General features: G+C 59.7%; 54 protein-coding genes and 4 pseudogenes (1 of these 58 running past the window's edge). 23 read left to right on the forward strand and 35 right to left on the reverse strand.

Annotated features, from left to right (window positions below):
* On the reverse strand, nt 1-568 hold a 568-nt coding region (locus FHT69_RS34190), incomplete at its 3' end, for a VCBS domain-containing protein (protein ID WP_246780718.1).
* Between the two features lie 995 nt (nt 569-1,563).
* Between FHT69_RS34190 and FHT69_RS14295 the strand changes: the two genes are divergently transcribed.
* The gene (locus FHT69_RS14295; protein ID WP_183905517.1) at nt 1,564-1,740 is read left to right on the forward strand and encodes a hypothetical protein; all 177 of its coding nucleotides are present in this window, start codon (nt 1,564-1,566) and stop codon (nt 1,738-1,740) included.
* Between the two features lie 66 nt (nt 1,741-1,806).
* Nucleotides 1,807-2,829, forward strand: coding sequence for a ribosome small subunit-dependent GTPase A (rsgA, locus tag FHT69_RS14300; protein WP_245445279.1), 1,023 nt, complete (start codon nt 1,807-1,809; stop codon nt 2,827-2,829).
* Nucleotides 2,830-2,913: 84 nt separating this feature from the next.
* Here rsgA and FHT69_RS34195 read toward each other — a convergent pair whose 3' ends face one another.
* The 22 genes and pseudogenes from FHT69_RS34195 to FHT69_RS14405 form a co-directional block, all read right to left on the reverse strand.
* Nucleotides 2,914-3,162 (reverse strand): hypothetical protein, encoded by a 249-nt coding sequence (locus FHT69_RS34195; RefSeq protein WP_097623355.1) that lies wholly within the window; start codon nt 3,160-3,162, stop codon nt 2,914-2,916.
* A 421-nt stretch (nt 3,163-3,583) separates the two neighbouring features.
* Nucleotides 3,584-3,835, reverse strand: a pseudogene (locus tag FHT69_RS14305) (DNA-binding protein); the annotation flags it as partial.
* Nucleotides 3,836-3,891: 56 nt separating this feature from the next.
* Nucleotides 3,892-4,058 (reverse strand): annotated as a pseudogene (locus FHT69_RS14310) (AbrB/MazE/SpoVT family DNA-binding domain-containing protein).
* Nucleotides 4,059-4,303: 245 nt separating this feature from the next.
* Nucleotides 4,304-5,380 carry a GSU2403 family nucleotidyltransferase fold protein gene (locus FHT69_RS14315; RefSeq protein WP_183905518.1) on the reverse strand — a complete coding sequence of 359 codons (1,077 nt, stop codon included), beginning with the start codon at nt 5,378-5,380 and terminating at the stop codon, nt 4,304-4,306.
* A 711-nt stretch (nt 5,381-6,091) separates the two neighbouring features.
* Nucleotides 6,092-6,355 carry a DUF982 domain-containing protein gene (locus tag FHT69_RS14320; RefSeq protein ID WP_097544186.1) on the reverse strand — a complete coding sequence of 88 codons (264 nt, stop codon included), beginning with the start codon at nt 6,353-6,355 and terminating at the stop codon, nt 6,092-6,094.
* A 100-nt stretch (nt 6,356-6,455) separates the two neighbouring features.
* Complete coding sequence (locus tag FHT69_RS14325) at nt 6,456-6,695, reverse strand: DUF982 domain-containing protein (RefSeq protein WP_097544185.1); 240 nt, start codon at nt 6,693-6,695, stop codon at nt 6,456-6,458.
* 143 nt (nt 6,696-6,838) lie between these two features.
* Nucleotides 6,839-6,994: pseudogene (locus FHT69_RS14330) on the reverse strand (IS5/IS1182 family transposase); the annotation flags it as partial.
* 73 nt (nt 6,995-7,067) lie between these two features.
* Complete coding sequence (locus tag FHT69_RS14335) at nt 7,068-7,685, reverse strand: nucleotidyltransferase family protein (RefSeq protein ID WP_312865525.1); 618 nt, start codon at nt 7,683-7,685, stop codon at nt 7,068-7,070.
* A 198-nt stretch (nt 7,686-7,883) separates the two neighbouring features.
* Entirely contained in the window at nt 7,884-8,240 is a 357-nt protein-coding gene (locus tag FHT69_RS14340; protein WP_183905520.1) for a hypothetical protein, read from the reverse strand.
* Nucleotides 8,237-8,944, reverse strand: a complete 708-nt coding sequence (locus tag FHT69_RS14345) for an XdhC family protein (RefSeq protein ID WP_183905521.1) — start codon at nt 8,942-8,944, stop codon at nt 8,237-8,239. Before FHT69_RS14345 ends, FHT69_RS14340 begins: the two co-directional genes overlap by 4 nt.
* Nucleotides 8,944-9,273, reverse strand: coding sequence for an XdhC family protein (locus FHT69_RS14350; RefSeq protein ID WP_097544181.1), 330 nt, complete (start codon nt 9,271-9,273; stop codon nt 8,944-8,946). Before FHT69_RS14350 ends, FHT69_RS14345 begins: the two co-directional genes overlap by 1 nt.
* Complete coding sequence (locus FHT69_RS14355) at nt 9,270-11,633, reverse strand: beta-glucosidase family protein (RefSeq protein WP_183905522.1); 2,364 nt, start codon at nt 11,631-11,633, stop codon at nt 9,270-9,272. The genes FHT69_RS14350 and FHT69_RS14355 overlap by 4 nt, the downstream gene beginning before the upstream one ends.
* 39 nt (nt 11,634-11,672) lie before the next feature.
* Nucleotides 11,673-12,152 (reverse strand): MarR family winged helix-turn-helix transcriptional regulator, encoded by a 480-nt coding sequence (locus tag FHT69_RS14360; protein ID WP_097544179.1) that lies wholly within the window; start codon nt 12,150-12,152, stop codon nt 11,673-11,675.
* A gap of 55 nt (nt 12,153-12,207) precedes the next feature.
* A complete protein-coding gene (locus FHT69_RS14365) occupies nt 12,208-12,807 on the reverse strand; it encodes a cysteine hydrolase family protein (protein WP_183905523.1) in 600 nt (199 codons plus the stop codon).
* Complete coding sequence (locus FHT69_RS14370) at nt 12,807-13,856, reverse strand: ABC transporter ATP-binding protein (protein ID WP_097544177.1); 1,050 nt, start codon at nt 13,854-13,856, stop codon at nt 12,807-12,809. The genes FHT69_RS14365 and FHT69_RS14370 overlap by 1 nt, the downstream gene beginning before the upstream one ends.
* Nucleotides 13,843-14,622 (reverse strand): ABC transporter permease, encoded by a 780-nt coding sequence (locus tag FHT69_RS14375; RefSeq protein ID WP_097544176.1) that lies wholly within the window; start codon nt 14,620-14,622, stop codon nt 13,843-13,845. Before FHT69_RS14375 ends, FHT69_RS14370 begins: the two co-directional genes overlap by 14 nt.
* A 10-nt stretch (nt 14,623-14,632) precedes the next feature.
* The gene (locus tag FHT69_RS14380; RefSeq protein WP_097544175.1) at nt 14,633-15,547 is read right to left on the reverse strand and encodes an ABC transporter permease; all 915 of its coding nucleotides are present in this window, start codon (nt 15,545-15,547) and stop codon (nt 14,633-14,635) included.
* Nucleotides 15,537-16,613 (reverse strand): PotD/PotF family extracellular solute-binding protein, encoded by a 1,077-nt coding sequence (locus tag FHT69_RS14385; protein WP_097544174.1) that lies wholly within the window; start codon nt 16,611-16,613, stop codon nt 15,537-15,539. Before FHT69_RS14385 ends, FHT69_RS14380 begins: the two co-directional genes overlap by 11 nt.
* Nucleotides 16,614-16,977: 364 nt before the next feature.
* Nucleotides 16,978-19,215 (reverse strand): MGH1-like glycoside hydrolase domain-containing protein, encoded by a 2,238-nt coding sequence (locus tag FHT69_RS14390; RefSeq protein ID WP_183905524.1) that lies wholly within the window; start codon nt 19,213-19,215, stop codon nt 16,978-16,980.
* Between the two features lie 16 nt (nt 19,216-19,231).
* Nucleotides 19,232-21,913 (reverse strand): carbohydrate-binding protein, encoded by a 2,682-nt coding sequence (locus FHT69_RS14395; RefSeq protein ID WP_183905525.1) that lies wholly within the window; start codon nt 21,911-21,913, stop codon nt 19,232-19,234.
* An 11-nt stretch (nt 21,914-21,924) separates the two neighbouring features.
* Nucleotides 21,925-25,467, reverse strand: coding sequence for a molybdopterin cofactor-binding domain-containing protein (locus tag FHT69_RS14400; RefSeq protein WP_183905526.1), 3,543 nt, complete (start codon nt 25,465-25,467; stop codon nt 21,925-21,927).
* Complete coding sequence (locus FHT69_RS14405; RefSeq protein ID WP_246780719.1) at nt 25,464-26,003, reverse strand: (2Fe-2S)-binding protein; 540 nt, start codon at nt 26,001-26,003, stop codon at nt 25,464-25,466. Before FHT69_RS14405 ends, FHT69_RS14400 begins: the two co-directional genes overlap by 4 nt.
* A gap of 358 nt (nt 26,004-26,361) precedes the next feature.
* Here FHT69_RS14405 and FHT69_RS14410 point away from each other — a divergent pair, with 358 nt between their 5' ends.
* The 6 genes from FHT69_RS14410 to FHT69_RS14435 all read left to right on the forward strand — a co-directional run bounded on the left by FHT69_RS14410 (nt 26,362) and on the right by FHT69_RS14435 (nt 31,477).
* Complete coding sequence (locus tag FHT69_RS14410) at nt 26,362-27,498, forward strand: FAD-dependent monooxygenase (RefSeq protein WP_097544169.1); 1,137 nt, start codon at nt 26,362-26,364, stop codon at nt 27,496-27,498.
* Nucleotides 27,495-28,295, forward strand: coding sequence for an alpha/beta fold hydrolase (locus FHT69_RS14415; protein WP_097544168.1), 801 nt, complete (start codon nt 27,495-27,497; stop codon nt 28,293-28,295). The genes FHT69_RS14410 and FHT69_RS14415 overlap by 4 nt, the downstream gene beginning before the upstream one ends.
* A gap of 73 nt (nt 28,296-28,368) precedes the next feature.
* Entirely contained in the window at nt 28,369-29,121 is a 753-nt protein-coding gene (locus FHT69_RS14420) for an Asp/Glu racemase (protein WP_097544167.1), read from the forward strand.
* A 10-nt stretch (nt 29,122-29,131) separates the two neighbouring features.
* The gene (locus FHT69_RS14425; protein WP_097544166.1) at nt 29,132-29,773 is read left to right on the forward strand and encodes an N-carbamoylsarcosine amidohydrolase; all 642 of its coding nucleotides are present in this window, start codon (nt 29,132-29,134) and stop codon (nt 29,771-29,773) included.
* Nucleotides 29,774-29,817: 44 nt separating this feature from the next.
* Nucleotides 29,818-30,849, forward strand: a complete 1,032-nt coding sequence (locus tag FHT69_RS14430) for a hypothetical protein (protein WP_007800776.1) — start codon at nt 29,818-29,820, stop codon at nt 30,847-30,849.
* Nucleotides 30,850-30,994: 145 nt separating this feature from the next.
* Nucleotides 30,995-31,477 carry a MarR family winged helix-turn-helix transcriptional regulator gene (locus tag FHT69_RS14435; RefSeq protein ID WP_097544164.1) on the forward strand — a complete coding sequence of 161 codons (483 nt, stop codon included), beginning with the start codon at nt 30,995-30,997 and terminating at the stop codon, nt 31,475-31,477.
* A gap of 305 nt (nt 31,478-31,782) precedes the next feature.
* Here the strand turns inward: FHT69_RS14435 and FHT69_RS34660 are convergent.
* Nucleotides 31,783-31,996: pseudogene (locus FHT69_RS34660) on the reverse strand (TSUP family transporter); the annotation flags it as partial.
* 548 nt (nt 31,997-32,544) lie between these two features.
* On the opposite strand from FHT69_RS34660, the gene FHT69_RS14440 reads away from it, so the two are divergent.
* Nucleotides 32,545-33,414: a transglutaminase family protein gene (locus FHT69_RS14440; protein ID WP_183905527.1), complete on the forward strand. Its 870-nt coding sequence runs from the start codon at nt 32,545-32,547 to the stop codon at nt 33,412-33,414.
* Nucleotides 33,415-33,585: 171 nt separating this feature from the next.
* Here FHT69_RS14440 and FHT69_RS14445 read toward each other — a convergent pair whose 3' ends face one another.
* A complete protein-coding gene (locus FHT69_RS14445; protein ID WP_097544235.1) occupies nt 33,586-35,547 on the reverse strand; it encodes an elongation factor G in 1,962 nt (653 codons plus the stop codon).
* Between the two features lie 203 nt (nt 35,548-35,750).
* On the opposite strand from FHT69_RS14445, the gene FHT69_RS14450 reads away from it, so the two are divergent.
* On the forward strand, nt 35,751-36,026 hold the full coding sequence (locus tag FHT69_RS14450) for a hypothetical protein (protein WP_183905528.1): 276 nt from the start codon (nt 35,751-35,753) through the stop codon (nt 36,024-36,026).
* Nucleotides 36,027-36,415: 389 nt separating this feature from the next.
* Here the strand turns inward: FHT69_RS14450 and FHT69_RS14455 are convergent, their stop codons facing one another.
* Nucleotides 36,416-36,562: a DUF1127 domain-containing protein gene (locus FHT69_RS14455; RefSeq protein ID WP_097544157.1), complete on the reverse strand. Its 147-nt coding sequence runs from the start codon at nt 36,560-36,562 to the stop codon at nt 36,416-36,418.
* Between the two features lie 202 nt (nt 36,563-36,764).
* On the reverse strand, nt 36,765-37,694 hold the full coding sequence (locus tag FHT69_RS14460) for a LysR family transcriptional regulator (protein ID WP_097544156.1): 930 nt from the start codon (nt 37,692-37,694) through the stop codon (nt 36,765-36,767).
* 109 nt (nt 37,695-37,803) lie between these two features.
* Between FHT69_RS14460 and FHT69_RS14465 the strand changes: the two genes are divergently transcribed.
* The 11 genes from FHT69_RS14465 (at nt 37,804) to FHT69_RS14515 (ending at nt 48,847) form a co-directional block, all read left to right on the forward strand.
* Nucleotides 37,804-38,886, forward strand: coding sequence for a 4-oxalomesaconate tautomerase (locus tag FHT69_RS14465; protein ID WP_183905529.1), 1,083 nt, complete (start codon nt 37,804-37,806; stop codon nt 38,884-38,886).
* 47 nt (nt 38,887-38,933) lie between these two features.
* A complete protein-coding gene (locus tag FHT69_RS14470; protein WP_097623347.1) occupies nt 38,934-39,935 on the forward strand; it encodes an ABC transporter substrate-binding protein in 1,002 nt (333 codons plus the stop codon).
* A 15-nt stretch (nt 39,936-39,950) separates the two neighbouring features.
* Complete coding sequence (locus FHT69_RS14475; RefSeq protein WP_097544139.1) at nt 39,951-40,781, forward strand: ABC transporter ATP-binding protein; 831 nt, start codon at nt 39,951-39,953, stop codon at nt 40,779-40,781.
* Nucleotides 40,765-41,541, forward strand: a complete 777-nt coding sequence (locus tag FHT69_RS14480) for an ABC transporter permease (RefSeq protein WP_097544138.1) — start codon at nt 40,765-40,767, stop codon at nt 41,539-41,541. The genes FHT69_RS14475 and FHT69_RS14480 overlap by 17 nt, the downstream gene beginning before the upstream one ends.
* Nucleotides 41,542-42,601: 1,060 nt before the next feature.
* Entirely contained in the window at nt 42,602-43,552 is a 951-nt protein-coding gene (locus FHT69_RS14485) for a GlxA family transcriptional regulator (protein ID WP_097623345.1), read from the forward strand.
* A gap of 679 nt (nt 43,553-44,231) precedes the next feature.
* Nucleotides 44,232-44,990, forward strand: coding sequence for an SDR family oxidoreductase (locus tag FHT69_RS14490; RefSeq protein ID WP_183905530.1), 759 nt, complete (start codon nt 44,232-44,234; stop codon nt 44,988-44,990).
* A gap of 497 nt (nt 44,991-45,487) precedes the next feature.
* On the forward strand, nt 45,488-45,643 hold the full coding sequence (locus FHT69_RS14495) for a hypothetical protein (protein WP_210304244.1): 156 nt from the start codon (nt 45,488-45,490) through the stop codon (nt 45,641-45,643).
* Between the two features lie 144 nt (nt 45,644-45,787).
* Nucleotides 45,788-46,618 (forward strand): alpha/beta fold hydrolase, encoded by an 831-nt coding sequence (locus FHT69_RS14500; protein ID WP_127429984.1) that lies wholly within the window; start codon nt 45,788-45,790, stop codon nt 46,616-46,618.
* Nucleotides 46,619-46,651: 33 nt separating this feature from the next.
* Nucleotides 46,652-47,371: a hypothetical protein gene (locus FHT69_RS14505; RefSeq protein ID WP_183905531.1), complete on the forward strand. Its 720-nt coding sequence runs from the start codon at nt 46,652-46,654 to the stop codon at nt 47,369-47,371.
* A gap of 19 nt (nt 47,372-47,390) precedes the next feature.
* Nucleotides 47,391-47,846: a GlcG/HbpS family heme-binding protein gene (locus FHT69_RS14510; protein WP_246780720.1), complete on the forward strand. Its 456-nt coding sequence runs from the start codon at nt 47,391-47,393 to the stop codon at nt 47,844-47,846.
* A gap of 92 nt (nt 47,847-47,938) precedes the next feature.
* Nucleotides 47,939-48,847, forward strand: coding sequence for an alpha/beta fold hydrolase (locus tag FHT69_RS14515; RefSeq protein WP_183905532.1), 909 nt, complete (start codon nt 47,939-47,941; stop codon nt 48,845-48,847).
* A 150-nt stretch (nt 48,848-48,997) separates the two neighbouring features.
* Here FHT69_RS14515 and FHT69_RS14520 read toward each other — a convergent pair whose 3' ends face one another.
* Both FHT69_RS14520 and FHT69_RS14525 read right to left on the reverse strand, forming a co-directional pair.
* Nucleotides 48,998-50,620, reverse strand: a complete 1,623-nt coding sequence (locus tag FHT69_RS14520; RefSeq protein ID WP_183905533.1) for a GMC family oxidoreductase — start codon at nt 50,618-50,620, stop codon at nt 48,998-49,000.
* Between the two features lie 182 nt (nt 50,621-50,802).
* Nucleotides 50,803-51,597, reverse strand: coding sequence for an alpha/beta fold hydrolase (locus FHT69_RS14525; RefSeq protein ID WP_127429979.1), 795 nt, complete (start codon nt 51,595-51,597; stop codon nt 50,803-50,805).
* 142 nt (nt 51,598-51,739) lie between these two features.
* On the opposite strand from FHT69_RS14525, the gene FHT69_RS14530 reads away from it, so the two are divergent.
* On the forward strand, nt 51,740-52,207 hold the full coding sequence (locus FHT69_RS14530) for a MarR family winged helix-turn-helix transcriptional regulator (protein WP_097623340.1): 468 nt from the start codon (nt 51,740-51,742) through the stop codon (nt 52,205-52,207).
* A 20-nt stretch (nt 52,208-52,227) separates the two neighbouring features.
* On the opposite strand, the gene FHT69_RS14535 is transcribed toward FHT69_RS14530, so the two are convergent.
* Nucleotides 52,228-53,007 carry an SDR family oxidoreductase gene (locus FHT69_RS14535; protein ID WP_183905534.1) on the reverse strand — a complete coding sequence of 260 codons (780 nt, stop codon included), beginning with the start codon at nt 53,005-53,007 and terminating at the stop codon, nt 52,228-52,230.
* Nucleotides 53,004-53,327 carry a nuclear transport factor 2 family protein gene (locus tag FHT69_RS14540; protein ID WP_183905535.1) on the reverse strand — a complete coding sequence of 108 codons (324 nt, stop codon included), beginning with the start codon at nt 53,325-53,327 and terminating at the stop codon, nt 53,004-53,006. Before FHT69_RS14540 ends, FHT69_RS14535 begins: the two co-directional genes overlap by 4 nt.
* A 48-nt stretch (nt 53,328-53,375) precedes the next feature.
* Between FHT69_RS14540 and FHT69_RS14545 the strand changes: the two genes are divergently transcribed.
* A complete protein-coding gene (locus FHT69_RS14545) occupies nt 53,376-54,329 on the forward strand; it encodes a LysR family transcriptional regulator (protein WP_183905536.1) in 954 nt (317 codons plus the stop codon).
* A 393-nt stretch (nt 54,330-54,722) separates the two neighbouring features.
* Here FHT69_RS14545 and FHT69_RS14550 read toward each other — a convergent pair whose 3' ends face one another.
* From FHT69_RS14550 to FHT69_RS14565, 4 genes are all read right to left on the reverse strand, one after another.
* Nucleotides 54,723-55,001, reverse strand: a complete 279-nt coding sequence (locus FHT69_RS14550; protein ID WP_183905537.1) for a hypothetical protein — start codon at nt 54,999-55,001, stop codon at nt 54,723-54,725.
* Between the two features lie 9 nt (nt 55,002-55,010).
* Nucleotides 55,011-55,310 (reverse strand): DUF982 domain-containing protein, encoded by a 300-nt coding sequence (locus FHT69_RS14555; protein WP_097623336.1) that lies wholly within the window; start codon nt 55,308-55,310, stop codon nt 55,011-55,013.
* 75 nt (nt 55,311-55,385) lie between these two features.
* The gene (locus FHT69_RS14560) at nt 55,386-55,862 is read right to left on the reverse strand and encodes an Hsp20 family protein (protein ID WP_097623335.1); all 477 of its coding nucleotides are present in this window, start codon (nt 55,860-55,862) and stop codon (nt 55,386-55,388) included.
* A gap of 806 nt (nt 55,863-56,668) precedes the next feature.
* Nucleotides 56,669-57,431, reverse strand: the 3' portion of a protein-coding gene (locus FHT69_RS14565) for a PAS domain S-box protein (protein WP_183905538.1). Its footprint extends 311 nt past the window's final position; the window shows 763 of its 1,074 coding nt (coding positions 312-1,074); its start codon lies beyond the right edge, outside the window; its stop codon occupies nt 56,669-56,671.

Raw genomic sequence — 57,431 nt, forward strand, 5'->3', positions numbered from 1 at the left:
TCGCATCGCCGCTGCCGGCCGCACCCGCCTCGACCGTCGCCCGATCGTCGGTGACCGTCGCATCGACGACGATCGAAGCCGCATCGTTGGCGCCGGTGAGCGAGATCGAGACATTTGCCTCGCTCAGCGTGCCATTGCCAAGCCGTATCGCGTAGACGAAACTATCTTTGAGGATTTCACCGGCAGACAGCGTGTTGATATCCGCGCCCGAGCCCGCGATGCCGCTTCCATCACTAAGACGGTATTCGATCTTTCCACTATTGATCCTGACCCAATTGCCGAGCAGGGTCTTCTCCCAGGCAGATGCCCCATTCGCTCCGACGTCTTTCGCAAGAAGCTCGTAGTCGGCGGTAATTGGATTGCCATCACCGTCGTCGACCGAAAAGAGGGCTTTGGCATTCCCGCCAAGATCATTCGACATGACGTCGAGGGTTATGGTTTTGGTGGCCGCATTGTAGAGCTGGAGACTGAGCAGTTGGTCTTCTGTCCAGGTGTAAGAGTCATCCTTCGCCTGCGGCGTATTGGAGAAAGAAGTCGTGCTGCCGCCGCCGGTGCTTTGCGTACCCATCAAAATACTCCCATAATACAAAACAAGTAACCCGGCGCTGATTCAAGATTATCAATCCAGCATGACACGCGTGAACACGCGGCCGCGCCAGCATTATCGGCAACAACGCCCATTTTTCTTAGATCAGAACCGGAATACTCCCCATCCCTAATAAAGTGTTAACACATATACTGTGAAATGAAAGATGATTTTCTTGCGATGGTAAATTTATCCAGCACTTCACTCCGGGAGACGTTGAAGTCGCAGACCTTGATCCTGACGAGCGGTGGGGTGGGATGACGGCGCGCAAGGCGCTTGTGAAGCGCGGGCCCAAACTTCCGCTTTTCCTCGCTTAGGGCACCGGCTGCTCCACGCCGATCATTTCGTCGCGATGTTGTCCCGGATCGGCTTTCCACAACGAAGCCAAAAGAAGGAGCTCCAACGAAGCCACAAATAGTGGTACCACCGCCATTGTTCCAGTTCACAACGCGTTAGCAGCCGAACAAGCCGCCACCGCGTCCGTGCTGTTCTCATGGGAGTTCGATCCGCAGGAAATGGCCAAGCTGATCTCTGAGGTGATGACACTGCCAATGATCGTGCGGTCGACGGGCATGTCCCGGCGCATTCCTTTTGGTTAACGTCGCTGCTTCCCGCACGCGAGACGATCGATCAGGGCGCGGATTATGCTTAGCCCGATCGATCGCCGTCGGAGCCGCCCCCGACCACCTCTGGAACGCTCAACTCTCCGCCCAGAATTCCGAGGAACGCCCGTCAACATGCCTGAGGAAGCGAGGAGGCGCCACGCTTCTTTTTTACCAAAGAAATAGAGAAGCCTAAGAGGTTTTCAAAGTTGCTTGATCGCCTGACGATGGCTTTCGCATACGCACATTTGTCTAGCGCCTCGAACAGGACCGAACCGGCGTTGGCTAATCGTGAAGCACCTGATAGACCATAGACCGCCGAGTATGAGGTTGCACCATCTTCAGAGAGAACCGCGGACCGACCGGAGAGCTTTAATGGGCTGGAAAACACCGAAGATCGAATACGTGAATGGCTACAAGATCGTTGAAGTTGAAGGGCCTTCATTCAAAGTCTACGATGGCGACCGTCAGCTCGGGGACGATTTCCCCTATCCTGGCGAGGCTGCTGCCTACGCAATCTCTTTGCCAAAGCGGGATCATCCACGCAGCTAAGCGAGAAGCCGCGGAAGATCATTGAAAAACTCCCTATGGCAGGCCTTACCGAATGCGGACCAAGATTTGACCAGCTCCCAACTTTCTTCACCGCTGGAACTACTTGGGTGGTCCGAATTCTTCGCGGACCAAGTCCAGGCCAGCGAAGCGGACTTGATCCCCAGACGCATCGCTTCAGTTCACCGAGCCCGCATCGAGGCGATCGATGTCACCGGGCCGGTCGGACTGGAGTTTCCATCCAATACCAATACCGGTGACTACGCGGTGGGCGACTGGGTTCTTGCCGATTCACTCACTGACATGCTTATCAGACGTCTCGACCGAAAAAGCGTCCTTCAACGACGTCCGGAAGGCGGACGTGGCCTGCAACTTGTTGCCGCCAACGTCGACACCCTGTTGATCGTGACCTCGTGCAACGCCGATTTCAATCTTGCTCGGCTGGAACGTTACCTGATCATGGCCACTCAGGCCGGGATCAATCCGGTGATTGTCCTGACGAAGGCTGACACCGCGGACGATGCCGACATTTTCCAGGCGCAAGCCGAGGCTTTGCAGCGCGACCTGCCTGTCATTGCCTTGAATGGGCGCTCGGCGGATGCCGTTTCCCTGTTGAGGCCTTGGTGCGGCATTGGCCAGACGGTCGCGCTGGTGGGATCCTCTGGTGTTGGAAAATCAACGCTGGTTAACACCATGACTGGGCCTGAATCTGACACAAAGCAAAAAACAGGCACCATCCGGGAATACGACGCGCAGGGCCGACACACGACCACGGCGCGATCCCTACATGCAGTTCCAGGCGGCGGGTGGGTTGTCGATACGCCGGGAATAAGAACGCTTTACGTGAGTGATGTTGCCGACGGTATCGACACCCTCTTTGCTGAGATAACCGAACTGGCGCCGCTTTGCCGCTTTCGCGATTGCACCCATGCCCATGAACCGGGGTGCGCGGTGCAGGCAGCTGTCGCAAGCGGTGCCCTAGTCGCCGATCGCCTGGAACGCTGGCGGAACCTGCTTGCAGAAAACCGCGACCGAACACCGGTCGTCAGTGGACCCCGCGGCAACAAGATCGTTCGCAAGAAGAAATATTGAAAGTGCTGACGTTTGAGACGGTGCTCACCGTCGTCAACCACGATCCGCCATCAGAATTGCTAGGCTTTGGGATAGCGTCAGCGCTCAATGAATGGGATTGCGGTCGAGAAGAACACCCTGCAAGCGGCCGCTCCCGCTCGTGAGGGATAAGTCTTTGAACAACCAAGATATAAGGCGCGGTCGCAATCCTTGCCTCTCATCGATGAGGAGGAATGAGATCCTCTTTATCTCGATCGTGATCACACCCGCAGTGTCGTGGCGACGATAACTCCCCGAATCGATTGCATGGAATCCATTTTCCACCGCCCAGGCGGCTATCATGTCCGCGTTCATTAAAGCCCTGCTTTAGAAGATGCGGACTTGCTTTCCTTAACAGTCCGCTCGTGCAAATCGGTTTGCAGTCCCACGGATACAGCAACTGAAATGCGCTAGACCAGACAAATCCGTCCAAGATTCCAGTTGCCGCTTAGGTGTTGCGAGAAAGACTCAGAGCAATTCATTGCGAATCAGTACGACAGAGCCGGGCCCCGCCCGTGTAGCAAGCGCTCCTGAACGGACTCGAAGTGAACACCCACTCGTTCGAGAGCGCCTGCCCATCTGATTAACCGTATATGGCTTCAGACCGGAGAACACCTGCGTTTGCTCCGTTCTGGAAAGTTCAGGGGCTGGCCAAGGTGCCAGGACTGCGAATATTGCCACTTCCGGCGGTGAGATCACTGAGCCGGTGAGATCAACACGACAGTTGGAAGTATCACCGGCAATACTGCGTGAAGGCCTTTCCGGCAAGAAAGAGCGGCGCCCGCGGAAACGGCGCGCCCCGCCTCGTCGATGGCGCAGCGAGTTCTTCGATGCGGTCATAGCGCACCGCAAGTTCGGCATAAACAACATCGTTGATCAGCGGCGGGGCGGCGAGAGTGGCCGCTTCGAGTTGCTCAATCGACCAGTCAGCCCAGGTTCCATCATTGGTCACGAGATCGAGCAGGACATTCGTGTCGATGAGCGTCAGACGTCACCACGTGTGAGCGCCATGATCGCGTCGGTAGTGAGCCCCTCTCCGGCGTATCAGCTTTTGAAAGCGGCTGAGGGCTGCTTCCTGTCGGCTCTTGTCAGTACCACACTACCATCTGCGGTCCGATGAAAATCGACCTCGCTTCCGGGCACAATCCCGAGCCATTCTCGAACGGCTTTGGGGATAATGACCTGCCCCTTGCTGTGACTGTCGTCGTCACGCCGAAACCTCGTAATCCCGATTTGGCGTTAGGTATTACCTTCCGGTTTCGATTTCAATATCCCTAAGTGAGCCTCTGGCGTCGGATGCTCCGTGAGCGCCGTGGTGTTCGACGATGTCAGAGGCATCAGATGATGTGCTCAACACAACGTGATTTCGTCGAGGGCGCCGGCTTGCATTGTCACCGCCGCTCGTCGAGTTTCCTGACGGGCTGGGAATGAAGCGTCGCAACGGCCATCATTCCGATTACCTTTTCACCAGGTCTTCCATCACCTCGGGGCCGAGGACCTTCTCCAGGGCTTTCACCCCGTTTTTCGGCAGTCTCGATAGGCCGCTGACGATGCCCTCTTTCCACGCATCCCCACGATTCCATGCTTCCTCCCAAGCATCCGCCAGCTCGCTGTCGTGGCGCGTCTCGACGAGGGCTTGGAAGAGCAGGGATGCCTGGGTCAGGTCTTTGTCCGACTTAATGCGTCCTAGAGTGTCTGTGCGCCTTCTTGAGGACACGATGAGCTTGTGAACTGCATACCTTTCGGGAGCGGGGACGAGGACGTTCACGCCTTCGCGGAAGAGAAGCACCGTGCGGACAGGTTCATAGATCAGGAAATCCAAGAACCGCAGATTTTCCGCCGACGCGCCACCGAGGGCGGGCATAGGAGACGGCTTGCCCGTGTATTCGTCCGATCCCCGATTTCCCTTGAGAAACTCCACCCGGTAGCCCTTGGCGTTTTGGAATGCCGCCACCTTCGCTTTGTCAGCATGGTGCGGAACCGGCCGAAACTCGGGATCAACCGACTGGAGGACCTCCAGCACGGGAGGCAAACTGTCTTCGACCCCGGCTGAGATCGCAAAGTCCTGCGCGAAATCGGCATCGCCGGTCTGCATTGCCGACGAGGGCAATCGGACCCCTAGCATCCCCGCATATGTGCTGAAAGCCACCGACCCGTTCAGGACTGCACGAAGACGGAACAATCCGGCGTCAGCAAGCGCCTTCGTGACGTCGCCCGCGAAGGTGTCGGGACCCGGAAGGCCAGCGCGGCGCAGAGTGCTAACCATCCGCCTCCGCTCACGCATGTCGTCTCTGATTTCCTTGTGAGCCTTCACCCTCGCCGTGATTGCCTCGTCACTGTGTGGACCGACATAGCGTCGCTTGTCCTTTCCCTCGGCAGTAGGGAGATCGAAATACCAGTAATCGCGGCCCTTCACGGCGACCGTTACAAACCACCCCTCCAGAGGGAAGTCTGCCGCAAATTGCGCATCAAGCGTCCGCTGCGTTAGCTCCGCGAACATCGTCCGGTAGCTGATGTCGATCTCTTTCATCATTGGCGTTTCCCCTCCAGGCGTGCGGGGGCCAAGGCCCGCGCCTTGCCCATGCGCTCTTGCCCTCTTTTAAAAAGTCGCCCTGTCTTGCGCCGTTATAAGTCTCTGCCAAGACCTTATAACTCCCCGTTCTATAGTCAAGTTATAAGTCTCTGCCAAAACCTTATAACCAAAGCCGCGCTAATGCCTGTGGCACAAACAAAATCCGGCTCCCCGGGGTTAAAGCCGCATGTGATGTCAGTTCGGCAGCACCGGCACTTGGCGCCAAGATTCTTCGAGAGATCTGATCTCTTATCATCGCGCCCAACTCGCCAAAAGTTCGAAACCCATATGCAAGTCGGCGAACCGCCGTTTCAGAAATCTTGCAATTGCGCGCAACCTCAGCAGCACTTTCGAATGCAATAATTTCGCACTGACCTATAGTTTGCCTCGCGACCAGTTGGAGACTGTCGGGAAAGACACTCGGCCGCTTGGCGATTAGGCACCTCAGTTTCCTGGAGTGTTGCGGGGGACGATGTCGCCGAAACAACTGCTGCGAGTAAAGGCGCCAGGGAGCCGTAGAGCAGCGAGACGCAGCCGAGGCAATCGGCCATCTGCACATGCTGGGCTCAGTACGCCATCCCCGAGATCAAATGGATGCAGCAGCGTTTCTTGGACTCAGGACAGGCGCTTCGATGCGAAGCGGAGGGCTGTGGCATCAAGGAAGGGAGCAACTCAGTGAACGACGGTGATCACCGGAATTCCAGCTTCATCGGCGGCACGGATCAGCGCTTCTCGCGCGTCCTCGGCCAATATGTCCCCATGGATAGCATCCCGGCATGCCCTGACCGCGATAAGATATTCCTCTCCATCGTCGATGGGCCAGCAAGCCGTCAACATATTTGCCGCCTCCCAAAGGCTCGCGACAAGCTTGTATTTTTCCGGCCCATTTACAACGAGCATCAGCGGGGTAAACTCTCCGGTTGTGTGCCACTTCATGACGTTACGCCTTCCCACGGTAAACATATTGGTAACCGTGCAAGAACCGTTCCGGGTGGGGGGCGGCATGATCCAGATTCTCACTTCAAACGAAGCGACCTTAACTTTGACGAAGGATGCCGGCCTCCTTCGCCGCAGCCTCAAACGCAGATCGCGCTTCCGCGTCGGGAACAACGCCACTCGCCGCGTCCAGGCATACCTTCCACGCTGTCGCATAGCTGGCGCTTCTGTTCTCGGGCCAGTATTTCTTCAAGAATGCGACCGCCTCTCTAGCGTTCCTGATGACGTGAACCCGATCATCTATCTTCAATTCGACGTTCGCGTCCCAGATGCTGATCATGGCGTCCTCCGTGGGGCAGGCTTCCCACAAACGTATATTAGGAAGATCTGTTCCAAGCGGACGATCCTGCCGAAATTTTGGAGGGCGGCAGCCCAAGAGCGAATTGGAAGGGCTTCGTGCATCGCTCCTGGCGTGAACCGAAACCGGACTGACTTCGGGCGTGCACATGCCAGCATTCGGTTGAGGATCGCGCAGCCGATGGCAACTTCGGTCTGTTACGCGCGGAATGAGCGTGCTCGCTGCCGGTGTCGGATGATCGAGTTGTAGCGGCCGATCGCGGCCTCGACCAAGGACCGCTTCCTACCATCGAGGCATAATTCTCTATAATGGAAGCGTGGCCGTGGGTGAGAACATATGCGAAATGGATTCGCGTCAGCTGTCCGCAGGAATGCCCCCGGCCGCGATGATGGCCTCATGCGTGTCGACGTCGATCAGCGCCGCGTCGCCAATCTCAACCTCAATCACCGGCAGCCCGGAGGCTTTGATCAGGTCGCGGGCGCCGATGTCGCCCTTCAGCCGCAGAACGGCATCGTTCAGCGACCGCGGCAGGATAACGGGATTTCCGTGCTTGCCCTGCGAGACGGCACGAACGATCGATGCGCCCTTGCCATGTTGAAAGGCCGTAATCAGCCGGTTGAGATCGCTGCTGGTCACATCCGGCATGTCCGCGAGCATGACCAGGACACCGTCAACACCATTCGCCCCGGCAGCAATAAAGCCTGTCACCAGGGAGCTTGCCATCCCGGACGCGTAATCCGGATTTGCGACGATGTTCAATTGCATATCGGAGAGTGCCTTGCGGATGTCGTCTTGGCGATGGCCAACGACCACAGTGACGGATTCAGCATGGCTATTAATCGCAATCAACGCCGAACGGCGGACGAGCGGCATCCCGTCAAAATCGGCCAGCAGCTTGTGGCCGCCGTTCGGGCCCATGCGCGTCGCCATACCGGCACCCAGAAGTAGGATCGCCACCACTATTGGCTTCACCGCGACTTCTCCTCCAAGGGCATGGCATCGGCCGCGTCTGGATCTCCGGGCGCCCGCCACCCATTTGAATATATCATCTTCATCGGGACTCTCACCCGCCAGAATGCGCAGGCTCATCGATCTTCGAAGGATGAACCGCTTGCGGAATGAATCTGAACGTCGCGATCATCGTACCGATGCCAACCCCTGCATGGTCGGCTAGGCAGGCGAAGGCAATCGCCGGCTCGATGGCATGAGCCCGTCGGCTGCTGCTTTGTCGATCGCGAATATACCCTTGACGCTCGAGTGGACGTTGACCCGGCCCGTCGTCACCTTGGACAACCTAATATCTTCAATCGCGATTGATTGTCCCAGCATCCAGCCGCCCTGGTCTTCTCCCACATCATCCATGTTCATCCGCGCATCCGTTACGTGGCGAAGCTCAACCTGCTTCGGCCGTGCGAGGTCGCAGTCTTTCAGAACATGGCCTTTCGAGAAAGTGCCTTCGGGCAACCTCAGCGAACGAGCAAGCACATGCCAGTTAGCGTCGTCGACGGATAACTGACCGAATTTCACCGTGCTCCATCCCCAGATAACGAAAGAGGGCGCGACCGCAGTGCTTGAATGACTTCGCCCAGTATCGCCACGGCGATCTCCGCCGGATTGGAAGCCCCGATATCGAGCCCGATCGGAGCATGAATGGCTGAAAGCGCATCGGGGGTGAAACCTTCCAACGCAAGCCTGTCGGTCCTCGCAGCATGCGTCTTTCTGCTGCCGAGCGCGCCGATGTAGAAGCAGCCCGTCCGCAACGCCTCCGCCAGCGCAAGATCATCGATCGTCGGATCATGGGTGAGTGCAACCAACGCGGTGTAACGGTCGAGCGGATCGAGCAGAAAAGCATCGGCGGGCCAGTCGGTGGAGATCGGCACACCAGGGAAGCGCTCGCTAGTCGCAAAGGCCGTCCGGGGATCAATGATGCGCACATCGAAACCGGCAAGCCCTGCAAACTGCGTCAGATACTGGCCAATGTGCACGGCGCCGATAATGGCGATACGCGGCGCAGGGAGATAGACGTTCAAGAATCCTCTGCCCTCGGCTGCATCGAAGGCCATCGAGCGGCCGGAGCGAAAAGCATCTTCGATCAAATCTGCGATCGGCCCGTCAAGCGGATCATCCTCTAGAACGATGCGTTCGGTATGACTGTCAAGATCAGCCAGCAGAATCGCAGCGATCCGTTTGCGTCGCGCAGCGTTTAGACGTTGCAGGCTGGCACGCTGCATCAGTCGAGCCTTTCGACATAAACGCGGATACGCCCGCCACAGGAAAGTCCAACGCGCCAGGCGGTCTCGTCAGTGACGCCGAACTCTAGCATCTGCGCCGTGCCACCGGCAATCACATCGAGCGCGGCCGTGACGACCGCACCTTCGACGCAGCCGCCGGAAACCGAGCCTTCGAAATTGCCATCTGCGTCGACGACCAGATGGCTGCCGACCGGACGTGGAGCCGAGCCCCAGGTTTCGATGACCGTTGCGATGGCAACGGCGCGACTTTCATCTATCCATATCTCGGCCGTCAATAGCGGATCGTTTGGATGTGATGCAGTTGTCATTCCAGCGAATCTTCCACGCAAGTGTCGTTCAAGCTCGCGAAGGCCAGGGCGATATCCGCCTCCCTGACGCTATCGCCGACGTACCAGCTCAGAGTGTCATAAAAGCCGAGGAAAGAGCCCTTTGTCTTCGCGAGAAGCGCCGTGGCTTCCGCACTGGAGATCGAAAGCGTGGCGACAATGAAGTCAATCAGAGCGGCCTCGGCCTTCGGATGGGCAAATATCAGCGCCGGTGGAGAGTTGGGCAAAATTAAGGGCAGTCCTGGACGTTCCGGCCGGCATGGTAGAAAGGCCTCCAGAAGGATCTCACGTGATGATGCACCCACTTCTATGACGAAAGCCTCCGCATCCAGCACCCATCCGGAGCGGACGGCGTCGAAGTACTGGAAGTCCCGCTCAACGAGGGTAAGGGGCACCGTCTTCGCCTCGCCGGGCTCCAGATACAGTTTGCAGAAGGCTTTGAGTTCACGGATCGGCCGTTTTAAGCCGGGTTTCACCGGGCGAACGTAGAGCTGAACGGTCTCCTTGCCCGCGACAGATCCAGTGTTGCGGATAGTAACGCTCGCAGTACAGGCGACGCCCGGAGCGACTTCCTGTATGTCGATCCTGAGATTCTCATAGCTGAAGGTCGTGTAGCTGAGACCGTGCCCGAAGGGAAACGCCGGGGCGATTGCCTTGAGATCGTAGAAGCGATAGCCGACGAAAACACCCTCGCTATAGAGATGGCGCCCATGCTCACCGGGATAGGTGTGCCAGCCGGGAATGTCCTGCATCCGCACGGGCATGCTGGCAGAGAGTTTGCCGCAGGGGTTCTGCTCGCCAAACAGAACGCGGGCAATCGCTTCGCCGCCGCCCTGCCCGGCGTAGAACGCAGCGAGCACGGAATCGACATCATTGAGCCACGGCATTTCGACGGCATCCGGCATCGAGAGCACCACGATTACCTTGCAACCGGATGCAGCCAGCGCATGAATGAGGGCGTCGTGGGTGGCGGCCAGCTTCAATGTGTCGCGGTCGTTGCCCTCGCCGTGCCGGCTCTTCTCGTTTTCCGCAAACACCACTGTGAAATCGGCAGAAGACGCCGCCACGACGGTCGCCTCGATCAACGCCTGCATATTGACCTCTGCGGCAGAGGGGAATGGCAGATGCTGCACCTCGAAGTCGGCGCCTGCCCGCGCGGCAATCTGAACGAAGGGGCTGTCGACGCGATAGGGATTGGTCGTGGCCGAACCGGAACCTTGGATCACGGGAATGGTAGCGCCGTCACCAACGACGAGGAGCCGGCCGGTGCTATTCGGATCAAGCGGCAATGTCCTGCCTTCGTTGCGCAGCAAGACGATCGATTCCGCTGCAATCTCCCGCGACAGAGCGTGGTGCCGGTCGAGATCGATGACCGTGTCGCGCCGCTCATGCATCTTGCATTTGCGCACGAACGCCAGAACCTTAGCGCAGGCGGCATCGACCACCTCGGGCGCCAGATCACCAGCCTCGATCGCCGCCCGCAGGCGGGCCTTGCGTGGCTGGCTTTCCGGCATGTCGAGATCGGTCCCGGCAGCGAGCGCCGCACCACGGTCCCTAATTGCGTGCCAATCGGAGACGACCAGCCCGTCATAGCCCCATTCCTCGCGCAACACGGTGCTGAGCAACCATTGATTTTCTGCTGCTTGAATGCCGTTCAGCCGGTTGTAAGCGCTCATCACTGTCCAGGGGGCGCTCTTTCCGATCACTCGTTCGAAGCCCGCCAGATAGATTTCGCGAAGAGCCCGTTCGTCCACATCTGAGCTGGTCGTTGTCCGGTCGATCTCGGAATTGTTGCAGGCAAAATGCTTCAACGAGGCGCCGACGCCATTGTCTTGTAGGCCCGAGATGACGGCTGCGGCAATGTCCCCGCTGATGAGGGGGTCCTCGGAGTAGTATTCATAGGCGCGGCCGGCAAGCGGCGTGCGGCGGATATTGATGCCGGGCCCAAGTAGGAGATGAACGCCAAATTCCTGGCATTCCGCCGCCAGCGCCTCCCCCATGCGGTAGGCCAGATCGACATCCCAGGAACAGCCAAGCAGATTGCCGTTTGGAAAGCAGGTTGCAGGACGTGTCGCGCCGAACATGCCGCCTGATGCATCGGCCTGTTGGCCGACAACCGCCAGAAACGCCCGTAGGCTGTCTTCGTCATTGTCGCCGGCGTCGATCTGGGTTGTGGAGTAGCGAACGCCATGGGCACCATCGGTCATGACAATCGATGGAATGCCGAGCCGTGGGATCGATGCGGTTTTCCACAGCCCGCGTCCGCTCAGAAGATCAACCTTTTCGGCAACCGTCATCTGGCCGACAAGCGACTTGATTTCGTCTTCGCTGGGCTGAAACATGCTACTCTCTCGATTTCTAGAGACAATCGTGGTCTCTTATCAACAGATCTTCTGCAGGAGCTCCATCAGCATCATCCGCTCAGCAAGCGTCAGCGTGCTCAGCGTTTCCTGCGAGATTTGCAGTGCGACCGACAGGTTGCGGGCCACTGTCGCCTCGCCTTCCGGCGTCAGCGTCAGCACCAGCCGGCGTGCGTCGGTGGCGTCGGGTGCGGTGTGCACCAGCCCACGTTTTACAAGACGGTCGACGACGCCCTTGATGGTCGCCATATCCATGGCGGTCTCGCGGCCCAGGTTGCCCTGCGAGCAGGGCTGCAGGTCCTTCAGCCTAACGAGCGCCGCCCACTGGGTGGTGGTCAGTTTTTCAGCCATCAGGCTCGCAAAGATCGCCACGTGCCGCTGGTTGGCCTGGCGCAGGTAGAAGCCGATCTGCTCACCAAGCGTATACTGTACCTGCTGGCCCTGCGCCTCCGTCGCTACTGTCTTTTGTCGGCCGGCTTTTTCTTTGAACGGAACGTCCATCGGATCTCTCAAATCTGCCTGTTCCTCGTGATGCCCGGCAATGGCGCTGTCGAATTCACTCTCGCCGTAAATTTAGAATGACTTCTGTCGTCAGGATTTCAATCTGCTCAGGAAGCCTTGGCGCCAGGATCTCGATGACCATGGCATGAGCCTCCATGTCGCCGCTTGCCACCGCATCCTTGGCCAGAATGACCCGGTAGCCGGCGTCGACCGCATCGAGAAGGCTGGCGTAGACGCAGACGTCGGTCTCGACGCCCGAGAAAATCAGTGTGTCTGTTGCCGATCCTTGCAACCGGTTCAAAAAACCAGGCGCCCCAAAGACCGAGTAGGTCTTCTTGTCCACGATAGACCCTGGACCGGCGATCGCCGAAAGCGGCGCCACCAGATCCAGCATGGCGGCATCGAGCTCATCCAGCGTTACCGATGACCAGCGACGATAGTAGGTCTTCCAGCGACCCGTGGCATTTTCGGCACTTTGGGGCACCATGAAGCGAGCGAAGACAGTCTCAGCGGGCTGCGCTTTGCTGAGTGCCACCACATTGGGAAGAATGCCGGCAATGGCTGGCGTATACCACGCCGTTTCCTCGGCGAAGAGGCGCTGCATGTCGATGACGACATGCAGCGTATTCTTGGAGAGTGGCGCGGGTGTCATCATCAGTCGGCCACCGGGACGGTGTGTTCCGCGGCCCAAGTTAGGGAGATGGTGTCGCCATCGCTCAGGACCTTGCCATCGCGGTTCTGTGCAAACAGCTTCAGCGGCAGACCGTCTGCCGTCTCCAACAGATAGGACAGCACGGGACCTGCGTAGATGACGGTGGTGATGCGCGCCGTCAGGCTGTTGCCATCCGTCGGACCCGATGCGATCGACATCTTCTCCGGGCGCACCGCGAGCGTGACGTTCGAGCCGCCTGATGGCAAAGTGCCTGTTGTCCTGACCATCGTTCCATCGGCGAGACGAACGGCGCCGTTCTCCACCGTCCCGGTGAGGAAGTTGGAATCGCCGAGGAATTCGGCGGCAAAGCGCGTCAGCGGCCGTTCGTATACGGTTTCCGGCTCGCCGATCTGAACAATACGACCCTTGTCGAGGATCGCAACCTTGTCAGACAGCGTCAACGCCTCCTCCTGGTCGTGGGTGACGAAGATCGTCGTCAGCCCGCTTTCGCGCTGGATGCGCAACAGTTCGACCTGCATTTCCTGGCGAAGGCGGCGATCGAGCGCCGACAGCGGCTCGTCGAGGAGCAGCACGCTCGGCTTGATGACCATGGCGCGGGCCAGCGCGACGCGCTGCTGCTGGCCACCCGACAGCTGCTTGGGCATGCGATCGGCAAAGCCAGGCAAATGCACCATCTCAAGAGCGCGATCGACTTCCTTGCGGGCGGCGGCGCCCTTGATGCCCCGGCGTTCGAGACCGAAGGCGACGTTCTGGGCAATCGTCATATGCGGGAACAGTGCGTAGGACTGGAACATCATGCCGATGTTACGACCCCAGACCGGGATGCCGGTGACATCGTTGTTGCCGATCGTGATGACGCCCTGGTCGGGCTTGATGAAGCCCGCGATGATGCGCAGCAGCGTGGTCTTGCCGGAACCGGATGGGCCGAGAAGGCTGGTGAAGGAGCCTTCGGGGAACTCGGTGGTGATATCGGACAGGACCGGCGTCGTGCCGTAGGTCTTTGCGACGGAATTGACTTTAACGTTTGTCACTTGTGTCTCCGGGCTTGGCGAAGCGCGCAAAAATCAGGATGATCGTCATCGAGCCGAGCAGAAGCACCGTCGAGATCGCATTGATTTCAGGTGTAAAGCCCTTGCGGATTGAGGAGTAGATCTGCACCGGCAGCGTGGTGTAGCCGGGCGTTGCGAGGAAATAGGAAATCACGAACTGGTCGAGCGACACGGCGAAGGCGAAGAGCGCGGCGCCAAGGATACTCGGATAAAGCAAAGGCAGCGTCACCGAGAAGAAGGCGTGAACCGGTGTCGAACCAAGGCTCATCGCGGCTTCTTCGAGGTCGGCGCGGATCGTCTTGAAGCCCGTGCCGACGACCAGAACAACGTAGGGGATGGCAAGCGCGACGTGGCCGATCAACAGGGCATGCATACCGCGCCCGATACCGGTCCAATAGAAGAAGATCAGCATGGCTGTGCCGGTGATCAGCCAGGGAATGGCGATCGGCGGCAGCAGCATGAGTTGCAGGAGACTTCTGCCGCGAAAGGTCCGGCGCGACAGCGCGACGGACGCCATGGTCCCCAAAGCCGTCGCCAGAACCGCGGTGATACCGGCGATCACCAGGCTGTTAAGACCCGCCGTCAGAAGGATGCTGTTGTCCCAGAGCGCGTCGTACCATTGCAGCGAGAAATGGAATGGCAGCTCGTAAAGTGGCGAAGCGTTGAACCCCATCGCCATCATCACGAGAATGGGCGTGTAGAGGAAGATGAGGATGGCGATGAGATAGATTGGGCCGAGCGTTTTCATGATCCCTTCCTCAAGCGACCGTCCCGCGGCGCAGGACACCAGAGAAGGTTGCGAAAATTGCGAGCACGACAGCCAGCAGCGTAAAGGACAACGATGCGCCCAAAGGCCAGTTGAAGGCCTGGGTGAACTGATCCTCGATCACCGTTCCCATGGTCACGCCGACACGACCGCCCAGAATGCGCGGTTCCATGAACGAACCGATGACTGGAATGAAGATCAAAACGGCGCCGGAGATCAGCCCGGGAGCCGCAAGCGGCACCAAAATCTTGACCAGGATGGTCCACCAGCGCGCGCCGAGGCTTGAAGCTGCCTCGATGATCGCGTCGTCGATGGCCACCAGCGCGATGTAGCAGGTCAGGATCATGTACGGCAGGTAGCCGTGAACAAGACCAACCACCACGGCATAGCGCGTGTAGAGAAAGCCAATAGAACCTGCGTCCGGAGCAATCATATGCAGCAGACTGTCGAGAAAGCCGTTTTCGCGAAGGACCATGGTCCACGAAAAGACACGCACGAGGCCATTGGTCCAGAACGGTAAGAGAATGAGGATCAACAACATCTCGCGGGTCTTGCCGAAGGTCGAGCGAACCAAAGCCACGGCCGCCAGAAAACCCAGAACCGCACAGAACAGCGTGGTCCAGAAGCCGATCAGCAGCGACGTGATGCCAATCCCGACCAGATAGGGCTGATCGATGAACGCGCGGTACTGCTTGAGCGTAAAAATGATCGGGGCTTTGCCCATCGGCGTCGCGGACATGAAGCTGAACACGAACATGGTCAGCAACGGCAGGAAAACGGCGAGCGTCAGCCACCCATAAGTCGGCAGCAGTAGCGCCGTGGTCGATATCCATGACGGGAGCGGGCGCCGGCTGCGCGGACCCGAAGGTCCGCGCTCTGACGCTGATATCAGGCGATCATTCTGCATAGAAGGCTTTCACTTCCTGCCAGACATTGTTGAAGGCTTCGCGGCGGTCGTCGGGAATGCCCGATACAAAGGACGTCGTCTTCAAGTATTCGGTCTTGTGCACCAGGCGGGTGAGATCGTCGGCGGGGAGTGCTGAAAGGGCTGCCGAATTCGACGAGGCGGGCGCCCCGATCTTGGTTGCCCATTCGACATAAAATGTCGGATCGATCATCCAGTTCACGAAAGCAAGAGCACCTTCTGGATTCGGAGCCGATGCCGGAACACCGAGACCATCGACCCAACCGACGCCGCCTTCCTTAGGCACTACGAACTGAACCGGAAGTTTGGAAACCCGCTTGGAGCGAACCGAACCGCCCGACCAGAACAGCGACAGGTCGAACTCCTTGGCGGCAAACGACTTGTTCCACTGGTCTTCCGTGGACCACAGCAACTTGACGTTCGGCTTGATCGACTTCAGCGCGGCCGTAACAGCAGCCAGATCCTTGGGATCGTTGATGTCTTGCCCGCTCATTAATGCGCCGACCCCGACGTTGATGATGGCGTCGTCGTCCATGGCAACGCGGCCCTTATAAGCCGGATCGGCGAGGGCGGCGTAGCTGTCGGGAACCGTCATGCCCTCGCGGATGGCAAGTGAGGTCATGCCCCAGACCCACGGGACGGCATAGCCTTTGCCGTCCTTGCTGAAGTTCGGGTTGGCGCGAAGGGTCTCGTCGACTGTTGAAGCGTTTGGAACCTTGCTGAAATCGATCGGCTGCAGGAGGTCTTCGGCAACTGCCTGGGCGCAACGCGCGGCGTTGAGGATAACAAGATCATAAGCACCCGGATTGGTCCGCAACTTGGTCAACATTTCCGATTCCGAGCTGTAGTAGTCGTGAACGACTGTGATGCCCGTCTTTTCGGTGAAAGCCTTCAGCGACCAGGCTTCGTCGGTGCCGTAACCCTGCCAGTTGAGGACCGTGATGGATCCGGCCGAAAAGGCTTTGCGCGGCAAGGTGGAGATGCTGACGCCAGCAATCAGTGCTGCGGACATCAACTTCATTGTATTGCGTCTGGTGAGTTCAGTCATTGTGGCACCCCTCTTGAAGATACACGGTTATGGACCATCGTGACCCGCGGTCGTCGACCTCAACGGATCGGCTAGCTTGACAACAAACAACGTGCCTAAGCGCGTTTATCGTTTGTATGCATACTAAAAACAGATGAGCACTGTCCGTGGGTGCTGACCTCTGAGCAAGGGTGAAGTGCGCGCTGCGACGCAGCGCATATCCCTTCCTTAAGCAGATCGCATCACTTCAAGGAGCGGCCGGCATGAATCCGCGGATCTCCTGCAGACTGTTCGTTCAACCCTCTGACTTTTAGCATCAGTCTTTTGCTTTTATTTGTACACAAACTATTAGTGAGGAATCGAGGCCTGTCAAGCACTGGCTTGCTTAGTGAGCACGTGGCGATGAAAAATAGACGTCCAGCCAGAGGTCCTGAGCGTGTCCAGCAATCATGACGCGTATTCCGTCTTCGCCCGACAAATAGTTGATGTCCTGGCCATTGATACGGACGGCAAGAACATCGCCCAATGCCAAGCCTGGCAACTCGATGTAACCAGCCTCAGAGACGGGTGCAATCGTGCAGGCCACGCGCCCGTTGGCGAAGACGATGCGCGACAGCGTTGTCTGCAGATCTGTCTTCAAGGCTGCGTGACCGTTCAATGTCATCACTAGGGTTCCGGACTTGACCGTCAGCCCGAGCGCTCCAGACGGTGAGACCACTGGCCCGAGCACCAAATCCTGGCCAGCGTTGCGCACGGTCCAGCCCGTCCAGGGATCAAAGTCGACAATCTCGCCGGTAGCCATCAACGGCAGCATCGCAGCCCAGATGTAGAATGGGTCCGTGTCGCCCTGATCCATCGCCTCACCGGTCACTGCATTGTAGTTTTCAGACGCGACGCGATCATCGCGCCAGTTCTTCATGAACAGATCGTAGCTCTGGCTGGCGAGCTTGCTGGCTTCGGCAACAAAGCCGTAGCGGCGCAGGCCGAGCCAGACCATGTAGTTCACGTTCGGCCAGATGCGTCCGCGCCAGTAGACATTATCGGCGAAGGCAGGATCGTCGCGTGTTGCATTCGGAAGCACATAGTCGCCGCCGAAGGTGCTCTCGTCGCTAAGATGATGGAGCAGCCGAGCCGCCTGCGCGGGCGTCGCCGCACCGCAAAGAAGCGGATAGAAGCTGGTCGGAGATAGCGACTGCACGAAGCCACCGCGGCGCTGGCGATTGGCGAAGATGCCGCGGCTTTCGTCCCATAACGTTTGCGAGATGAGCGTACGGCTACGCTCGGCAAGGGCGGCGAATTCGCCCGCATCGTCACGCTTGCCGAGCACGGTGGCCATTTTCGACAGCATTTCGGCGTCGAGAGCCGCAGCGCAGTTGAGCCCCAGATCGAAGGTCGAGAGCGTACGGGTGATCGGATCGTAGAGCGCCTCGTCATGGGTCGCGGAGTTGTCCATGCCGGTTTCGTTGCGCGCGCCAAAGGCTGTGCCCTTGTAGAGGCCCTCGCCCACATCCGACGTTCCGCACGAGAGCAGACCGAAACGGTCCGGATCGCGATTCTCCTGCCACCAACGCCGATTGCGCACCAGCGCATCGTAGCTTGCCTGGATCATCGAACGTTCGCCGGTGCGCTGGTAGAGCTGCCAGACAACGAGCGCGCCAAACGGCAGTTGGCTGCGATCGACCCATGCATCGTTGGAAGTGACGATACAAGCGATATTGCCCTGCGGCGTCGCACCCGCCATTGCCGTTGCCATGTTTTCGCGCGCCAGGTCGGCGTCGAAACCGCCGGCGAGAAGCGCCGCAAAAATCTGGTCGTTGAACCAGACGGCAAATTTCCCGAGGTTCCAAATCCGCGTTACCGCCGTGTACGGACGCGCGTTGGTTTCGTCCCAAATGGTGTTCCATGCGACCACATCGCGCACGGCGTCGAGTGCACCATCGAATACGCCGGTATGCGCATTGGCAATATCGGCGGATGCTCCAGCGGCCAGACACGCCTGCGCCTTGGCAATCGCAAGCTCCGCGCTGTCTGCGACGCCCGCAGCATAGGCCCCCTTGCGCATCATCTCGAGATTGAAGCGCAAGGCGATCACCGGCGCCTCGTTCTTGCGGCTGGCAGTGTAGAAGTAGCCGTTTTCCTCGAAGTCCGCCCGCAGCGCGTCGATCGTGTCGTGACCGGTCACGTGCACCGGCGACTCCGCTGTCGCGACCGCCACGTATCGCGTGCCGACCTTTAGCAGCGTGATGTTACGGCCCGCATCATGGACCGCCACTTCGCCGCCCTCGGACGAGATCGCCAGCGTCAGCCAGAAGCGCAGCCCCCACTCGCCCGACACCTTGCCGTTCCAGCTGCCGCGTATGGCGAAGGGATCAGTCTTCGTCGTCGAAAAGGCGACCGTCGTACCGCTGTGATCGGTCTCCAGCTCGATCAGCGAGCCGTCGATTGCGTGACGGCCAAGGCGAACTGTGTCACGCCGCGGCTCGATCGCGGAAGTCGTCTTGCTGCGGGTCGAGTACAGCACCGGCGTGATCCGCACGCCGAGCGGCAGGAAGACCATCTCGGCCGGCCGATTGGACCAGCTGTTCCAGGCTCGCATCAAGGGAATTGTCGAATGTTGTGGCATGATTCTGGGCTTCCGGTCAGGTTTTAAGCGGGATGAGTGTCGGAGCTGCGGTCAGCCCGCTCTTGTCGAGGGTCTCGCCAAGATAGGGGGTATTGTTGTAGTAACGATTTGCCGCCGTGTTCGCGACGTGAAGTTCCAGCGAATGGACCCCGGGGATCAGCCGCCCCAAAGCAAAACGGTAAGGCCGCCAGCCCCGCCGGTCGATCTGCCGGCCATCGAGGTGGGCGACGACCACGGTCGCGACCTCCGGCAATTCGAGAAACCACTCGCCCTCGTCGCCGATCTCGAGCGCCAGCCGGTAGATACCGGTGCCTGAGAAACCGGCAAATCCCTGCGTCTCCCATCCGCTCTCGACCGAGATCGGCACAAATGCCGCATCGACGCCTGGCGCGAAACTCCAGCCGACGACAAGCGGTACGGCGCGCGCGGCATCGAGCGACGGCTGGGCCTTGAGAAAGCCCTCTCTTGCTGTCCCATGCGCCGTCTCGCGCAGCCGCATGCAGCGCACTTCCTGCGGGTCGAGCCTGACCGTCAGGTGGCTGAAGGTACCGGCCTCCTCCACCTTGCCTGTCGTGGCGGACCAGATCTCGGCGTCGAAGCTGTCACCGAAGGAAATTACACTCACCAGCGGCGTTGCGCCTTCGTTGAAGAGAACAATCCGCCACCAGCCATCGGCCTCGTTTCCGACCCATTGCCAAGGACGATCCAGCGAATGGCAAACCACCGCCGGACCTGATAACGGCAGCAACGACAGGAGCGCAGTGATATCTTGACTTCCAGGCATGTGATCGATGTGCGTGGAAGCTATCGGGCTCGGCGGAGCGCCGCCATCGCAAACGGTAGACAAGCGATCTCCTGACGCCCAGACAACTCCGCCGGCAGCCTTGAAGGCGTCGAGCGCGCGCAACGTTTTTGCCGTCTCGAACACCGTGACCGATGGTAGGACCACGGCATCGAAGGAGAGCCCGCATGCCAGTAGGCGGCCGTTCACGATCCTTGCCGTCACGAGATCGGCTTCGCTGACGAACATGAAGTCGCAGCCTTCGGCCAGAAGGCCTCTGCACCATGCACCGGTGTGGGTGGCATGATTGTGGTGTGGGCCTTCTGCAAAGGCAGTATGAAGCGGATACAGGATCGCAACCGGCGTGCGTGGGCTGGCCGGTTCGATGAAGGCAGAAATGCGCGCGGTCTCCTGCGCGAACAGATCATGGTAGCTCCACCACGGCTCGAAATTGATGCCCGGCCCAAAATCGAAACGCGGATTGGCAAAGGGCGTCGGATCGTCGTCATGACCGTCAGTTTGGTATACGCCGTGCCACAGAAACTGCCGGGTGCCGAGGCAATAGAGCCGGATTGCCTGCGCCCGCATCGTCTCCAGCGTCAATTCCCATTGCCCCGCAGCGCGCGCCGGCGTTCGCTCGGCACTGGCATATGTTTCGACGACGCAGCGGCTGCGGCCATTCGATCGGGCGACGGAATCGCCTAGCTTCGGCGCAAGCTGAGCGACGAAGTTGTTGGAATCCACTGCCGTTTCATGCCTCAATGCGTCGATGCCGAAGAAATCCACCGCAAGCGCCACCCTGGGGTCGATGCTGGTGAAGCCGCCGTTGAGCGACCACGAACTGATATGCGGCAGGATCTCGTGCCCGGTGAGCACAATTCCCCTGCCCTCGGCCCATCTGCGCAAAGTGCCGGAAAAGGCCTCGTTCATCAGCGCCGAATAGACGGCATAGAACCGCGCCCGTAACCGCAAGGTCCCGGGCCCGACGTCACGCAGTAATGCCAGCAGCGTTTTGGCGAAAGGTTCCAAAGTGCCGCCCGAAACGGCATCCGGCAGGCTTGGCGCGAATAGCAGGCTGTTGCCGAGGCAACCGGAGATCTGATCCCATTTGTAAAAACCCGCCGCCGGTTGGTCGTAGAACACGAAGCCGACGGGATCGGGCACGAGGTCGCCAAGCGTCTCGACTAGCGGATCAAGCCCGACCTCGATGAACCGCTCGGCGGCCTCCGGCAGCAGGTAATTGATCAGCCGCGAAGTGGTCGACCGGGCGCTGACGAACACCGTCAGCATCTGGCCGTCCCCGGCCGCGCCGTCGAAAGCGTAGGTGCAGGACACGCCGTCGCTGTCGACGATCGATGTCCGCGCCGTAACATCGACGATCTGATCGAGGCCGTCGATGCCGGCCGACGAATGCAGCAACGCCGCTTCAACCGTCCACTCACACCATTCGACCACGCTTTCTTCATACTGCCACTCGACGATATCGGCGCCCATTGTCCGGGTGAACGGCGGTTGGATGCCGCTGATCTGGCCTCGCCCATGCCCTGATGACCAGAACAGGTGACGCTCGCGCAAGTCGTCGCGGCCCGCGACAGTACGGCCGCCGGCATGGCCGCTGATCCAGTTGTAATCGTCGTAGATGCCAATCTTCAGCCCCAGCTTGCCGGCGATCCCGGCCGCGACGCGATAGGCTTCGAGATAGGCCGGCGACAGGTAGTCGTCGCGCGACATCGCAAGCCGGGCCTGGATCAGGATCGTGCCGATCCCCTTCAGCTTGAAATCGCTGAGCTGGCTGTGACAAACCTCCTGCGTCGGGATCGAATGCCAGAACCAGTAAGCCGACGGGCGAAACGCGGCTGTCGGGTTCTCGAACAAGTCGCAGGGGTCGATATCCTGTCCGGCTCGGATCTGGTCCAATCGTCTGCTCCCTAGTGGCTTGCCGCCGTCACCCGTTGCATGGCTTTCGTCGTTTCCGTCCAGGCCGGCTTGTCGGGCGCGAAACGCGCTCTCAGATAATCGGCGAGGTCTTTGATCTGGTTCTCGTTCAGTGTCTGGCGGAACGCGGGCATCGACATCACCTCGGGGGCTTTTCGGCCGGTGGTCTGCGCAAGGATCGCCGGCGCCTCGACACCGTTCAGGATCGCCTGGATGAGATTATCAGGCGTCGCGGCATGCAGGTTGCTGTTGAGCGCCAGCGACGACAAAATCGAATTGCCGGTATGACAAGTCGCGCAGGCACCATTGAAAATACGCTCGCCCTTCGGCGAAATCAGCGCGGCAGAAGCCTTGGCCGCTTCACTCGCGACAACGGCCGCCTCGCTCTGTGCCTTGGTCCCGGCGGGCGCCTCGTTGAGGCTTGCGAGATAGGTCGCCATGGCGCGGATATCGCTATCCGGCAGCGGCTGCATGACCTCGACGACATGCGCCATCGGACCGGCGGCACTGCCATGATCGCGCGAGTGTCCGGTGCGCAGATAGTCGTAGAAGGCATCGGCCGTCCAGGCGACCGGACCCCTGGCGAACGCATTCAGGGCCGGCGCCTCCCAGCCGTCGGCAAAGCCGCCGGAAAGCCGGGCGCTGCCGCTCTTTTCCGCGCCGAGCACATTGCGGTCCGTGTGGCAGGCCGAACAGTGACCGAGGGTCTCGACGAGATAGGCGCCCCTGTTCCACCGCGCATCGCGGGTCTCCACATATTTGAACGGCTGCACTTTCAGGAACAGCGCGTTCCAGCCCGCCATCATCGCGCGGATGCTGTAGGGAAAATTGAGCTTCGTCTCCGGCGCCTTTTCCGCGGCCGGCGCCTGCGTCATCATGTAGGCGTAAAGCGCCTGAAGATCGGCGTCCTCAGCGCCCGCGAACGAGGTGTAGGGATGGGCGGGATAGAGGTGATGGCCATCGCGGCTCACGCCCTCGCGCATGGCGCGCTCGAAGGCCGGGTAGGACCAGGCACCGATGCCACTTTGCGCGTCCGGGGTGATGTTGGTGGCATAGATGGCGCCGAACGGCGTGTCGAAGCGCCGTCCACCGGCAAAGGGTGTACCGTCATTGCCAACATGACAGACATTGCAGGCGCCCGCCGCCGCCGCCAGCCGGCCGCGCTCGATGGTGGCGGCACTGTAGACGTTCGCGTCCGGGCGCTGGATGGTGCCGATCGACGGGCGCCATGGCGAGGCCATGGTGACGATACCGGACAAAGCCGCGACGGCACCGACGGCCGAAAGACCTATGCTCCGCCAGTTCCGCTTCTTCGCGACCGGGGCAGCCGGCGTCTCGTCCGTCTTGCCGTTCAGCGCGGTGAGCACCAGTTCCGGCGTCAGCGGCAGTTCGCGGAAGCGAATACCGGTAGCGTCATAGACGGCGTTGGCAATGGCAGATGCGCTGGGAACGGAGGCGGACTCTCCGACGCCGAGCGGCGGTTCGTCCTGCCGCGGCACCATCAGCACGTCGATGGCGGGGACCTCGGGGAAGGTGATCAGCGGATAGCCACCCCACTCCTTCGACTGCACGGCGGTCGACGAGAATTCGACCTTTTCCTTCAGCACCCGGCTGGTGGATTGAATGATATTGCCGTGGATCTGGTGGCGCACGCCATCGGGATTGATCATCATCCCGGAATCCTGCGCGCACGTCACCTTGGTGACCGCGATCTCGCCGGTCTTCTTATTGACCGCGACATCGGCGACCCAGGCGGCCCAGGCGGCGGCTTTGCCAGGAAACGGGCCATGGATGTAGACGGCATAGGCGAACCCTCGCCCATAGAGCAGGTCGCCCTCGCCGCCGAGCGTGCCCCATGTCGTATGCGGTACCCAGTTTGCCCGTTCGGCCAGTGCACGCACCAGATCGACGGCGCGCGGATCGTGGAGGTAGCGAAGCCTGTACTCGACCGGATCGACGGCGGCGGCGGCTGCCAGTTCATCGACATAGCATTCGTGCGCAAACGTGTTGGGCATCGCCGAGACGCCGCGGAACCAGGAGGCGCGAGCGATCGGCGGCATGTCGTGCACGGTGACGCGGAGGTTCCCGTAGGCATAGGGCGGGATGGCGGTGCGATCTCCCATCTGCACGACGTCGGAGACCGGTGGCACCTTGCCGGTGAGGATCAAGGGAAGGGTCGGCGCCAGATTGGAGGGATAGCGGGTTTCGAAATCATAGGCGGACGGACCGCCCTCCAGATCGAGACCGCCGCGCACGTCCATGATCTGGGCGGCGCCCTTCGGCTCCCAGGCATGCTCCTGTTCGCGCGTCAGTTGGACACGGACGGGCGCCTTGACGGCGCGCGACAGCAGGGCGGCATCCGCAGTGACGTCATCGGCGCAATTGCGGCCGTAGCAGCCGGCGGCTTCCAGCCGCTCGACCCGAATCAGCTCTTCCGGCATGTCGAGAAGCAGCGCCAGATCGCGCCGTATCGGGAACGGGTTCTGCGTTCCCGACCACACCGTCAACCCACCTTCGTTGTAATCGGCCACCGCGCAGGATGGACCGATCGAGCCGTGCATCTGGTAGGGCCAGACATAGGTCCGGTTCATCGGCCGGGCGCTGCCGGCCAGAGCCATATCGACATTGCCGAGATCGGCAAGCTTGCGCGCGGTCGACGGATTGGCGCGTAGCGCCTTTTCTGGTGCGTTGAGATCCGGCCACTCGGGCGGCGCCCGCCACACGACCTTCAGGCTCTTCGCCGCCTCGATGGCGATTTCCTCGCGGGTCGCGACCACGCCGACGAAATCGCCGATGGCGACGACGCCGACAAGCCCGCGAATATGCGCGACCGATGCCTCGTCGATCGAAATCAAGCTTTTTCCGACATGGTCGCCGTGATCGAAACCGGCATAGGGCGGCCGTACGACGCGGCCATGCAGCATGCCCGGCACGCGGACATCATGCACGTAGGTCCAGCGCCCCGTCGCCTTATCGGGAATATCGACGCGCGGATGCGACGAACCGACCAGCTTGTAGTCCGAGGCCGGTTTCAGGGCCGCGTACTCGTCGATCGACAGCCTGGCATGCCCGCCGGCGACGATGTCGCCGAAGCTCAACTGCCAGTTCTCGCCGCCGTCGGCACGGATGATACCGTCTTCCAGCCTCAGCCGATCAAGCGGCACGCCGACCTTCTCGGCTGCCTTGGCAAGCAGATGATGCCGGGCGGTGGCGGCGGCCTGCCGCAGCGGCATCGCGGTGATCTGGATCGTTTCGCTGGCGATGGTCGCGCCCTGGTTGGGGGCGGCGGAGGTGGTGCCGAGCACCATGTCCACTTGCTCGAAGGGCACGCTGAGTTCCTCGGCGACGATTTGCGCCAGGGAAGTGCGGATGCCCGTCCCGAGATCGACGTGGCCGTTGAACGCGGTCACGCGGCTATCGACGCCCACCGCGATATAGAGTTCCGCGGCATCGCCGAGCAGTGCATCGTTGACGATCAGCAACGTGTCGGCGGCCGACATATAGGCCGATTTCGGCATTTCGCGGTGGTCGGTCATGGGGAGACCTCCTTTGCGCCTTTTGGCGAGACATCGTCCGGCGTGGATCGGCGCGTCCGCTCGGCCTTGGCATAGGCGACGGCCCGCCTGGCCGCGGCGAGTATTTCCATATGCGTTCCGCAACGGCAGAGGTGATGGCGCAGCGCCTCGCGAATCGTGTCCTCGTCGGGATCGGTATTGCGATTGAGCAAGGCTGCGGTGGCGATGATCATGCCGTTCAGGCAATATCCGCATTGAGCCGCGGCCTCGTCGATAAAGGCCGCCTGGACCGGATGCAGATGCTCGGGTGTCCCAAGGCCTTCAAGCGTAGTTACGCGACGCGCGCCAACCGCACCGAGGGGAACCCTGCAGGATCGGACGGCACGACCGTCCATGAGAACGGCGCACGCACCGCATTCCCCGAGCCCACAGCCGTATTTCGGGCTATTGAGAGACAGATCGTTTCTGAGGATGTAGAGGAGTGGGGTTTCCGGGCTTGCTTCGACGCTCTCGACGGCGTCGTTCACATTCAAACTGAAGCAAACTGGCAGTGTCAAAGCAGGCCCTCCGCCCCGGAGAACCAAACACAGACCACGCCTTTTCCCATCGGCCGAACCGCTACGCAGCAGACATCGCGCCGACGCCCACAAACCATAACGATGCGACAGCCACGGACACTTCGCATCTATTGCCCCTTTTATTTTATTAAGAAGCGTATACGCTTTATAGTGACGAATGACAAGACGGATTTCGCCCTTGCGGTTTTGCTAGCATATTCAATTGCCGGGCAAATTTCTGCGCATTTTTGATGAAAATCAAAGCCTCGCTATTGCTATTTAGAGCGTATGCGCTAGACTTTTAGCAAGCCTCCAATCGTGGGAACAATGCGTCGAAAGACAGCTAAGAAGGGTCGCTATGTCTAACGGAAAAGAAAAGATCGCGATTATCGGCGCCGGCCTTGGTGGCACCGTCGCGGGTGCGCTGCTCCAGCACGCGGGTTTTGACGTCAACGTCTATGAACAAGCGCCGAGCTTCTCGCGCCTGGGCGCCGGCATCCATATGGGGCCGAACGTCCTGAAGATTTTCGAGCGCATCGGCATCGACAAGAAGGTCATCAGCATCAGCAGCACGCCGAGCCATTGGTTCAGCCGCGACGGCATTACCGGCGAATACACCGCGCGGGTTCCGCTCGTGGGTTACGGCCAGACCTATTGCACCGTTCACCGTGGCGACTTGCAGGCAATTCAGTGCGATGCGCTGCAGCCGGGCACCTTGCATTTCGGCAAGAAGCTGGCTCGCCTCGACGACAGCGGCACCGATGTACTGATCGCGTTCGAAGATGGAACCTCGGTGCGCGCCGATATCGTGATCGGCGCCGACGGGATCAATTCGCGCGTTCGCGAAACGCTGCTCGGCGAGGAGCGGCCGAATTACAGCGGCTGGGTCGGCCATCGTGCCTTGATTTCGTCGGACAAGTTGAAGAAATACGACCTGACCTTCGAGGACTGCGTCAAGTGGTGGGGGCCGGACCGTCACATGATGGTCTATTACACGACCGCGCGCCGCGACGAATATTACTATGTCACCGGCGTTCCGCATCCTGCGTGGGAATTCGATTCCGCCTTCGTCGACAGCAGCCGTGACGAGATGGCAGCCTCGTTCAAGGGCTACCATCCGATCATCCAGGCGCTGATCGACAGCACCGATGAAGTGACCAAGTGGCCGTTGTTCAACCGTAACCCGCTGCCGCTCTGGAGCAAGGGCCGCCTCGTGCTGCTGGGTGATGCCTGCCATCCGATGAAGCCGCATATGGCCCAGGGCGCCGCCATGGCGATCGAAGACGCCGCCATGCTGACCCGCTGCCTGACGGAAACCGGCATAACCGATTTCCGCAGCGCCTTCGGACTGTATGAGGCCAATCGCCGCGACCGCGCGACGCGTGTTCAGAACGTATCGAACGCCAACACCTTCCTGCTCGAACAGGAAGATCCGGCGTGGGTCTACGGCTACGACATTTACGCCGAGCCCCTGAAGAGCGAGACCGCGGCATGAGCGGCGGCGCGCTGTACGGAGCGAATGTCTTCGCCAACGGCATCCGCCAACATTACCTGCGCTACGGCGGCAAAGGCCCGTCCGTCATCCTGATCCCGGGCATCACCAGCCCGGCGATCACCTGGGGTTTCGTCGCCGAGCGGCTGGCAGAACGCTACGACGTCTACGTAATCGACGTGCGCGGCCGGGGGCTGTCTTCGACGGGGCCCGACCTTGATTACGGCCTCAACGCGATGGCCGCCGACGTGGTCGGCTTCGCCGCTGCGCTCGGGCTTCCTGCCCCCGCCCTACTCGGCCATTCGATGGGCGCGCGTATCGCCATCCGCGCCGCCGTTGCGGCGCCCGAGGCGTTTTCGAGGCTCGCCCTGATCGATCCGCCGGTTTCGGGCCCCGGACGCCGCCCCTACCCAAGCAAGCTGCCTTGGTATGTCGACAGCATCCGCCTGGCGCTGACGGGCATCGATGCGGAAGGCATGAAGGCGTTTTGCCCGACATGGACCGACGAACAGCTGAAGCTGCGCGCCGAATGGCTGCACACCTGCTACGAGCCCGCCATCGTCACCGCCTTCGAGGACTTCCACAAGGACGACATCTTCCCGGATCTGCCGAAGCTCAAGCGGCCGGCGATGCTGATGGTGGCCGGCCGTGGCGGCGTGATCGAAACCGTGGACGAGGACGAGGCCCGCACGCTGTATCCGGCGCTGGAAATCACTCGGGTGCCGAATGCCGGGCACATGATCCCTTGGGATGATTTCGACGGCTTCTTTGCCGCGCTTGGAGATTTTCTCTCCCGTTGATTGGGACGGCGGCGGATCGACGATCCACCGGCGTTTGTTTGACACTCGCTTTGCAACGCAAAGGATTCCATCCGTGCAGAAATATTACCGTATCGGCCAAATCGTTCCGAGCTCCAACACAACGATGGAGACCGAAATTCCCGCCATGTTGACGGCGCGCCAGTCCATCCGCCCCGAGCGCTTCACCTTCCACTCCAGCCGCATGCGGATGAAGAAAGTGGTCAAGGAAGAACTGGCAGCGATGGACGCCGAATCCGATCGATGCGCCGTCGAGCTTTCCGACGCCCGCGTCGATGTTGTCGGATACGCCTGCCTGGTTGCGATCATGGCGATGGGCCTTGGCTATCACCGCCAGTCGGAACAGCGCCTCACCGGCCGCACTCAGGAAAACGACACGAACATTCCGGTTGTTACCAGCGCCGGCGCGCTGATCGAGGGGCTGAAAGTGATGAAGGCAAAGAAGATTGCCGTCGTCGCACCCTATATGAAGCCCCTCACCGAACTCGTCGTGAACTATATTCGCGAAGAGGGCTTCGAGGTGACGGATTGGCGGGCGCTGGAAATTCCAGATAATCTCGATGTCGCCCGCCACGACCCGGAAAACCTGCCGGCGATCGTCCAGACACTCGATCTCTCGGATGTCGATGTGATTGTGCTTTCGGCCTGCGTACAGATGCCGTCGCTCCCTGTGATCGCCAAGGTCGAGGCCATGACGGGCAAGCCGGTCCTCACCGCCGCCGTCGCCACCACGTATTGCATGCTGAAATCACTGGGAATGGAAGCCGTCGCACCGGGTGCCGGCGCGCTGCTGTCCGGCGCGTATTGAGGAGAGCCCGATGATCAGTGCCGAAACCAACTATCAGGGCGTCTGGGGCAACCGCATCGGCTTCGGCCAGCGCCCCGCCTTGCTCGTCATCGACTTTCTGAAGGCCTATACGGTGGAAGGCGCGCCGCTCTTTGCGCCGGGTGTCGTCGATGCAGTGGCGCAAACACCGGCGCTTCTGGCTGCCGCGCGGGCCGCAGGCATTCCCGTCATCCACACCCGCATCCTTTATCTCGCGGAAAACTGTGCCGATGGCGGCATGTGGGTGAAGAAAGCCCCGGTCATGAAGGCCATGGTCGAGGGCAACGTGCTGGCCGAATTCTGCGACGGCGTCGCGCCGGAAAAAGGCGAACTTGTCATAATCAAGCAATATGCCAGTGCCTTCTTCGGCACCAGCCTCGGCTCGCTGCTGCACACGCAGGGGATCGACACGGTTATCATGGCCGGCTGCTCGACCAGCGGCTGCATCCGTGCGAGCGCCGTCGATGCCGTGCAGCACGGCTTCCGGACTATTGTCGTGCGCGATTGCGTCGGCGACCGGCATCCCGATCCGCACAATGCCAACCTCTTCGACATCGACAGCAAGTATGGCGATGTCGTTTCGAGGGAGGAAGCGATCGCCGAAATCGCCAAGGTCAAGTCCGACTGTCCGTAACTTTACAAAACAGCCAAGCCTTCAAACAAGATAGGGGAATGAGCATGGATCAATTCAGCTTCACGGAAATCTGCCTGCATCAGTTGAAGATGTCGGGCGTCCACGAGGGAGAAAAACTCATTGTCCTGACCCAGGGCAACGAGCGCCTCGACTACGCCGACGCCTTCATGGCGGCGGGCATGCGTCTTGGCGCCAAGATGTATCACATGCGTTTGCCGCCGGTGCCGCCGGCAGGTGCATGGGCGGTCGGCCAGACAGGCCTTGCCGCCATGCCGGAAGCGGTAGAGGCCCTGAAGGCCGCCGACATGCTCATCGATTGCATCTTTCTACTCTTCAGCCCGGAACAGATGGCGATCCAGGCGGCCGGCACGCGCATCCTGACCGCCGTGGAACCGCCGGAGATTCTGGCGCGCATGCTGCCGACAAAGGAACTGCGCGAGCGCGTGGAATTTGCTGGAGACCTGCTGTCCAAGGCGAAAGTGATGCGGATCACTTCTCCGCATGGCACGGATGTCACTTACAAGCTCAACACCTATCCCGCCATTACGGAATATGCGTGCACGGACGAGCCGGGCCGCTGGGATCATTGGCCGTCCGGCTTTGTCTTTACGGGTGGTGACGACGATGGCGTCGACGGTACAATCGTCGTTGCTCCGGGTGATATCCTGCTGCCTCAGAACATCTACGTGCGCGACCCGATCATCTATACGATCGAAAACGGTTGGATCACCGACATTCGCGGCGGTCTCGATGCCGAACTGGTCAAATCCTACATGGCAGGTTTCAACGACCCGCGTGGCATGGGCATGAGCCATGTCGGCTGGGGCCTTAATCAGAACGCTAAGTGGCATCGAATGGTGCCTGGCGAATTCCCCGGAGGCATGGGCATGGAGGCACGCTCCTTCTACGGCAACGTGATGTTCTCCACTGGCCCCAACAACGAGCTCGGCGGCCCGAATGACACCGCCTGCCATCTGGACATCCCGATGCGCGGTTGCTCGCTGTTCCTCGACGATGAACCGATGGTTCTGGATGGCGACATCGCCGTCAAGGAAATGAAGTACAACTTCAAATAACCGAGATAGCCAATCCGCTCCGCGCGAGATCGCGCGGAGCGGGTGCGGCTCGAGACGCCTTGACCAGCGTAACCTGCTGTGATGTTTCCTGCAGTCCGCGCTGCATTCGCGCCAAAGAGCCGCAAACCGATGGACCACACCGACGATGACCGCAAAAGACACCGAAGACCTGCCCGAAGCGCCGGCGCCTCACAATGGCTACCACGTCACGGAGCAAGTCGGGCATCTGCTGCGCAAGGCCTATCAGCGTCATCTCTCGATTTTCCAGACCAATGCGAGTGATCCAGACCTGACATCGGTGCAGTTCGTGACGCTGTGCGCGCTGCATGACCTCGGTCCCAGTTCACAGGTCGAACTCGTCAAGGCCACCTCCGTCGACCAGGCGACCATCCGTGGCATCGTCGAGCGGCTGAAGGCCCGTGGACTGATCGATCTCTCCAAGGACGAGGCCGACGGCCGCAAGGTGGTTATCTCCCTGCTACCCAAGGGCGAAGCCCTGCTGCAGGACATGTATCCGCAAGCCTATCTCATCAGCGAAAAGACCGTCGCGCGTCTCAACCCCGCGGAACGCATAGCGTTGCTGTATCTCCTGCGCAAGATCGCCGACGATGAGAACGGAGAACAGTAGGTGCTGATTGGGTTACCCGCGGTCTTGACCGGAATCGAACCACCGCACACTCCATCGAAGAAAACGATCGCGCTGGATTCCTTAGTGGGCCTTGCCTCCGCCTCGTTTCCAAAGGTGAATTCCGTGAGGTTCAATCCATAAGGGGAGCTGAATTTCTCGGCGCCCGCTCCAGCGAGCCGAGCTTTTCCACGCCGGTTGATTTTCCGGTCTGCGAGGGTCCAAGCACGGCAAAGCAGCGCATCGGCAATCCTCCAACTGCCGTAAACACAATCTTCAGCCATCATAGGATTCCCTGAACCGCTGCAATTGGTGCCGCACACAGTCCTAACCCCATCACGGTAAACCACGAGCTCGCCATTCCGCGGGAAACAAGGCTAAGTGCTTGTGGCGCTTGCGGCAACCGACGGCACCCCGACCGATATCAGCGCAGGCAGGGATACGAACGACCCGCCGGCCCGCCAGCGCATTCCTGCTGCCGGCTAACAAGCCAGCCAGGAATAGAAGAATGATATCGTACATGTTCAGGTCGCCGTGCAAAGCTTGACCGCGAAATCTCCTTCGTTTTTCAGCGGCGCACCAGTTCTGCGTCCCCGCCGGTATAATCGCACGCGCCTGGAAACGTCAGATTGTGAGGGCATTCTCCTAGACTCGACTCGAATCCCCGGGAATGCTTCATTGGCGCTCGAAGGACTGAAGATGACATACGAGTGGATGAAAGCCGACACGACGAATGCGACCTATTAAGCCACCCGCGTGCGCATTGATATTGTCAGCGTTCAGTGTTCCCGTCGCCTTGTTTTTGCACGCATCGCCTGTTTAGTCGACCATCGAACTGAAATTACCGAGCCTTCCCAGGTAGAACGTCCATATGCAAGTCAGGATGTCTCGCGCGATTTGACCTGCTGGCGGCGTTGCACGGCGTTTGTCCCGGTGGTCGAAGACAAGGAAGTAATTCGAACGGGCTCTCGCGCGGCCTGCGTGCGAACCCGCTGGATGAGCGTTCGAACCTGTCGGATCGATGCACTGACCCGTTACCCCGCTGACTCCCAGAGAACCCGGTAAGATTCATGGCACAAATTCGTATCCACCATCGCACGATCTATCGCTACCGTTACGCGGTGCATCTGAGGCCTCATCGGCTGATGTTGAGGCCGCGCGAGGGCCGCGATCTCCGGCTGCTGTCGTATGAGGTCTCGATAGCACCACAGGCCCAGCTCAGTTGGGCGACGGATGTCTTCGGCAATGTCGTTGCCACTGCGGTTTTCAACGAGATGGCCGATGTCCTGACCGTTGATAGCGTCGCCCTGGTAGACCTTACCGCCGCAGCATGGCCGGTCTTTGCTATTGCAGGCTCCGCCGTCACTTTTCCCTTCCGCTATTCGGATGAGGAATGGACAGATCTCGGGGCGCTGACGGCTCGGCAGTATGCCGACCCATCCGAGCAGCTTCAGCGATGGGCACGAGGGTTTGTCGCGAGCAATTCGACAGACACGCTCTCGCTTCTGAAGGACATAAGCGCTGGGGTGTCGTCATCGATCTCCTATCAAAGCCGTGAGGCGGAAGGCACACAGCCGCCAACCCAGACTTTGGATCGTAGTTGGGGATCGTGCCGCGACTTTGCAGTGCTGTTTGCAGAAGCCGTTCGTTGTCTGGGCTTTGGAGCGCGCATTGTGTCTGGATACCTGTTCAATCCCGATCAAATATTGCTCGGTTCGCAGGATCAGGGCTCGACCCATGCCTGGGTCGAGGTCTTCCTACCGGGCGCAGGATGGATCACATTTGATCCGACCAATCGCAGCATGGGCGGGGCCAATCTCATCCCTGTCGCTGTCACTCGTGATATCGCGCAATCCGTTCCCGTTGCAGGCAGCTTCGTCGGTGCGTCAGATGCATTCGGATCAATGGACGTGGAGGTGCAGGTCGAAATGTCTGCATGAACTTCGCAGCAGGCCAACGGAACGATCGCAACGATCGGGCGTAGCTTCGCTTTTTTGTCGCCGCATTGGTCGATCCATCATACATATAGGCGTAATGTCCATTATGCATCGACCAAAGGAAACTTCTGCGACGGCGCCATTCTGCGAACGAGCATGAAGTGCGCGAACGGTTCAGTGTGCGACGCCTGGTTCCCCATGTGCCCTCACGATAGCGTCCGCTTCCTTGCCGTATAGCTCCTCGAAGTGATCGAAGGTCTTGGAAAAATAACCAATGCCCTGCGTCGCCGAGCGCAGCGCCCGCGCCAGATCGTCGAGTGCGCCGCCCGGAATAAGTGCCCGGAAGATGTCCCATCCCTTGGCGGTTTCATCCCGGTCGAAGCCGAGAACTTGGCCCTTGAGAGCGGAGACGATCTGGACGAGGCTGCCGGAATAGATCGACGGAATGTGAATTTCGCTGCGGAAGACCGGTTGCATTAAAACTGCCGCCCCTTCGGAAAGCGCCTGTCGCACTCCCATTTTCGACGCAGTCCGGAAGGCGTGTTCCGAACTGTCGACGGCATGGTGCTGACCATCGTACAGCGTTACGCCGACATCGATGACCTTGAAGCCTAGCGGCCCTTTCTCCATAGCTTCGCGCGCGCCTGCTTCGACAGCTGGGATATAGTTGCGCGGGACGACGCCACCCTTGACGGTCTCGCTAAAGCTGAAGCCCCGGCCGCGCTCATTGGGGCGAATGCTCAGCTTCACATCCGCGAACTGTCCGGCACCGCCTGTCTGTTTGCGGTGACGGTAATGAACCTCGGATGGTTTCGCAGTTGTCTCGCGGTAGATCGGGCTGGGCGTTCGATCGGTTACGTCGATATGAAACACGTCGGACAGGGTTCGGCAGAGATCGCGCAGATGCACCGGCCCCTGGACGCAGACGAGATGGGCCCCGGTGCTTTCCTCCTGCAAGACCGTTAGGCCGCGATCCGTCTCGGATAGTTTTGCCAGCGTTTCGGAGAGCTTGTTTTCATCGCGCTCGCTGCCCGGGACTAGGATCCTTTCAAGCATCGGGGTGGGCGGCTGCGTCCACTCAGGCGGGGCGACCACCGCGCCTGATGTCAACAGCGAAGGGACGGGCAAGTGGTCGGACTTGACCGTCGCAAACACATCCCCCGACGCAGGCACAACGGCCGAATTGGACTTCCCGTTTGCGAGATGCTGTACGGCGCCGAGGCCGGAGCCGCCCAGCGATGCGCCCTGCCGCAGTCCATCGCCAAGCGCGCGCACGAGCACTGTCTTACCGACATTCTGGCGATGATAGGCATGGAAGCTCACGGCGGTCAGCTTGTTTTCATCGACATTGCTCGCACGAGCTAGGCGCTGTCGAAGAACCCCGACCGGCGGCGCCTCGTGGCGCAGCGCCTTCATCAGCCTCATCATGCCGTTGCCGTGACTTGCGGCACCGATCAGGACTGGAATAATCCTGTTTTCCCTGAGAACCCGCGATGAAATGGCATAGAGCGCGTCGCTGGGCGGCTCGCGATCTTCGATCAGCTCCTCGAGAAGCCAGTCGTCGAATTCGGACAGGTGTTCCAGGAGTTCGCTGCGCGCTTCGTGCTCGCGCTCGGCGGCGCTTTCGGGGATTGCGATCAGCGCCGAAGTCTGGCCTTCCCGGTAGCGCCACGCCCGTTCCGAAATCAGATCGCAACTGCCTATGATCCTGTCCCCCTCGCGGATCGGGATCTGGCGAAGCAAAAGCGTGTGGTTGGCGTAGTCTTGAAGCGCGGCGATCACGTCCCTCAGCCGCCCTCTCGGTTCGTCCATCCGGTTGACGAAGAGGATGCACGGCGTCTCCGAGGCCTCGATTACCCGCAGATAGGGCGCGGCGAGCACAGCCTCCTCGGGTGCCGATGAAACGCACAGGATGCAGGCGTCGCTGGCAAGAAGCGCGTGTTGTGCATGCGCCAACGCTTCGTTGGGTCCTGGCGCATCCAGCGCACACCACGCCTCGTTTCCAAAGGTGAATTCTGTGAGGTTCAATCCATAAGGGGAGCTGGATTTTCTCGGCGCCCCCTCCAGGGAGCCGAGCTTTTCCACGACTGTTGATTTTCCGGTCTGCGAGGGTCCAAGCACGGTAAAGCAGCGCATCGGCATTCCTCCAACTGCCATAAACACAATTTTCACATAGGATGCCCTGAACCGCTGCAAGGCGCCAGAGGTGTTCATGGGCGCGTGCTTTATCTCGACGAGCATGGTCGAAGCATACCTGGCCCGCCGGCCCAGGCGTTCTGCTTCGTGAGTACGAAAGTGAAAACGGCAAGGTCGGAGGCTTGCAATTTTTTCGCATAGGCATGAAGAACGATCGTGCCTTCCTGCAGCTTTTGGCAAAAGGCTTCGACACGAACGATGACGGCCGGTCTCGCCGCCGCACGATTGGCTTTGAAAGTCCTTTTGGCACGGACATTTCGCCATTTTTCAAAGTATTCTTGCCGAGAAACTTCAAAGGGTGCCAATTTTGCTCGATGGCTTCAATGAAGCTGGATCACTTCGAGCGGCAGGGAACAGAGCAACGGAGCGGGACCGTCGCGTTCGAGACGGTGCTCAGCGAGATGATCGCCCAGGGCTAAGAGTCCAAGAAACATCTTGATTACCGGATCATTTGGGAAGTTTGGCCAGGTGGCCGGACAACTTCTGCAATTGTGCCCATGCGATCCCGAAAGTGCCGTCGAGTGAACGGCGCTGACTTATCGCCGGGTCTTGGAGGGGTCGCCGCGATCATTTGCGGGAGATCGGTCATCGGCCGACGCCGGCCCCGGAGAGAAATACGTGTTCGACGAGCTTGAGCGTCCGCAGCATAGGATGCGTAATCAAAAGAATCTGGTTCTTGCCGGCGCACCGGGACTCGTCCTTGAATTTCTCGAGCCACGGATCCAGCCGACCTAGACATGCGTTTGACGCAAAAACGCCCGCGTCATGAGCGGGCGTCGAGCGGTCGGAGAGACTAAATGATGTGCGGTTAGCGCGCGATCGATGCACGGGCGAGGCTGCGGATGTCAGCACGGTCGATCCCAAGGTCCTGCAGCTCACGGCTAGACATGCGGCCGAGTTCGGTGACGGTCTGACGGAACTTGCGCCAGTTGTTGAAAGAGCGTGCTACGTTCATGATAATCCCCTTCCTGAGGGCTATGTGACGTCAGCAACCTTGCTTGGTTCCGGCGTCGTTTCGATGATCGGAATATAGGCGTTTCAATCGGTTTAAAACAGCGACAATCCCTCACCCCACCTATGCGCAGGACGCATAAGGTTTTCTTTTGCAACGGGAAATGCTCTTTTTTCAGCCTCGAACTTTTCACTAAGTAGGCGGGTTACCATCCCGGTTTTCTTTCAGTTGCACGGTTTCCTTCGGCCCACGTCCCAATCAACATTGTCATGAAGCGCTCGGCCGCGGGCGAAAGCGTCCCACCGCGACGACGCACAATGCCGATCGTTCGTGAGATTTGAGGATTGCCAATAGGTCTCGTGACGAGGAACGGGTGCTCTTCCTGTGGGGTGGCGAGTTTAGGCAGAACCGAAATTCCAAGCCCCGCTTCCACCAAACCAAGCGATGTCGAAAGATGTGTGACTTCATAGGACCAGCGCAGTTTCAGGTTCGACTTCGCCAGAGCGGCGTCAAGAAGCGTACGGTTGCCGCTGGACCGGTGAACTGTGATCAGTTGATAGGGCGCCAGATCGTCCCATTCGAGTTCGCTCTTCGCTGCCAGCGGATGATCCTTGCGTGCCGCCAGCACGAATGGATCTTCGATGAGCCTCTCGAAGATGAGGTCGGGATCTGAAAAGCCCATGATATTAATGCCGAACTCGACTTCCCCACGGGCGACTGCCTGCAGTCCGTCGGTGGCCGGGAGATCGAGAATGCGAAAACGAATGTTCGGATACTCGGCGCTGAATTGCTTGATGACGGTCGGCAAAAAATAGAAAGCAGCCGTCGGCAGACATGCGATTGTCACGAGGCCGCTGCGCTGAGATCCGACATCGCGCACCGCAAACAGCGACGTGTCGAACTCCTCAAGCATTCGTCGCACCAAAGGTATCAGTTCCGCGCCAAGGGCGGTTGTCGAGACATGACGCGTGGTGCGCTCGAGCAAAGGCGCCCCGATTGCCAGCTCGAGCTTCTGAATTCGACGACTGAGCGCCGGCTGGGACAGATTGAGCGCTTCGGCAGAGCGGTGGAAGTTTTCCAGTTCGACGACCGACAGAAACGCGCGCAGATCCAGTATCTCGCAATTGATGCTCATAACGCATCATTCCCTCTGATATTCGCATTTCCCATATCAATCATTTTGCCGCTTACTGCAACAAAGAAGCTGATTGATATATAAATCACATCAGTATGCGGGTACAACCATGAACGACCTGATTTCCATTCCCTGCGTTCTGATGCGAGGCGGCACCTCCAAAGGACCGTTCTTTCTCGTATCCGATCTTCCATCGGATTCGCGGCAACGCGATCAGATCCTGCTTTCAGTCATGGGTTCGGGTCACCCTCTGCAGATTGACGGTATTGGCGGCGGCAACCCCGTCACCAGCAAGGTTGCCATCGTCGGCCCGTCAACTGTGTCCGATGCTGATGTCGATTATCTGTTCGCCCAAGTCCGCATCGATCAGCAGTTCGTGGATATCTCGCCCAACTGTGGAAACATGCTTGCGGCCGTCGGGCCGTTCGCGATCGAGGCCGGACTGGTCAAGGCGGCGACGGGCGTAACCCGCGTGCGCATTCACAACGTCAATACCGGCAAACTCATCGAAGCGGAGGTTCCGACCCCCGATGCCCGCGTTGCCTACATGGGAGATGCCTCGATCGACGGCGTGCCGGGCAATGCGGCACCGATCGCGCTGACCTTCATGGATGCGGCCGGGGCACGCACAGGCAAACTTTTCCCGACCGGCAACCCGTGCGACACGATTGATGGCATCGATGTGACCTGCATCGATTGCGCGATGCCGATGATGCTGCTCGAAGCCGCGGCCCTCCGTGTGACGGGAAACGAACCTGCAGCCGAGCTTAACGCCAACGGCGCAATGCTGCACCGACTCGAAACGCTACGGCTTGAGGCTGGCCGTCGTATGGGCATGGGCGATGTCAGCAACCAGGTCACGCCCAAACCGGTGTTGATCTCCACTCCCAACAAGGGCGGAGATCTCGGCGTGCGCTATTTCATGCCGCACCAATGCCACCCGTCTCTTGCAACAACCGGCGCGGTTGGGATTGCCACGGCCTGCATCAGCGACGGAACCGTCGCTGCGCAACTGATCGGCAATCGCAAGCCGCCGGTCATCCTCGTTCTCGAACATCCAAGCGGTCGTTTGGAAGTAAAACTGGATACCCGCGACGGCAAGACAGTTGCCGGAATCCTGCGGACGGCCCGACGCCTCTTCGAGGGCCGGGTCTTTGCAAAACCTATCGCGCAAGTGGTTTGCGCTGCATAATCGGAAGTGGTTGCCGGGAGGGCGCCACGCATCAGGGAGGAATACACATGCGCAAACTTATACTCGCCCTTGCGGCAACGGTCGCTTTTGCCGGTTCGGCTTTTGCGGAACCTGTGCGCATCAGCGTCGGGTCCTACAACCTCAACAACCTGCCCTTCCCGGTCGCAGCTGGCCTAGGTCTTTACGAGAAGGAAGGTCTTGAGGTGACCGTCGAAAACTTCGCATCTGGCGGCTCCAAGACGCTGCAGGCGCTTGTTGCCGGCTCCACGGATATCGCTGTCGGCTTCTACGACCATACGATCCAGATGCAGTCGCAGAACAAGGCGGTGGTCGGCTTTGTCCAGCTTGCGCGCAATTCTGGCCTGGTTCTGGCCGGCGGGAAAAACTCATCCTTCGATCCGACCAAGCCGGAAACGATCAAGGGCGCGAAGATCGGCATCACCGCACCGGGATCATCTTCCGACTTCTTCGTGCGCTACTACCTGCAGCGCAACAATCTTTCGGCCGACGACATCTCGCTGATCGGCGTCGGTTCCGGCGCGGCCGCAGTCGCGGCCCTCGAGCAAGGTAAAGTGGATCTTCTGGTCAACTACGATCCCGCGGCGACCTTTATCGAGGCAAAGGGTGTCGGCAAGATTTTGATCGACGCCCGCAGCGACGAGGGAGCAAAGGAGATCTATGGCGGAATTTATCCGACCGCCGTCCTCTATGCGACACAGGCCTATATCGATGAGAACCCGGAAACCATCCAGAAGGTCACGAACGCGACCGTCAAGGCACTGGCATGGATGAACACACATAGCGCTGAAGAGATTGTCGAAAAACTGCCGGAAGAATTCATCTCCGGCGACCGGGACACCTATGTGAAGGCCGTCCAGAATGCCAAGCCGATTTTCTCGGTGGACGGCAAGTTCAGCGAGACCGACACGCAGACGCCGTTGGCCGTCCTCAAGAGCTTCAACGAAAAGGTTGCTGCCGCAACAATCGATCTTTCCAAAACCTACACGAACGCTTTCGTGGACAAGGTAACGGATAAGACCACCAATTGATCCTAGGAGGAGGCCATGTCTTTGGCTGTCGTAAACCCCATGCCTATCCCGACGGGACAGCAAAATGCAAAGTCGATGGTATCGATCGACGCCGTGACAATGTCATTTGGTTCCTATGTCGCGGTGCAGGACGTCAACCTCACGGTTGCCGATGGCGAGTTTCTCGCCATCGTCGGCCCGACCGGTTGCGGCAAGAGCACTATTTTGAACGCGATCGCAGGTCTTCTGAAACCCGCGAGCGGTACGGTGACGATCGACGGCACGCCGGTAAAGGGCGTGCAGAATGACATTGGCTATCTCTTCCAGCAGGACGCGCTGCTTCCGTGGAAGACATCCATCGAGAATGTCGAGCTCGGCCTGATGTTCAGGGGTGTTGGAGCCACTGAGCGCCGTGAGCGTTCGATGAGCTGGCTTGCCAAGGTCGGGCTGAAGGGGTTCGAACACCGCTATCCGCACCAACTCTCCGGCGGCCAGCGTAAACGTGTCCAGATGGCGCAGGCCCTCATTGCCGGTCCGAAGGTGATCCTGATGGACGAGCCCTTCTCCGCGCTCGACATCCACACGCGGCACCTTATGCAGAATGAGTTGCTGCGCCTTTGGCAGGAAGAACGCCGCGCCGTGGTCATGATTACGCACGACCTTGAAGAGGCCATCGCGCTGGGAGACCGCGTCGCCATTCTGGCCGCCGGCCCTCGATCGCGGGTCATCGAAAGTTTCCCGGTCGATCTCGAGCGGCCACGGGATGTGGCAGAGATCAAACTCGATCCACGCTTTATGGATCTGTATCGCAATATCTGGGCTTCCCTGCGTGGCGAAGTGGAGAAAAGCTATGAACGTCGGGACTGAACGCACTATCCAGCTCGGTATGCTGGTTTTTATCCTCGGTGGCTGGCAGCTCGGCGTGACCGCCGGCTTCATTGATGTCTTCTTTTTCCCGGCGCCACTCGATATCTTCAATCAGATTGTCAGCTGGATCGTTGACCCGGGCTTTTACAAGCACGTCTCGATAACCCTGACGGAAACAGTGCTCGGTTACATCATTGGCACGGGCCTTGGTGTCGCCGCTGGTGTATGGCTCGGTCTCAGCCGGAGCGCCGCCCGGATCCTCGACCCGTTCATCAAGGGGCTCAACGCCGTTCCGCGCGTGGTGCTTGCCCCGATTTTCGTTCTTTGGCTCGGGCTCGGCCTTTGGTCGAAGGTGGCGCTTGCCGTAACACTTGTTTTCTTCATTACCTTCTTCAACGCCATGCAGGGCGTCCGCGAAGTCAACCCGGTGGTCCTCGCGAATGCAAGGATCCTCGGAGCCAAACCTTCCGATCTATTGCGGCATGTCTATTTCCCCGCAGCAGCAAGCTGGATCCTGTCGTCGCTTCGTACCTCCGTCGGTTTCGCGGTCGTCGGCGCCATCATTGGCGAGTATCTTGGCTCCTCTGCAGGACTGGGCTACCTGATCGCGCAGGCGGAAGGCAACTTCGACGCGGTGGGGGTGTTTGCCGGCATCATCATCCTGGCCATGTTCGTGCTCATCATCGATCGAATTCTCGATGTTCTGGAAGGCCGGCTCATCAAGTGGAGACCGAACGCCGCAGAAGAGAGAGCGGCGTAACAAATCGAATTAGTTTCCATGTGAGTTCTGATTGGGGGTGCCGCCATCGGCACTCCGTTCTTTTTGGCCTTGTGTTAGAAAGTACCGCCAGCTCCCGATTGATATGCTGGCTCAAAGTTGGAATCGTGGGCGTATTAAGCAGCCATTGGTTAACACCTCAATTGGATTGGCTTCCAAAAACGCGTTGACCACGTGGCATGCCTTATGATGCCCACTTGTCCTGTGGTGACCTTGTCCGTCGGGATAAGCTTGAGTTCGGCGACAAGCGCATCGCGATACGGGACGATCTGCGTGATTGCCTTGCAGACGCAATACCAGCGCCAGATGCGTTGACGGCGAGTAGTGTACGATACCAGCTTGCGAAGTGCTGAAAGCTGAGTGTTCTACCATTATGTAAGGCTCATAACTGGACGAAGCGGCGGCGTATGTACAGCGGAACGGAAACATACCTCGGCACGTTTGCGGAGAAGTATTTTGCGGCATTGCAATAGCTGATAACGCACTGCAATATAACTGTTACAAATCTGTGCAGTTGGGGTGCCGTGTGATGAGGATTTGCATCTATAAGTCGGAAAGAGCCCCTGAGCTTACCCTCTTGCTGCGAGAGGGCCTGCCTCTACCGCTCGATACCAAGATAGACAAATGGACCAAAATCAAGGTCGTCACCGACAGGGAAATGAGAGCAGACCTTTTGAATCAAGTTGGCGGCGCGGGGTACGCGTTAGTTCGGCTTGCCGCGATTAGGCAACATTAGGCAATAGCACTGCCTTGTTGCCGCGTTATCACGACACTGCCATCGCATCGCGAGGCTTTGTCTGCTGGAAACACGCACCCAGGCGCTCGTGCGCGGACCGGCCGCCACATTGCCCACCTCGGACTGAAAGTTGCCTGGTGAATTGCCGCTCCAGAACCAATATGAACCGTTGCTCGGCTCAACTATTAAAAATCTACTCTTTAGTAGCCACAATATGGTCGTTGCTCGATATCAACACCGACCCGGTCGTGTTGTTTGACGTAAATGACTTGGCTATCGTCATTTTGCCATGCGGAAAGGAATTCTATGCGACGGATTGGCCTGATCCTTGAAGACGGGTTTCAGCTTATGGGGCTGGCGGCCCTTGCTGCCTTCGAACTCGCTAATGCCGAACTCGGCGAAGAAGGTTATCAGTTGACCGTCTTATCGGAACACGGCGGCACTGTCAGGTCTTCGATGAACACGGGCATCGAGACCGTGGCGCTGGGCGTCATGCCCGACACGCTGATGGTGGCGGGCGAACTCGTTCCCTCTCCCATCTCCTCAGGGCTGCGTGGCTATCTGGCGCGCGCCGGCAAGGAGGCACGCAGGGTTGCCGGCGTCTGCACCGGTGCTTTCGTGCTGGCTGAGGCCGGTCTGCTGGACGGCCGCACCGCCACCACCCACTGGGCGCATGCACCCAACCTCAGATTCCGATTTCCTAAAGTTACCGTAGACGAGGACCGAATTTTCATCCGCGACGGCAATATCTGGACCTCAGCCGGAATGTCCTCGGCCATCGACCTGACGCTGGCGCTGATCGAGGACGATCATGGATCGACCCTTTCGCGAGCGATTGCCCGCAAACTCGTCGTCTATCATCGGCGCCCCGGCGGCCAATCTCAATTCTCGGCGCTTCTGGAACTGGAGCCACGATCCGACCGGGTGCAGCGTGCCCTGACCTATGCCCGGGAGAACTTGCGCAATCCTCTCTCGGTCGAGGAACTTGCAGAAGCAGCCAGCCTGTCGCCCCGTCAGTTCAGCCGGATTTTCCGTGAGGAAACCGGTCAGTCACCGGCCAAGGCCGTCGAGATGCTGCGCCTGGAAGCTGCGCGCGTTATGCTTGAAGAGGGCCGGCATCCGATGGACATCGTGGCCCGTGATACCGGCTTTGCCGACCGCGACCGCATGCGCCGTGCCTTTCTGCGCAGCTACGGGCAGCCGCCCGCCAGCCTGAAGCGCAGCCTCAAACTGATGGAAGACAGCGCGGCGGCATGACCGGATTTGCCGTTCTCCGCCGATCGACGAGTCATCCACTTTGATAGCGCAGGCGTGGGCCGATCCGAAGGGCGCGCCCCCGAAACGATTGCCGGAATAGCAGCTGTCGCGACTGAGGTAATCGTCCGGATTGTCGCTTCAGCATCAGGTCATGACACGCGGGGTCAACGACGCGACGAATTTTTATCCGGCTGGGGTGTTCTGTGGCAAGGCGTCGATTGCAAGGATTGCGGCGCATGCCCGTCCAGGACGACCGTGGTTAACCACAGAAGCTCTCCTCACCCAGAGCAATCTGCACTTGGCAGCGCGTTCTTTCCCAAGGCGAAGGATCCGCGCATGCCGATCCTGGTCGCCAGGCGCCCATGACGTGATGCCTCTCCTTCGTTCACTCACAGCAGGCGCCGGACGCCAGGCTGATCCTCTATTCTGATGCGGGTCACGCATTCCTGTTTCAGGAGATCGAGGATTTTGCCGTAAAGATCTATCTCTCCTCGCCTGAGGCCGCAACGTCACAGCCGTTCTAGGCAATACCCGGCCCCGTGCCGGGCTTTTATGTCGTCAAAAGGCCCATGTCCTGATTTGCCGTTTTTATGTCATTTGAGCCGCGACAGTCAGCACGCATAGTGAACCCATCGACGGCGCCATGGCGGCACGAGATTTGAAAGAGAAGGACGATTCCATGCAGATGACCGGCAACACAATCTTCATCACCGGCGGAACCTCCGGTATTGGCCGGGCGCTCGCCGAGGCATTCCATGTGCTTGGCAACAAGGTCATCATCGCCGGCCGGCGCAAGGCTCTGCTTGATCAAGTGGCTTCTGCCAACCCCGGCATCGATGGTGTGGAGCTCGACATCTCGGACGCGGCCGACATCGACCGTGTCGCAGCACAGCTGGTCCACGACTATCCCACACTGAATGTCTTGATCAACAATGCTGGCATCATGCCGTTCGACGATCCTTCCGCGACCATCGATGACAGCGTGTCGCGCCGGATTCTCGACACCAACCTGCTTGGCCCGATACGCTTGACGTCCGCGCTGATCGAGCATCTGAAGGCCCAGCCCCGCGCGACGATCATCCACAACACCTCCGTCCTTGCCTATGTGCCAATCGCGACCAACGCCGTCTATTCGGCCGCGAAGGCCGCGCTGCATTCCTACTCTCTGTCGCAGCGCTTCATGCTGAGAGATACGAGTGTCACCGTGCAGGAAATCGCGCCGCCGTGGGTCGATACCGATCTCATCAAGAAGAGCGGCGATCCTCGCGCCATGCCGCTGAATGCCTTCATCGTGGAAACCATGAAGGGTCTTGCGACCGATGCGCCGGAGGTTTTCGTCGAGGGAATCCGCGCGCTGCGTGACAATCCCGGTCTGAACGAACACGCGCTGGTCAATGGCTTCAACGCCGAGATCGCCGCAAACCCGATCCCCTTCTGAGATCTCCATCCCGTCAGTGCCAGAGCCCGCAGACGGCGGGCTCTGACGTCAAGGAGCTTGAAAGCCATGTCTGCGTCGCTCGCCCACACCTCCCACGATGGATTTGTTCGCGCGGGATTCCTTGCGCTCGGGAGCTTCGCCATCGGCACCGAGGGTTTCATGATCGCGCCGCTCTTGCCGGTCATGGCCGAGGACTTCCGCATGGCCGTACCGGCGGTAGCCCATTGGCGTTCAACACGTCAACTATGTATTTTGGTTCTCCGTGGGAATCGGGCTTGGCGCAGCCGTCCTAGGCATGGGCGTCATCTGGGATATCGGCCTACTGGCGGCCTCGGCGGAACTCGTCGCCTTCGCAGTGAATGCCGTCTTCGTCAGCAAGCGATGACTGCGATCGACAGATCGGACGCTTTCCTCCTGTCACAGCAATCGCCACATCCTCATCCCCTCGCCCACCGGCGATCATTTCGCCACGGAAACAGCTCGAAAGGAGCAATCCTATGACCTCTCGTATCGACACTCCGGCCGCCACCGCTGCGACCGGCGAAACAGCCGATGTCTTTGCCGCGACCCGCAAGTCCATCGGCATGGTTCCCAACCCCTATGCCGCCGTCGGCAGCCTCGACACCTCGGCCCTGCAGGCGATGCACAAGTGACGACTTTCGTGCTTCTCGATGTGCTGGCGGCCGTATCGCCAGGCACGTCCTGAATTGCAGTCTTTACGTCATTCTGAACAGGCCTGCCAAAACCTATCCTCTACGAACACACATCCAGCAACGGATGACGCAAAGGAACTGATCATGAGCACGACCCTCGAGACGGCCCCGACACTCCACGTTCAAGCTGGCGGCATCCGCTTCGCCTACCGCAAGCTTGGAGCAGAAAGTGGCGTTCCGCTTGTCTTCTTGCAGCATTTTACCGGAACCATGGATGCCTGGGATCCGCGCGTGGTCAATGCGCTTGCCGCCGACCGGCCTGTCATCGTGTTCAACAATGCAGGCGTGGGGACATCCACCGGCAACGTTCCCGACACCGTCGAGCAGATGTCTGCCGATGCCGAAAGCTTCATGGCGGCGCTTGGCCTGACCGAAGTCGACCTTCTTGGGTTCTCGCTCGGCGGCTTCCTCGCCCAGGTGATCGCTGCCGGTTCGGCGGTCAAGGTTCGGAAGCTCGTTGTCGCAGGTTCCGCCCCCGGAGGCGGCGAGGAACATCTCCTGCAGGTGGTTCAAGAAGCATTTTCGAAAAACGCCCGGGACGTGCGCCTTCCCCTCTTCTTTACGCCGAGCAAGGCGAGCCAAGCCGCAGGTTCCGCCTTTGTCGACCGCGCGGCCGCCCGCAGCCAAGGCCGCGACCCCGAAAGCGGTGATGCCGTGAGCAACCCGCAGGCGGCCGCGATCATCGCGTGGTGTGCAAACAAAGATGCCGACCACGCAGCCTTGAAGGCCATCCGCCAGCCCACCCTTATCGTGCATGGCAGCGACGACACGATGTTTCCGGCAGTCAACGCCTACGAGATGTTCAAGCACATGAGCAGCGGAACATTGATCATCTATCCAGACTCCGGCCACGGCGCTCTCTTCCAATACGCCGACACCTTCGTCGCGCACGTCCAGACCTTCCTTAACGCCTGAACGCTCATCCGCATCCATTCGAAGGGCCTTCTCATGAACACGCTTGCGCAGAAGATCATCGATGCCCATGGCGGCCTCGACACCTGGAAGACATTCACCGGCCTCACTGCGCATCTGAAGCAGGGCGGTGCGCTCTGGGACCTCAAGGGCCATGGCGGCAAACTCGGCGAGACCAATGTCACGGTCGGGTTGGGCGATGAATGGGCGTCCCACCATCCGTTCGGAGCCGATGGCAAGGTTACTCTGTTCCGGCCCGAGAAGGTTGAGATCAAGGACAGCTCGGGTCGGGTGCTTGAGGAACTGGAAGCCCCCCGCGCCTCATTCGCCGGCCACACGCTCGAGACGCCGTGGACGGACCCGCAGCGAGCCTACTTTGTCGGGATTGCCATGTGGACTTATCTCAATATGCCGTTCCTTCTGGCCGCTCCTGGCGTCGTTAGCGAACAGCTCTCCGACTGGAGCGAGAACGAGGAGACTTGGCAGCGTCTCAAGGTGACGTTCCCGAAGGGAATCGCAACCCACAGCACCGTCCAGACGCTTTACGTGGATGCGGACGGTCTGCTGAAACGGCACGACTACGACGTGGAAATCGCCGGCAACACGCCGGGTGCCCATTACATCGACGGCTACACGACGGTATCGGAGATCAAATTCCCAACCGAACGGCGCATTTTTCCGCGTCAGGCCGACGGGACATCGCTTCCGGAACCTCTCGTCGTGTCGATCGACCTTTCCGACATAACGCTGCGCTGAACGCCAGTCGGCGATAGCAATGCTGCCCGCCCCCAAGGAAAACGTGATGTATGTTCCTGAAGTCAGTCTGGCCGTCGCCATGGCAGCGATCATGGCCGCAGAGACCAAGGCGACCGAGATCGGCGTCCGGGTGGCCATCGTCGTGCTTGATCGCGGCGGAGAGCAGATCGCCATGGCGCGTATGGACGGCGCCTGGCCGGGGGCGTTCGATCTGGCCTTTGGCAAGGCTGAGACGGCTCGCTCGTTTCATGCGTCCTCTGCCGCATTCGTCCCGATGATCCAGCCGGGCGCGGGTCTTTTTACCGTCGGGAATGCCTGCGCCGGCAAATATGTCATCCTTCCCGGCGGCCTTCCGATCGAACTGGAAGGGCACGTCGCAGGAGCGGTCGGTGTGAGTGGCGGCTCCGGGGAACAGGACGCGCTCATTGCCTCTGCTGCGCTCGAAGCAACTGTCCTCGAGCAAGGAAAAACGTGACCACCAGACACTGGCCGCAATCACAACGGGTTGTTTGTCCGCAATGACGAAGGCGACCGGATGGGGTTAGCGCATCGAAAAGGATCTCCGTTATGACGACTGAATTGCTGATGCCGAGAACTGCCTCCTTTGTTGACATCGACGGCCTTAAGATCCGATTGGTCCGGTCGCCTTCGGACACAGGCCTGCCGGTACTGATCACAGCGCCATGGCCCGAGAGTATCTATGCCTTCAATCTCGTCTGGCCTCGGATCTGCGCCTTGGGTCCCGTCACGACGGTCGATCTTCCAGGCTTCGGCATGTCCGAGAGCAGGCCGGATCTGATGTCGCCCGAGACGATGGGTCAGTTCCTCATCCGGACGATGGATGAGCTTGGCATCGAACGCGCGCATGTCGTTGCGCCGGATGTCGGTACGCTGGCGGCGCTCTTCGCTGCGAGCAACAATCCGGAGCGCTTTGAAAGCATCGTCGGCGGCAGCGGTGGCATCAGTCTGGAGCTTCTGGGCGAACCGTTGCGGCAAATTGTAGAATCATCAAGGGACGACTTTGCCGGCTCGGATGGCGGCGAACAGGTCTATCAGCTGGCCAAGACCATGGCGCGGGGCCCCATCCCGGAGGTCATTCTGGAGGATTACCGGGCGTCTTCCAAAGGGCAGCGCTGGAACGAGGTCGCGGATTTTGTGCGCGCCTATCGTCGCGACCTTCCCCGATTGGCGGAGTTGTTGCCGACGATAGCGACACCGACATTGGTGGTTTCAGGAAAGGACGACCCGTACGTTCCGCCATCGAACGGGCAGTTTCTAAATCATCGCATGCCGCATTGCCGCGCCGAAGTGATCGAGGCCGGTCACTTCGTCTGGGAAGATGCAGCTGAGACCTATGGGAAGCTCATCTCTGAGTGGATCACCGGAAGCTATCGGGAGACATCTGAACCATCCCACAAACAGAGTAACTGTTCACAAGCCGCAGCAGCCTGTCAGGGTCGTCGGCAAGGGCATTGAACGCGATGAAAGCGGCGGACTGCCATAACCGTTTTCGCACTGGGCGGGTTTCAGCTCTTGAGCCATTACGATCCGTCGCCCGTTTAACGCAAAAGCCGGCGGCCCGCTTAGGCTGGCCGCCGAGCTTCACATGAATCTCTTCATGATGGACTAAGCCAGTCCTCCGCTCAAGTTCGGAAGGCTATGCGTCGCCCGAATGAGATCAGCCGCCCGCTCTCCGATGACAACGCAAGGTGCCATCGTATTTCCAGTTGTGATCCGCGGCATGATCGAGGAGTCTGCGATGCGCAGGCCATCGATGCCGTAGACCTTGAGCTCGCTGTCGACCACCGACATGCTGTCGCGTCCCATTTTGGCTGTGCAGGATTGATGCCAATAGGTCACGGCCGAACGCCGGATAAAGTCGATCATCCCCGATCGGTCGCGCCCGCCCGGAGCCGCCTCGCCTGTCACCAGTGGCGAGAAGGCATCACTGTTTCCGAGTTCGCGACACAATTCCACCGCAGCCAAGGCAGCCGCCATGTCTTCCGGCGCGCTGAGAGAATTCGGTTCGATCAGGATAGGGTCATTTATATTGGGGCCGGAGAGCCGCAGTCGACCACGGCTTTTTGGCTGGGCGAGACCGCTAAACATCGTCCAGCCATGTTGCCGTGTTTCGAGGCCCGTCTCGATCGGGGACGGCACAGCGAACTCCAACTGGCACTGAAGAATGTCCGGCTGCGCAAGCCGCGAGTCGGTTTTCCAGTAGAGTTTTGCTTCGCAGCCGCTACCACCGACGGCTTCTGGTTTTCGATATGCCCACGTGCACCCGAATGCGAGATGATCCTGATGATTGCGCCCAACGCCAGGTAAGTGTTGAACCACGGGAATGCCGTGGGCTTGCAGCTCATCTTCCGGACCTATGCCGGACTGCATCAACAATTTCGGAGTGTTGATCGCGCCTAGCGACAGTACCGTTTCGCAACGCGCCGTGAATTGATGCCGCTGAGCATCGATGAGAACCTCGACTCCCGTCACGCGCTTGCCATCGAAAATGAGGCGCGTGACCAGTACGTCGGTCAGCACAGTCAGGTTTGGGCGCGACATGAGCGGGCGGACATAGGATCCAAAGACAGACTCCCGCTTGCCATCCCGGATCCGCAGCTCAGCGATAGATGCGCCGCCCGGGCCCTCCATCATTTCACCGTTCGGGCTATCGTAGACGGGAATGCCGATAGTGGATGCCGCACTCAACAAGGCCCCCGCGATCGGTTGGGGCGCCTGCGGCTGCGCTACGTAGGCCGGTCCTCCCACGCCGCGACGCGCTGGGTCCGGAGCGCCCTGCCAATCTTCGATCCGGCGATAGTAGCCGAGGATGGACTGATAACCCCACGCGTCATCGCCGGCTTCAGCGGCAAAGTAGTCCCAATCTCCCTTGTGTCCTCTGGCCCACACCATGACATTGATGCTCGAACCGCCACCGAGCCCTTTGCCCATGCTGAGAGGAAGACGTCGACCGTCCAGGCCAGGTGCCGGTTGTCCGACAAAACCCCAGTCCCGGACCGAGCCGAGATTGAGCGGCCACTGCGCAGGGTTTGTAACGGTCTCGGCCGCATCGTCCCCGCCTGCCTCCAGCAGCAGGACACTTGCGTTTTCATTCTCTGCCAGTCGTGCGGCAACAACGGAGCCGCTGGACCCGGCGCCGCAGACGATGAAGTCGAAAACAACATCGACCTCGCTCTGAGGAATGGGCGGATTTTCGGGTGCCTTCTTGTCATGACTATTCGGCTTCACGTGGTTACCTCCGTGAATGGATTGAGGAAAATTGTAAAAGTGTTGGGGAATCGGGCAATGGATCCTTGTCCGAGATCGTGCGGCCTTTTATGTGCTCGCTTGGCCCGACCCCGCTCGGTTCGACAGCCCTTGCTCGTCGTCATCGGGACAGTGCGGCTGTCCCGATGAAACTGCGTCTGTCATTACTTCTTCGCTGAGACAGCCGTGGCTGCCTGAGCAATGGTATCCGCGACCACCGTCGGCTGCGTCATGAACAGGGCGTGGCTCGCTGACACCTTGGTGATCTTCGCCTTGATGCGTTCCGCCATGTGGATCAGCATGGCCTGATCGAATGCCTTATCCTCGGTAGCAATCACAGCCCAGCTGGGCTTGGTGTGCCAGGCAGCATGTTCGAGCTTCGTGCCGAACGCTGACATGTTGATCGGGACTTGCGCATCCCTCATGAACGCAACATCCGCATCGCTGACGTCATGAGCGAAACCAGCCTTGAACTTTTGCGGACTGACATATCCAAAGCCATCCTTCGTGGTCTCGATGACGAATTCCGATGCGGGAGCAAATCCTTGGTATTGTTGAGCCGTTGTCTCGCCTGCATCAGGAGAGAGAGCCGAGACGTAAACGAGGCCTGCAACCTTTGCATCAATTCCAGCTTCCGTGATGACCGTGCCGCCCCAAGAATGACCAACGAGAATGACCGGACCATCCTGCCGTTCCAGCACACGCTTGGTAGCCGCGACATCGTCTTCGAGAGATGTCAGGGGGTTCTGAACAATGCTGACGCGATATCCACGCTTCGTGAGAATGTCGTAAACACCCTTCCAGCCAGAGCCGTCGGCGAAGGCGCCGTGGACGAGCACAACGTTTTTCACGGACTGGTCTTGAGGAATGGTGTCGCCGGCGTTCGCCGGCAATGCGGCTGCGGACAGTGAGGCTGCAGCAGCAATTGCGGCTACGGTGGTCGTGGTCATGCGTGTCATGGCTGTCTCCTCGTTAATTGCGATAACTGTTATCGCGATATACATAAGCTGCCAGACTTTAGATGGCGCGTCAAGATAATTCTTATCGCGATATTTAATTTTGCTGTTGCATAGGTTATATATAGATCCACAGGAGCTCAGAATGACCGAACGCCATAACGACCCACCCCCCCTGCACGACCAACTGTGCTACGCGATTTACACTGCCGGAATTGCAATCCAGCGCGCCTACAAACCTCTTCTCGACGAGTTGGGCCTGACGTACCCGCAGTACCTCGTGCTCAATGTGTTGTGGAGCGAAGATGGGCAGACGGTGGGTGCCATTGCCAACGCCCTTGCCCTGGAATCCAGCACGCTGACGCCGCTTCTAAAGCGCCTTGAGATATCCGGCCTATTGCGCAGGACGAGAAACCTGAGCAACGAGCGCCAGGTGTTGATTGCTTTGACCGACGAAGGCCGGGCATTGCAGCACAAGGCTGGCTGTCTCAGCGATACCTTGCTTGCTGCCTCGACCCAGACACCGCAGGACTTGGCCGCTCTGAACCGCGACGTGCGTTATCTGCGCAACGCGATCTACTCCCAGATCGGCGGGTGGGATGCGCCGACCTGATTTGCCGTGCATGTCGGCGCCTAGGCTGTTGGCACTGTCCCTCCATCGATTGTATATTCGGTACCAGTGATCGACGCAGCGCGGTCGGAGGCGAGGAAGGCAATGAGGTTTGCGACCTCTTCCGGCTTTGCCGGCCGCCCCAGCGGAATGCCGCCCAGCCCGTCCATGATCATCTTTTTGCCTCCCTCAAGGTCAGTTCCCGCCTGCTTCGCCAGGCGCTCGGCAAGATGGACCGAAGCTTCCGTTTCGATCCAGCCTGGCGACACCCGAACGACGCGAACACCTTTTGGCGACACTTGCTTCGACATTGCTTTGCTGTAGGTGGAAAGTGCTGCCTTGGCTGCAGCGTAGGCAGTCGTCGATTCCGGAAGCGGCAGAACCCTCTGGATGGATGTCACATGCACCACCACACCGTTTCCCCGAGCGACCATGTCCGGAACCAGTTGCCGATCCAGGCGAACGGCCGGAAAGAGGTTGAGCGACAGCTCCTTATGCCAGTCGTCTTCCGACAATGCAGAAAATCCGCCTCCGGCTGCAGAAGAGCCACCCAGCATATGGACGATGACGTCGACGCCGCCATGGCGCCGCCGCGTGGCCTCTGCGACGATTGCACATCCCTCTTCGGTGGTCAGGTCGGCCTCGACGAACAATTCTTCCGGCAGGTTTTTCGGGCGGGCCCGCGCTGTCGTCAGCACCTGCGCGCCGAGTTCCCGAAACAGTCTGACGGTCGCGGCGCCTGTACCCTTGGTTCCAGCCGTAATGAGGGCACGTTTGCCCCTCAGGTTGAGAAAGTCGGTCATGAACGGATCTCCAGCCTGACGATCCTGTCGTCCTTGATGGTGAAGTCGTGGGTGAGCATCACCGGGCTACCGGGAAAGTGGCCGCTCACCCTCGCCCGGACGAGTGCCTTGTCGCCTTCAACCATGAATTCCACGGGTTCTGCACGGTATTGGGTGGCCTTCTTCGCAGCCACCCACCATCCACGGATTGCAACAATGCCATGATGGCGCGCATTTTCGTCCTCGACCACCGCTTCAATTGCAAAGGTGTTCAACAGCGTATCCACGTCGCTGCGGCTGTCTGCGTCAAAGTAAATGTTCACAATATCGGGCATATCCATCCTGTTTCTCCTCATGATCTGACCCGATAGTTAGCGCTCGACCATTGCATGAATAAGTGGGATAAACCGGCATGCGATATTGAACAGATCGGGACAATGGAACAGGCCAGCCTGAAGGAACTCGAAGCGGCCGCCGCGATCGCGCGGCGCGGGACATTCCGCGCAGCCGCCATCGATCTCGGCATGTCCACGACCGCGCTGAGCCACACGATAGGCAGGCTTGAGGCGGGACTGGGTGTGCGACTGTTCAACCGCACTACGCGCAGCGTGTCGCTGACAGATGCCGGCAGGATCTTTGTGCAGCAGGTCGCGCCATCGCTCCAGGACCTCTATGCCGCTCTGGATCTGGTGCGCTCGCAACGCGAGACACCTTCCGGAACGATAAGGATCAACGCCGCCCCGTTTGCCGCGCGCGCCATCATCTCACCGCTCGTGCTTGAGTTCCTGCGCCGCTATCCCGACATGAATATCGATATCGTCACCGAAGGAAAAATGGTCGATATCGTCAAGGACGGTTTCGATCTGGGCGTCAGGGTTGCAGGCCTCGTTCCCAGCGACATGATCTCCGTTTCGCTCGGCCGCCCTCAACGACACGCCGTGGTTGGTTCTCCTGAGTATTTCGAGCAGCATCGCAAGCCCGTGGTTCCTCCTGATCTTCTCAATCACAGATGCATTCGTGTTCGATTGCCGGACGGCTCCTTGTTTAGATGGCGTTTTGAGAAGGACGGCGAGCAAGTGCAGATTGATGTGCGGGGACCGCTTGCGCTTGATGAAGCCAGCCTGACAAGGACTGCGGTGCTTGAAGGTGCCGGCGTCGGCTATATTTTTGAACAAGACATTCTTCCGGAGATCGAGGCGGGGCGCGTCATCCGTATTCTGGAAGATTGGACGCCCCCGTATCCAGGGCTTTGCCTGTATTATCCCGGGCGCCGAAACCTCTCGGCCGGAGTCAGAGCGTTCTTGGAATTAGCTCGTGAACTCTCGCGACCGGCAGCCGGGTGAACCCGTCGTCGACGGCGACGCGGTGAAATGCGATGGGCGGAACATGCGGCTGCTGGGAGAAGGCTGTCCGTTCGGGTATTGATACTGGCCGAGCGCGGCCTGAAAGCGGCGTTCAGCGGCGCGGGGACAACACACCTACGCACTTCAAGCTGTCCGTGTACTTGCTCGGCGTCTCGCTCTCGTCGCTGACCGACGAGCAGTCCAGCGCCGGGACCGAGGGGAGCCCGCAACTCGATCTCAAACTTAACAGGACCAAGGCGCCGAAAACGAAAAAGCCTGCCGCGGGGGAGGTGCGGCGAGCGCCTGGCAGGATTATTTCGGTCGGCAGGGCGTTCCCTCGAACAGGCGATCAAGCGGCTCGCCAAGAAGCAGGCCGCTTGAACGCGCAGTCCGTCAGACACCATAGCGCCGATCGAGTTCTTTCAGCGCGGACTGTACCTCATCGATCGAAATCGGCTCTGGCGTTCCCGGCACCTGCCGCAGGGCCGGCTTCGAGTCGATAGCGTAAAAGTCGGAGGCCCAGGCCGCGAGGATCGCCCGCTTATCATCGACGGAAAGAGCCGGCTCTCTCACCACATCGATTGGCCGCTGAAGCTGCATACCCTGAAGCAAGACCGCGGGTCCCATCGCCATCGCGTTGCTGGCCGCCTGCTGCAACATGTCGTACGTCATCGGACCGCCTCACTGTACGTGTGGATCCCGGTCACGCCGCAGGCGTGAGGCCGCGAACATATTGGTGTCCGGGGCCAGCAGATCGTGTTTCTCGGCGAAGGCCAAAAACAGGCCACGCGCGGTTTCTGCTTCAATCTCGCCACACAGTGCCGCACTGCAGGCCTTGAGGGCAATCGCATGCGCGCTGTCCCTGAGTGACGTCGGCCACTCGGAAAGATGCCGGTAGGCATCCATGACGTTGCGAACCTCCGCTGGGTAGCCAAGGCCAACGAGAATGGAAACAGGCCGTCTAAACATATCGGGTTTCATCGCTCTCTCCTTCCCAACCCGGAATGTTGATGGGGCGCCGACGTGGCGGCGCCCTCGTTCTGCGGTCAATGCGGGTCAAGCTGCCTTCTGCGCCTCGATCTGCGCCGGGGCGGCCGAAGGCACCAGAGCAGGCTCGGTCTGGATGGAGATCTTTCGCGGCTTCAACGCCTCCGGGATCTCGCGAACCAGATCGATCGACAGGAGACCATTGTTCAGATCCGCTCCGTTGACCCTGACATGGTCGGCGAGTTCGAACCGGTGCTCGAACGGCCGGGCGGCAATACCGCGATGCAGGTAGCCCTCGGCAGCCGCCTCCTGCTTCTTGCCGGTCACGGTCAGAAGGTTGGACTGGAAGGTGATGTCGAGATCGTCCCGGGCGAAGCCTGCCACCGCGATCGAAATCCGGTAGGTGTCGTCGCCGGTCTTGACAATGTCATAGGGCGGCCAGTCGCTGATCGACCGGGCGCGCTGGGCGTTTTCCAGAAGATTGAAAACTCGGTCGAAGCCGACGCTCGAACGGTAGAGCGGTGCATAGTCGTAAGATGTTGCCATAGCCATATCCTCCTTGAGCAACATGGATATGGAAGCGCCGAAAGCGGCGCTCCCAGCGAGGCCAGCCCTGATTCAGCAGCTGGCGGCAATCGATTTGGTTTTTGAGAATTTCGGATTCAAGAGTGGCGGCAGAAAAAAATTGCTCGTTTTCGGCTTCTGCCACCAGCTCGATCCAACTCATAAACGACTGCATTATCCTGAACTTCGCGCAAGGTGTTTTAGGATGCGTGACGCATTCGCCGTCGTCGGTCCAGCCCCGGAATTCGATCTCGACAATCAGCATCGGCTGGGCGAAGACGTGGCCGCGACGAAGCCGCAAGCAGCAGCAGCCGATGCCGCCGCGCGGCGAGGCAGACTTAGCACCAGTCGCACGCCTCTTGTCCGGCGAACCCGGATCGGCCGCTCAGTCGTATCCCCCAAGAAGCGCCTTTTCGATCGATCGGGTGTCCATCAAATGCCAACAGATCAGCGCCCCGCCTCCTCGCGAATTGCGTGCGGAATGACTGTCTTCGAACGCCCATTTCATCCCTTTGTTCCTGTGACGCCGTCGGAGCCCGTGAATACAAGCCGAAGAGCTACGAAAACCTTGAGGGGACCAACTTGACGGGCTCGATTGCCTGGAAGGACGGAAAGCCCCTGCCGCAGCTGCACCCAACCATCTGTTGGCGGTGGAGGTCGGGCGTGGTTCGATGAACACCCATGTCAGGATCCTACCATCCCGCCTTGAACGCGTCGACGCGATCGGCGCCAACGTCCTGCAACTCGGTCCGGCCGGTTTTGACACGAGGCTGGCTGCGCTGCCTCGTTTAGTCGCTGATAACGCGGCGGGGGATGGACAGTCGAATCGAGAGTCCATCAGGCATCCACTCGCGCGAGATATCGACCCCGACGCTCTTTCCGATTATCTGCTCAAGCCGGCTTCCAAAACCGATCGAACGTGGCTCTGACGTAGGCTGTAGAGGACCACTGCTCTCCAGCCAGACGATCTCGAGGGTGTCGCCCTTCACCGCCGCTGCTATCTCCAGCTTTCCCTCTTCGACGGACAGCGCTCCATATTTCGCGGCGTTAGTCGCGAATTCATGGAACAGCAGCGCGAAGTTTGTAATTTTGGTGCCGCTGATGTCGATGTCATCTCCGATCAGCTGCCAACGATTGGCACCGTCCCGCTCATAGGGCGCGAGAATATTCGACAGAAGCTGAAAGAGGGTGGTCTCCGGAGCGCCGGTCGCCTCTTCACCGTTCAAACTCGGCAATGTCATCTCATGCGCCCGAGAGAGGGCCATCAACCTGTCCTTCATCCCCGCAGCGAGATCGGCAGTCGTCTTTGCCGTCCTTGCAGCAAGGGTGATGATGCTGCCGGTAATGGCAAACAGGTTTTTTACCCGGTGTTGCATCTCGCGCATTAGAAGTTCCTGACGCTCGGCGGCGCGCTTACGCTCCGATATATCGCGGGCAATTTTCGATGCGCCGATGATCTTTCCGTTGCCATCCCGAATAGGCGAGATGGTAAGAGAAATATCGATCAGGGTACCGTCTTTACGTCGTCGTATCGTCTCGAAGTGGTCGACG

This window comes from Rhizobium sp. BK008, assembly GCF_014197345.1.
GTDB lineage: Bacteria > Pseudomonadota > Alphaproteobacteria > Rhizobiales > Rhizobiaceae > Rhizobium > Rhizobium anhuiense.

Bases quoted from the DNA above. Each gene is read 5' to 3' on its own strand.
- FHT69_RS14495 (WP_210304244.1), top strand. From the start codon at position 45,488: ATGACCTCTCGTATCGACACTCCGGCCGCCACCGCTGCGACCGGCGAA.
- FHT69_RS14375 (WP_097544176.1), bottom strand. From the start codon at position 14,622: ATGAAAACGCTCGGCCCAATCTATCTCATCGCCATCCTCATCTTCCTC.
- FHT69_RS14350 (WP_097544181.1), bottom strand. From the start codon at position 9,273: ATGACAACTGCATCACATCCAAACGATCCGCTATTGACGGCCGAGATA.
- FHT69_RS14320 (WP_097544186.1), bottom strand. From the start codon at position 6,355: ATGAAGTGGCACACAACCGGAGAGTTTACCCCGCTGATGCTCGTTGTA.
- FHT69_RS14410 (WP_097544169.1), top strand. From the start codon at position 26,362: ATGTCTAACGGAAAAGAAAAGATCGCGATTATCGGCGCCGGCCTTGGT.
- FHT69_RS14515 (WP_183905532.1), top strand. From the start codon at position 47,939: ATGACGACTGAATTGCTGATGCCGAGAACTGCCTCCTTTGTTGACATC.
- FHT69_RS14505 (WP_183905531.1), top strand. From the start codon at position 46,652: ATGAACACGCTTGCGCAGAAGATCATCGATGCCCATGGCGGCCTCGAC.
- FHT69_RS14415 (WP_097544168.1), top strand. From the start codon at position 27,495: ATGAGCGGCGGCGCGCTGTACGGAGCGAATGTCTTCGCCAACGGCATC.
- FHT69_RS14545 (WP_183905536.1), top strand. From the start codon at position 53,376: ATGAATAAGTGGGATAAACCGGCATGCGATATTGAACAGATCGGGACA.
- FHT69_RS14445 (WP_097544235.1), bottom strand. From the start codon at position 35,547: ATGCGCTGCTTTACCGTGCTTGGACCCTCGCAGACCGGAAAATCAACA.
- FHT69_RS14380 (WP_097544175.1), bottom strand. From the start codon at position 15,547: ATGCAGAATGATCGCCTGATATCAGCGTCAGAGCGCGGACCTTCGGGT.
- FHT69_RS14525 (WP_127429979.1), bottom strand. From the start codon at position 51,597: ATGACACGCATGACCACGACCACCGTAGCCGCAATTGCTGCTGCAGCC.
- FHT69_RS14465 (WP_183905529.1), top strand. From the start codon at position 37,804: ATGAACGACCTGATTTCCATTCCCTGCGTTCTGATGCGAGGCGGCACC.
- FHT69_RS14485 (WP_097623345.1), top strand. From the start codon at position 42,602: ATGCGACGGATTGGCCTGATCCTTGAAGACGGGTTTCAGCTTATGGGG.
- FHT69_RS14560 (WP_097623335.1), bottom strand. From the start codon at position 55,862: ATGGCAACATCTTACGACTATGCACCGCTCTACCGTTCGAGCGTCGGC.
- FHT69_RS14365 (WP_183905523.1), bottom strand. From the start codon at position 12,807: ATGATGACACCCGCGCCACTCTCCAAGAATACGCTGCATGTCGTCATC.
- FHT69_RS14490 (WP_183905530.1), top strand. From the start codon at position 44,232: ATGCAGATGACCGGCAACACAATCTTCATCACCGGCGGAACCTCCGGT.
- FHT69_RS14460 (WP_097544156.1), bottom strand. From the start codon at position 37,694: ATGAGCATCAATTGCGAGATACTGGATCTGCGCGCGTTTCTGTCGGTC.
- FHT69_RS14450 (WP_183905528.1), top strand. From the start codon at position 35,751: ATGAAGAACGATCGTGCCTTCCTGCAGCTTTTGGCAAAAGGCTTCGAC.
- FHT69_RS14400 (WP_183905526.1), bottom strand. From the start codon at position 25,467: ATGACCGACCACCGCGAAATGCCGAAATCGGCCTATATGTCGGCCGCC.
- FHT69_RS14355 (WP_183905522.1), bottom strand. From the start codon at position 11,633: ATGTTTCAGCCCAGCGAAGACGAAATCAAGTCGCTTGTCGGCCAGATG.
- FHT69_RS14295 (WP_183905517.1), top strand. From the start codon at position 1,564: ATGGGCTGGAAAACACCGAAGATCGAATACGTGAATGGCTACAAGATC.
- FHT69_RS14500 (WP_127429984.1), top strand. From the start codon at position 45,788: ATGAGCACGACCCTCGAGACGGCCCCGACACTCCACGTTCAAGCTGGC.
- FHT69_RS14315 (WP_183905518.1), bottom strand. From the start codon at position 5,380: ATGATGAAAGAGATCGACATCAGCTACCGGACGATGTTCGCGGAGCTA.
- FHT69_RS14385 (WP_097544174.1), bottom strand. From the start codon at position 16,613: ATGACTGAACTCACCAGACGCAATACAATGAAGTTGATGTCCGCAGCA.
- FHT69_RS14550 (WP_183905537.1), bottom strand. From the start codon at position 55,001: ATGACGTACGACATGTTGCAGCAGGCGGCCAGCAACGCGATGGCGATG.
- FHT69_RS34195 (WP_097623355.1), bottom strand. From the start codon at position 3,162: ATGAACGCGGACATGATAGCCGCCTGGGCGGTGGAAAATGGATTCCAT.
- FHT69_RS14535 (WP_183905534.1), bottom strand. From the start codon at position 53,007: ATGACCGACTTTCTCAACCTGAGGGGCAAACGTGCCCTCATTACGGCT.
- FHT69_RS14430 (WP_007800776.1), top strand. From the start codon at position 29,818: ATGGATCAATTCAGCTTCACGGAAATCTGCCTGCATCAGTTGAAGATG.
- FHT69_RS14470 (WP_097623347.1), top strand. From the start codon at position 38,934: ATGCGCAAACTTATACTCGCCCTTGCGGCAACGGTCGCTTTTGCCGGT.
- FHT69_RS14555 (WP_097623336.1), bottom strand. From the start codon at position 55,310: ATGAAACCCGATATGTTTAGACGGCCTGTTTCCATTCTCGTTGGCCTT.
- FHT69_RS14480 (WP_097544138.1), top strand. From the start codon at position 40,765: ATGAACGTCGGGACTGAACGCACTATCCAGCTCGGTATGCTGGTTTTT.
- FHT69_RS14440 (WP_183905527.1), top strand. From the start codon at position 32,545: ATGGCACAAATTCGTATCCACCATCGCACGATCTATCGCTACCGTTAC.
- FHT69_RS14540 (WP_183905535.1), bottom strand. From the start codon at position 53,327: ATGGATATGCCCGATATTGTGAACATTTACTTTGACGCAGACAGCCGC.
- FHT69_RS14345 (WP_183905521.1), bottom strand. From the start codon at position 8,944: ATGCAGCGTGCCAGCCTGCAACGTCTAAACGCTGCGCGACGCAAACGG.
- FHT69_RS14425 (WP_097544166.1), top strand. From the start codon at position 29,132: ATGATCAGTGCCGAAACCAACTATCAGGGCGTCTGGGGCAACCGCATC.
- FHT69_RS14510 (WP_246780720.1), top strand. From the start codon at position 47,391: ATGCTGCCCGCCCCCAAGGAAAACGTGATGTATGTTCCTGAAGTCAGT.
- FHT69_RS14325 (WP_097544185.1), bottom strand. From the start codon at position 6,695: ATGATCAGCATCTGGGACGCGAACGTCGAATTGAAGATAGATGATCGG.
- FHT69_RS14360 (WP_097544179.1), bottom strand. From the start codon at position 12,152: ATGGACGTTCCGTTCAAAGAAAAAGCCGGCCGACAAAAGACAGTAGCG.
- FHT69_RS14530 (WP_097623340.1), top strand. From the start codon at position 51,740: ATGACCGAACGCCATAACGACCCACCCCCCCTGCACGACCAACTGTGC.
- FHT69_RS14455 (WP_097544157.1), bottom strand. From the start codon at position 36,562: ATGAACGTAGCACGCTCTTTCAACAACTGGCGCAAGTTCCGTCAGACC.
- FHT69_RS14435 (WP_097544164.1), top strand. From the start codon at position 30,995: ATGACCGCAAAAGACACCGAAGACCTGCCCGAAGCGCCGGCGCCTCAC.
- FHT69_RS14390 (WP_183905524.1), bottom strand. From the start codon at position 19,215: ATGCCACAACATTCGACAATTCCCTTGATGCGAGCCTGGAACAGCTGG.
- FHT69_RS14475 (WP_097544139.1), top strand. From the start codon at position 39,951: ATGTCTTTGGCTGTCGTAAACCCCATGCCTATCCCGACGGGACAGCAA.